This is a genomic window from Thalassobaculum sp. (assembly GCF_040219615.1).
Lineage (GTDB): Bacteria > Pseudomonadota > Alphaproteobacteria > Thalassobaculales > Thalassobaculaceae > Thalassobaculum_A.
Genome location: NZ_JAVJSE010000043.1, coordinates 1 through 50,176 on the forward strand (window position 1 = coordinate 1; position 50,176 = coordinate 50,176).

At 69.3% G+C, this 50,176-nt stretch carries 62 protein-coding genes and 1 tRNA gene; 6 read left to right on the forward strand and 57 right to left on the reverse strand.

The genetic code is table 11. The annotated features are described in order from the left end of the window. The first annotated feature begins 445 nt into the window (after positions 1-445). On the forward strand, positions 446-985 hold the full coding sequence (locus RIC31_RS26195; RefSeq protein WP_350115402.1) for a hypothetical protein: 540 nt from the start codon (positions 446-448) through the stop codon (positions 983-985). A 37-nt stretch (positions 986-1,022) separates the two neighbouring features. Here RIC31_RS26195 and RIC31_RS26200 read toward each other — a convergent pair whose 3' ends face one another. The 10 genes from RIC31_RS26200 to RIC31_RS26245 form a co-directional block, all read right to left on the reverse strand. Further along, on the reverse strand, positions 1,023-1,466 hold the full coding sequence (locus RIC31_RS26200) for a DUF1489 family protein (RefSeq protein WP_350115405.1): 444 nt from the start codon (positions 1,464-1,466) through the stop codon (positions 1,023-1,025). Positions 1,467-1,495: 29 nt separating this feature from the next. Further along, positions 1,496-2,887 carry an SLC13 family permease gene (locus RIC31_RS26205; protein WP_350115408.1) on the reverse strand — a complete coding sequence of 464 codons (1,392 nt, stop codon included), beginning with the start codon at positions 2,885-2,887 and terminating at the stop codon, positions 1,496-1,498. Beyond that, positions 2,884-4,932, reverse strand: coding sequence for an acetyl/propionyl/methylcrotonyl-CoA carboxylase subunit alpha (locus RIC31_RS26210; protein ID WP_350115411.1), 2,049 nt, complete (start codon positions 4,930-4,932; stop codon positions 2,884-2,886). The genes RIC31_RS26205 and RIC31_RS26210 overlap by 4 nt, the downstream gene beginning before the upstream one ends. Next, complete coding sequence (locus tag RIC31_RS26215) at positions 4,929-5,732, reverse strand: enoyl-CoA hydratase/isomerase family protein (RefSeq protein WP_350115414.1); 804 nt, start codon at positions 5,730-5,732, stop codon at positions 4,929-4,931. Before RIC31_RS26215 ends, RIC31_RS26210 begins: the two co-directional genes overlap by 4 nt. 16 nt (positions 5,733-5,748) lie before the next feature. Continuing rightward, positions 5,749-7,356 (reverse strand): carboxyl transferase domain-containing protein, encoded by a 1,608-nt coding sequence (locus RIC31_RS26220; protein WP_350115417.1) that lies wholly within the window; start codon positions 7,354-7,356, stop codon positions 5,749-5,751. A gap of 21 nt (positions 7,357-7,377) precedes the next feature. Next, positions 7,378-8,019, reverse strand: coding sequence for a 2-hydroxychromene-2-carboxylate isomerase (locus RIC31_RS26225; RefSeq protein WP_350115420.1), 642 nt, complete (start codon positions 8,017-8,019; stop codon positions 7,378-7,380). A 34-nt stretch (positions 8,020-8,053) separates the two neighbouring features. After that, the gene (locus RIC31_RS26230) at positions 8,054-8,731 is read right to left on the reverse strand and encodes an SDR family oxidoreductase (RefSeq protein WP_350115423.1); all 678 of its coding nucleotides are present in this window, start codon (positions 8,729-8,731) and stop codon (positions 8,054-8,056) included. Positions 8,732-8,747: 16 nt separating this feature from the next. After that, a complete protein-coding gene (locus RIC31_RS26235; RefSeq protein WP_350115426.1) occupies positions 8,748-9,362 on the reverse strand; it encodes a DUF1989 domain-containing protein in 615 nt (204 codons plus the stop codon). A gap of 112 nt (positions 9,363-9,474) precedes the next feature. Next, positions 9,475-9,876 (reverse strand): RidA family protein, encoded by a 402-nt coding sequence (locus RIC31_RS26240; RefSeq protein ID WP_350115429.1) that lies wholly within the window; start codon positions 9,874-9,876, stop codon positions 9,475-9,477. Between the two features lie 16 nt (positions 9,877-9,892). Further along, positions 9,893-10,519 (reverse strand): DNA-3-methyladenine glycosylase I, encoded by a 627-nt coding sequence (locus RIC31_RS26245; protein WP_350115431.1) that lies wholly within the window; start codon positions 10,517-10,519, stop codon positions 9,893-9,895. 71 nt (positions 10,520-10,590) lie between these two features. On the opposite strand from RIC31_RS26245, the gene RIC31_RS26250 reads away from it, so the two are divergent. The 3 genes from RIC31_RS26250 to RIC31_RS26260 all read left to right on the forward strand — a co-directional run bounded on the left by RIC31_RS26250 (position 10,591) and on the right by RIC31_RS26260 (position 13,779). Beyond that, complete coding sequence (locus tag RIC31_RS26250) at positions 10,591-11,118, forward strand: nuclear transport factor 2 family protein (RefSeq protein ID WP_350115434.1); 528 nt, start codon at positions 10,591-10,593, stop codon at positions 11,116-11,118. 12 nt (positions 11,119-11,130) lie between these two features. Further along, a complete protein-coding gene (locus RIC31_RS26255) occupies positions 11,131-11,607 on the forward strand; it encodes a YybH family protein (protein WP_350115436.1) in 477 nt (158 codons plus the stop codon). A 180-nt stretch (positions 11,608-11,787) separates the two neighbouring features. Beyond that, positions 11,788-13,779, forward strand: a complete 1,992-nt coding sequence (locus RIC31_RS26260; RefSeq protein WP_350115439.1) for a multicopper oxidase family protein — start codon at positions 11,788-11,790, stop codon at positions 13,777-13,779. Positions 13,780-13,813: 34 nt separating this feature from the next. Here the strand turns inward: RIC31_RS26260 and RIC31_RS26265 are convergent, their stop codons facing one another. From RIC31_RS26265 to RIC31_RS26290, 6 genes are all read right to left on the reverse strand, one after another. Further along, the gene (locus tag RIC31_RS26265; protein WP_350115442.1) at positions 13,814-14,986 is read right to left on the reverse strand and encodes an isovaleryl-CoA dehydrogenase; all 1,173 of its coding nucleotides are present in this window, start codon (positions 14,984-14,986) and stop codon (positions 13,814-13,816) included. Positions 14,987-15,021: 35 nt separating this feature from the next. Beyond that, positions 15,022-15,513 carry a PaaI family thioesterase gene (locus RIC31_RS26270; protein ID WP_350115445.1) on the reverse strand — a complete coding sequence of 164 codons (492 nt, stop codon included), beginning with the start codon at positions 15,511-15,513 and terminating at the stop codon, positions 15,022-15,024. Further along, positions 15,506-15,880, reverse strand: a complete 375-nt coding sequence (locus RIC31_RS26275) for a MerR family transcriptional regulator (protein WP_350115448.1) — start codon at positions 15,878-15,880, stop codon at positions 15,506-15,508. Before RIC31_RS26275 ends, RIC31_RS26270 begins: the two co-directional genes overlap by 8 nt. A gap of 250 nt (positions 15,881-16,130) precedes the next feature. Continuing rightward, positions 16,131-17,684, reverse strand: a complete 1,554-nt coding sequence (gene mgtE, locus RIC31_RS26280) for a magnesium transporter (RefSeq protein ID WP_350115451.1) — start codon at positions 17,682-17,684, stop codon at positions 16,131-16,133. 3 nt (positions 17,685-17,687) lie between these two features. After that, complete coding sequence (locus RIC31_RS26285) at positions 17,688-19,976, reverse strand: NADP-dependent malic enzyme (RefSeq protein ID WP_350115454.1); 2,289 nt, start codon at positions 19,974-19,976, stop codon at positions 17,688-17,690. 360 nt (positions 19,977-20,336) lie between these two features. Then, positions 20,337-20,423: transfer RNA gene (locus RIC31_RS26290), tRNA-Leu, on the reverse strand. 101 nt (positions 20,424-20,524) lie between these two features. Here RIC31_RS26290 and lipB point away from each other — a divergent pair. After that, a complete protein-coding gene (gene lipB / locus RIC31_RS26295; RefSeq protein WP_350115457.1) occupies positions 20,525-21,244 on the forward strand; it encodes a lipoyl(octanoyl) transferase LipB in 720 nt (239 codons plus the stop codon). Here the strand turns inward: lipB and RIC31_RS26300 are convergent. The 13 genes from RIC31_RS26300 to RIC31_RS26360 form a co-directional block, all read right to left on the reverse strand. Continuing rightward, the gene (locus RIC31_RS26300; protein ID WP_350115460.1) at positions 21,241-21,672 is read right to left on the reverse strand and encodes a hypothetical protein; all 432 of its coding nucleotides are present in this window, start codon (positions 21,670-21,672) and stop codon (positions 21,241-21,243) included. The genes lipB and RIC31_RS26300 overlap by 4 nt on opposite strands. Before the next feature lie 197 nt (positions 21,673-21,869). After that, entirely contained in the window at positions 21,870-22,004 is a 135-nt protein-coding gene (locus RIC31_RS26305) for a hypothetical protein (protein WP_350115463.1), read from the reverse strand. Between the two features lie 342 nt (positions 22,005-22,346). Then, positions 22,347-22,613 (reverse strand): acylphosphatase, encoded by a 267-nt coding sequence (locus RIC31_RS26310; protein ID WP_502990152.1) that lies wholly within the window; start codon positions 22,611-22,613, stop codon positions 22,347-22,349. Positions 22,614-22,653: 40 nt separating this feature from the next. Next, on the reverse strand, positions 22,654-24,642 hold the full coding sequence (locus RIC31_RS26315) for an acetyl-CoA carboxylase biotin carboxylase subunit (protein WP_350115469.1): 1,989 nt from the start codon (positions 24,640-24,642) through the stop codon (positions 22,654-22,656). A 26-nt stretch (positions 24,643-24,668) separates the two neighbouring features. Next, positions 24,669-26,201 (reverse strand): acyl-CoA carboxylase subunit beta, encoded by a 1,533-nt coding sequence (locus tag RIC31_RS26320; protein ID WP_350115472.1) that lies wholly within the window; start codon positions 26,199-26,201, stop codon positions 24,669-24,671. A 66-nt stretch (positions 26,202-26,267) separates the two neighbouring features. Then, positions 26,268-26,972 (reverse strand): ATP12 family chaperone protein, encoded by a 705-nt coding sequence (locus RIC31_RS26325; RefSeq protein WP_350115475.1) that lies wholly within the window; start codon positions 26,970-26,972, stop codon positions 26,268-26,270. 3 nt (positions 26,973-26,975) lie between these two features. Next, entirely contained in the window at positions 26,976-28,826 is a 1,851-nt protein-coding gene (locus RIC31_RS26330; RefSeq protein ID WP_350115478.1) for an AsmA family protein, read from the reverse strand. 20 nt (positions 28,827-28,846) lie between these two features. Then, on the reverse strand, positions 28,847-29,521 hold the full coding sequence (locus tag RIC31_RS26335; RefSeq protein WP_350115481.1) for an HAD-IA family hydrolase: 675 nt from the start codon (positions 29,519-29,521) through the stop codon (positions 28,847-28,849). An 8-nt stretch (positions 29,522-29,529) separates the two neighbouring features. Further along, positions 29,530-30,528 carry an RluA family pseudouridine synthase gene (locus RIC31_RS26340; RefSeq protein ID WP_350115484.1) on the reverse strand — a complete coding sequence of 333 codons (999 nt, stop codon included), beginning with the start codon at positions 30,526-30,528 and terminating at the stop codon, positions 29,530-29,532. Next, positions 30,525-30,905: a fluoride efflux transporter CrcB gene (crcB, locus tag RIC31_RS26345; protein ID WP_350115487.1), complete on the reverse strand. Its 381-nt coding sequence runs from the start codon at positions 30,903-30,905 to the stop codon at positions 30,525-30,527. The genes RIC31_RS26340 and crcB overlap by 4 nt, the downstream gene beginning before the upstream one ends. After that, entirely contained in the window at positions 30,902-31,771 is an 870-nt protein-coding gene (locus RIC31_RS26350; RefSeq protein WP_350115490.1) for a hypothetical protein, read from the reverse strand. Before RIC31_RS26350 ends, crcB begins: the two co-directional genes overlap by 4 nt. After that, the gene (locus RIC31_RS26355) at positions 31,768-33,081 is read right to left on the reverse strand and encodes a replication-associated recombination protein A (protein ID WP_350115493.1); all 1,314 of its coding nucleotides are present in this window, start codon (positions 33,079-33,081) and stop codon (positions 31,768-31,770) included. The genes RIC31_RS26350 and RIC31_RS26355 overlap by 4 nt, the downstream gene beginning before the upstream one ends. A gap of 10 nt (positions 33,082-33,091) precedes the next feature. After that, the gene (locus RIC31_RS26360; RefSeq protein WP_350115496.1) at positions 33,092-34,525 is read right to left on the reverse strand and encodes a DegQ family serine endoprotease; all 1,434 of its coding nucleotides are present in this window, start codon (positions 34,523-34,525) and stop codon (positions 33,092-33,094) included. Positions 34,526-34,668: 143 nt separating this feature from the next. Here RIC31_RS26360 and RIC31_RS26365 point away from each other — a divergent pair, with 143 nt between their 5' ends. Continuing rightward, on the forward strand, positions 34,669-35,784 hold the full coding sequence (locus RIC31_RS26365) for a hypothetical protein (protein ID WP_350115498.1): 1,116 nt from the start codon (positions 34,669-34,671) through the stop codon (positions 35,782-35,784). Positions 35,785-35,894: 110 nt separating this feature from the next. Here RIC31_RS26365 and rplQ read toward each other — a convergent pair whose 3' ends face one another. The 28 genes from rplQ to RIC31_RS26505 form a co-directional block, all read right to left on the reverse strand. Continuing rightward, entirely contained in the window at positions 35,895-36,335 is a 441-nt protein-coding gene (gene rplQ, locus RIC31_RS26370; RefSeq protein ID WP_350115501.1) for a 50S ribosomal protein L17, read from the reverse strand. 31 nt (positions 36,336-36,366) lie between these two features. After that, positions 36,367-37,383 (reverse strand): DNA-directed RNA polymerase subunit alpha, encoded by a 1,017-nt coding sequence (locus tag RIC31_RS26375; RefSeq protein WP_350115504.1) that lies wholly within the window; start codon positions 37,381-37,383, stop codon positions 36,367-36,369. A 103-nt stretch (positions 37,384-37,486) separates the two neighbouring features. After that, on the reverse strand, positions 37,487-37,882 hold the full coding sequence (gene rpsK, locus RIC31_RS26380; protein ID WP_350115507.1) for a 30S ribosomal protein S11: 396 nt from the start codon (positions 37,880-37,882) through the stop codon (positions 37,487-37,489). A 96-nt stretch (positions 37,883-37,978) separates the two neighbouring features. Continuing rightward, positions 37,979-38,347, reverse strand: a complete 369-nt coding sequence (gene rpsM / locus RIC31_RS26385; protein WP_350115510.1) for a 30S ribosomal protein S13 — start codon at positions 38,345-38,347, stop codon at positions 37,979-37,981. 170 nt (positions 38,348-38,517) lie between these two features. Next, the gene (locus RIC31_RS26390; RefSeq protein WP_350115513.1) at positions 38,518-39,084 is read right to left on the reverse strand and encodes an adenylate kinase; all 567 of its coding nucleotides are present in this window, start codon (positions 39,082-39,084) and stop codon (positions 38,518-38,520) included. Next, on the reverse strand, positions 39,081-40,424 hold the full coding sequence (gene secY / locus RIC31_RS26395) for a preprotein translocase subunit SecY (protein WP_350115516.1): 1,344 nt from the start codon (positions 40,422-40,424) through the stop codon (positions 39,081-39,083). Before secY ends, RIC31_RS26390 begins: the two co-directional genes overlap by 4 nt. A gap of 52 nt (positions 40,425-40,476) precedes the next feature. Further along, on the reverse strand, positions 40,477-40,953 hold the full coding sequence (gene rplO, locus RIC31_RS26400; RefSeq protein WP_350115519.1) for a 50S ribosomal protein L15: 477 nt from the start codon (positions 40,951-40,953) through the stop codon (positions 40,477-40,479). Positions 40,954-41,008: 55 nt separating this feature from the next. Beyond that, positions 41,009-41,206: a 50S ribosomal protein L30 gene (rpmD, locus tag RIC31_RS26405; RefSeq protein WP_350115522.1), complete on the reverse strand. Its 198-nt coding sequence runs from the start codon at positions 41,204-41,206 to the stop codon at positions 41,009-41,011. Positions 41,207-41,233: 27 nt separating this feature from the next. After that, entirely contained in the window at positions 41,234-41,806 is a 573-nt protein-coding gene (rpsE, locus tag RIC31_RS26410; RefSeq protein ID WP_350115525.1) for a 30S ribosomal protein S5, read from the reverse strand. Positions 41,807-41,817: 11 nt separating this feature from the next. Beyond that, positions 41,818-42,180, reverse strand: coding sequence for a 50S ribosomal protein L18 (gene rplR, locus RIC31_RS26415; protein ID WP_350115528.1), 363 nt, complete (start codon positions 42,178-42,180; stop codon positions 41,818-41,820). A gap of 12 nt (positions 42,181-42,192) precedes the next feature. Beyond that, positions 42,193-42,726 (reverse strand): 50S ribosomal protein L6, encoded by a 534-nt coding sequence (gene rplF, locus RIC31_RS26420; RefSeq protein ID WP_350115531.1) that lies wholly within the window; start codon positions 42,724-42,726, stop codon positions 42,193-42,195. Between the two features lie 12 nt (positions 42,727-42,738). Beyond that, complete coding sequence (gene rpsH / locus RIC31_RS26425; RefSeq protein ID WP_350115533.1) at positions 42,739-43,137, reverse strand: 30S ribosomal protein S8; 399 nt, start codon at positions 43,135-43,137, stop codon at positions 42,739-42,741. Between the two features lie 16 nt (positions 43,138-43,153). Beyond that, entirely contained in the window at positions 43,154-43,459 is a 306-nt protein-coding gene (gene rpsN / locus RIC31_RS26430; protein ID WP_350115536.1) for a 30S ribosomal protein S14, read from the reverse strand. 17 nt (positions 43,460-43,476) lie between these two features. Beyond that, positions 43,477-44,016 carry a 50S ribosomal protein L5 gene (gene rplE, locus RIC31_RS26435; protein WP_350115539.1) on the reverse strand — a complete coding sequence of 180 codons (540 nt, stop codon included), beginning with the start codon at positions 44,014-44,016 and terminating at the stop codon, positions 43,477-43,479. A 22-nt stretch (positions 44,017-44,038) separates the two neighbouring features. Next, on the reverse strand, positions 44,039-44,359 hold the full coding sequence (rplX, locus tag RIC31_RS26440) for a 50S ribosomal protein L24 (RefSeq protein ID WP_350115542.1): 321 nt from the start codon (positions 44,357-44,359) through the stop codon (positions 44,039-44,041). Then, entirely contained in the window at positions 44,356-44,724 is a 369-nt protein-coding gene (gene rplN, locus RIC31_RS26445; protein WP_350115545.1) for a 50S ribosomal protein L14, read from the reverse strand. The genes rplX and rplN overlap by 4 nt, the downstream gene beginning before the upstream one ends. A 23-nt stretch (positions 44,725-44,747) precedes the next feature. Next, positions 44,748-45,002 (reverse strand): 30S ribosomal protein S17, encoded by a 255-nt coding sequence (gene rpsQ / locus RIC31_RS26450; protein WP_350115550.1) that lies wholly within the window; start codon positions 45,000-45,002, stop codon positions 44,748-44,750. 30 nt (positions 45,003-45,032) lie between these two features. Continuing rightward, on the reverse strand, positions 45,033-45,245 hold the full coding sequence (gene rpmC / locus RIC31_RS26455) for a 50S ribosomal protein L29 (protein ID WP_350115553.1): 213 nt from the start codon (positions 45,243-45,245) through the stop codon (positions 45,033-45,035). A gap of 20 nt (positions 45,246-45,265) precedes the next feature. Beyond that, the gene (rplP, locus tag RIC31_RS26460; RefSeq protein WP_350115556.1) at positions 45,266-45,679 is read right to left on the reverse strand and encodes a 50S ribosomal protein L16; all 414 of its coding nucleotides are present in this window, start codon (positions 45,677-45,679) and stop codon (positions 45,266-45,268) included. Positions 45,680-45,705: 26 nt separating this feature from the next. Beyond that, positions 45,706-46,419, reverse strand: a complete 714-nt coding sequence (gene rpsC / locus RIC31_RS26465; RefSeq protein WP_350115559.1) for a 30S ribosomal protein S3 — start codon at positions 46,417-46,419, stop codon at positions 45,706-45,708. After that, on the reverse strand, positions 46,419-46,799 hold the full coding sequence (rplV, locus tag RIC31_RS26470) for a 50S ribosomal protein L22 (protein ID WP_350115562.1): 381 nt from the start codon (positions 46,797-46,799) through the stop codon (positions 46,419-46,421). Before rplV ends, rpsC begins: the two co-directional genes overlap by 1 nt. A gap of 20 nt (positions 46,800-46,819) precedes the next feature. Then, positions 46,820-47,095: a 30S ribosomal protein S19 gene (gene rpsS, locus RIC31_RS26475; protein ID WP_350115565.1), complete on the reverse strand. Its 276-nt coding sequence runs from the start codon at positions 47,093-47,095 to the stop codon at positions 46,820-46,822. 11 nt (positions 47,096-47,106) lie between these two features. Next, a complete protein-coding gene (gene rplB, locus RIC31_RS26480; protein WP_350115568.1) occupies positions 47,107-47,931 on the reverse strand; it encodes a 50S ribosomal protein L2 in 825 nt (274 codons plus the stop codon). A gap of 4 nt (positions 47,932-47,935) precedes the next feature. Then, positions 47,936-48,265 carry a 50S ribosomal protein L23 gene (locus RIC31_RS26485; protein WP_350115570.1) on the reverse strand — a complete coding sequence of 110 codons (330 nt, stop codon included), beginning with the start codon at positions 48,263-48,265 and terminating at the stop codon, positions 47,936-47,938. After that, positions 48,262-48,882, reverse strand: a complete 621-nt coding sequence (rplD, locus tag RIC31_RS26490) for a 50S ribosomal protein L4 (protein WP_350115573.1) — start codon at positions 48,880-48,882, stop codon at positions 48,262-48,264. Before rplD ends, RIC31_RS26485 begins: the two co-directional genes overlap by 4 nt. Before the next feature lie 4 nt (positions 48,883-48,886). Then, entirely contained in the window at positions 48,887-49,642 is a 756-nt protein-coding gene (gene rplC, locus RIC31_RS26495; protein ID WP_350115575.1) for a 50S ribosomal protein L3, read from the reverse strand. 11 nt (positions 49,643-49,653) lie between these two features. After that, a complete protein-coding gene (gene rpsJ, locus RIC31_RS26500; protein ID WP_189993343.1) occupies positions 49,654-49,962 on the reverse strand; it encodes a 30S ribosomal protein S10 in 309 nt (102 codons plus the stop codon). 75 nt (positions 49,963-50,037) lie between these two features. After that, the coding region (locus RIC31_RS26505; RefSeq protein WP_502990136.1) for an EF-Tu C-terminal domain-related protein at positions 50,038-50,176 on the reverse strand (139 nt) is incomplete at its 5' end.

Genomic DNA, 50,176 nt, shown 5'->3' on the forward strand with positions numbered 1-50,176 from the left:
GCCAAGCGCCCTTCAGACGCACAGTCAGATGCACAGATCGGCCCATAAGCCAGAACCCTCTCAGGCCCCAGCACGCCCAGCCAAAAACAAAGCCAGACCGCCGCCTGCGCATCCCTTCCAATTCACAATGTACAAGAGCCGGCGGGTCCCGTAGAACCCCCTCTGCGGCGCGAAAGCGGCCGTGGCAGGTTTTCCTGCCCGACACCGTTCTCTTTCCGAGAGGCCGGAGAGGGCAGCGCCCTCAGCGGTGAGGGGTATATAGCCCCCGATTTTCCGGCTTGCAAGCCTTCGTTTCATAAAATCGACATCCTCCATATGCTGACTTGGTGAATCGTCCGTGGCACAATATCTGGCCATGGCGGTGCCCACCGTCGACGCTTCCATTTGAGGATCCGACGCGCCCATGACACCATTCTCGCCAGCCCTCCGTCGCCCCTCCCGATCTGTGGGTTTCGCCGGTATCGCCCGGATTGCCGCGCTGTCCGCCCTGCTCGGCCTCACCGGCTGCGTGACCAACCCGTTCGCCCCGCCCGAGCACAAGCAGGCCCAGGCGAGTGACGGCGGCAGGTCGCGATCCTCGGAGCAGCCCGTGAACACCGGCGCGACCGCGGCCGACACCTTCAAACAGTTCAACGACATCCCGATCCCGGCCGACGCCGACATCGACCTCGAGCAGTCGCTCGTGCTCGGCACCGAGGACGGCTGGATCGGCCGGCTTTCGCTCGACGTGGGCTACGTCATGATCGACATGTACGCCTTCTACACCAAGGAGATGCCGCGCTTCGGCTGGGAACAGCTGACGACCGTGCGGGCCCGGATCTCGACCATGACCTACCGGCGCGGCTCGCGCGTGGCGACCATCACCATGCAGCCGCATTCCGGCCTGCAGAAGTTCAGCAACCTGAGCAGCGGCACGACCATCGACTTCACGGTGGCGCCCGCCAACCGCACCGTGACCCAGGGCGGGAAGCCCGCCGGCGGCTGACCCCGCCGGCCGGAGCAAGCCGGTCAGAGCAGGCCGGTCAGAGCAGGCCGAGCGACCGCAGCTCGCGGCGCATGTCCTCGGGCATCTCCGCCGATTCGTCGACCGCATGCGCCGGCAGGTCGGCCGGCGCGTCGGCGCCCTCCAGATAGCGCCAGCCCTGGAACGGCCGCTGGCTGCGCGGCATCACCCGCACCAGCTCGTTCTCGAACACCAGGGCACAGCACGGCCGGCCCTCGTGGTCGACCGCCTCCTCGATGGCGTGCAGGCGCTGGCGCACCCGGACCTCGCGCTTGATCACCCAGTACAGCGAGCCGCCGGTCCCCAGGATCTCGTCGGCCCGCCGCGGGAAGTTGCGGGTCAGGTGGCGGTCGAACGGCGGCAGTCCGGCGGCAGCCAGTTCGGCCCGGCGCTGCCTGCGGTACCGCTCCAGCTGCTCGACGGTCTCGATGCCGACGCAGAGCTTGATCAGGTTGAGGGGCATCGGCCGCTCTCCGGTCTCGACAACGACGGTCAGGGCAGCAGCCCGAGGAACCGCCACCACAGGTAATCCAGCGGCAGCAGCAGCACCACCGTCGCCACCGCCGACACCAGGGCGGTACTGGCCGCCGCCCGGGCCGGGATGTTGCCGAGCTGCAGCAGCACGATCAGCGGCGGCACCTGGTAGGGAAAGAACACGGTCGAGAAACCGACCACGAAGGTCATCAGCACGGTCTCGACCGGCAGACCCGACGCCGCCGCCATGTCGCCGGCGATCGGCGTGAGAATCGCCGGCACGCCCGGCATGGTCGACACCGTGCCGAGACCGGTCGCCAGCAGCGACAGCACGAAGAAACTGCGCCCCGGCGACCCGGGATCGAGCTCGATGGCGTGCAGCACGCCCTCGGCCAGCGCCGCGCCCAGGCCGCTGTCGGCGACCAGCGCGCCGACCCCGAGGATGCCGGCGACATAGATCAGCGGGTTCATCGGCACCTTGTCGCGGAACGCCTGGGCCGGGACCAGCCCGACCGCCGGCATCAGGCAGATCAGCCCGGCGCCGAGGCTGATCCAGGCCGGCGACACGCCATGCGCCGCATCGCTGGCCCACAGCGCCAGGGCGGCGGCCAGCAGCACGGCGAGCCGGCGCTCGTCACGGCTCCAGTACACCGGACCCGCCTCCTCGGCGGCACTCCCCGGTTCGCCCGGCGGCTCCCGGAACAGCACCCAGACCACCACCACCAGCAGCACCGACTTCATCAGGCCGAGCACCGGAAAGTGCAGGACCAGCCAGTCGAAATACTGGATCTGAACGCCGTGGAACACCTGGGCCGCGCCCAGCAGCACATTGTTCGGCACGTTGGCCGGCAGGATCGCCACCGGCCCGAGATAGGACCCGAACCCGACGGCCACGACCAGGCCGGTACGGCCGCGCGAGCCCTCGCCCCAACCCAGACGCTCGGACAGCGCCAGCACGATCGGCAGCAGCAGGATCAGGCGGCTCATGGTCGACGGCATCAGGAAGCCGAGCGCCAGCGCGACGGTCACCACCCCGGCGACGGTCGCCAGATACCCGCCGGTAAACCGGCCGACCAGCGCCCGGGCGATTCGCCGGCCGAGGCCGGTGCGATCGACGGCGGCACCGATCACCAGCCCGCCGAACACCAGCCAGAATGCCGGGCTGGCGAAGCCGGAGAAGATCACCGGCGGTTGTCCGACATGCAGCACCATGGCGCCGAGGAAGAAGCCCAGCGCCGTCAGGTGTTCGGGAACGATCATGGTCGCCCAGCAGCCGATCGACAGCACCACCAGGGCAGCGGCGCGCATCATCACCGGCGAGGCGCCGTCCGGCGCAGGGGTGAACCACAGGACCAGCGCCGCCGCCACCAACCCGATGGCGATCAGCGGCGTGCGATAGCGGGCGATCATGCGCCGGCCACCCCGTCTTCCGGATCGCCCGGCTCCAGCACCACCAGTTCCGCCCCCTCCTCCACCAGGTCGCCCTCGGCGACCGCCAGCCGGGTCACCGTGCCGGCGGCCGGTGCCGCCATGCTGTGCTCCATCTTCATGGCCTCGAGCACCAGCAGCACGGCGCCGCGCGCCACCCGGTCGCCGACCGCCGCCGCCACCCGGATCACCTTGGCCGGCATCGGTGCCGTCAGACGGCCCTCGCCGCCCTCCTCGGCATCGCCGGCGGCGAACGGGTCGTCCAGAACCAGCGGCCAGGATCGCCCGGCCAGGAACACCACCCGGCGGTCGCCGTCGGCGACCACCGTCGCAGCCTGCCGGACCCCATCGATCCGCAGCTCCAGTCCGCCGTCGGCGTCGCGGGTACCGGCGAGTCGCAGCGGACTGGCCCCACCCGTCGGGTGATCGACCAGCGCCGTCCAGGCGCCGGCCTCGTGGGTCATGCGGACGGTGCGCATCCGACCGGCCTCCTGGCCGCCGTCCTGCAACACCAGGTCGTGGTGGGCGGCATCGTTCAGCCGCCAGCCGTCGGCCCGGGCCCAGGGCGAGTGCGGGTCTCCGGTGCGCCGGGCCGCCGCCTTGGCGGTCTCGTCCAGCGCCAGCATCTCGGCGAGGCCGGCGACCGCCAGGACGGCATCGGGTGCCGCCTCCCCGGCCGGCGCCAGCACGGCGATCTCCCGCCCGACGAAGCCGGTGTCGATCGGACCCGCCACCACCTCGGGATGCTCGACCAGCCGCTTCAGGAAGCCGGCATTGGTGGTGACGCCGACCACCTCGGTGCGGCCGAGGGCCGCCGCCAACCGGGCCAGCGCCTCGCGCCGGTCGCGGCCGTGGGCGATCACCTTGGCGATCATCGGGTCGTAGTGGACGGTCACCGCACCGCCCTCCTCGACCCCGGAATCCACCCGGATGCCCGGTCCGGACGGAAACCGCAGGCGGGTCAGCGGGCCGGTCTGCGGGAAGAAGTCGCGGGCCGGATCCTCGGCGTACAGCCGGACCTCGACCGCATGCCCGTCGATGCCCAGCGCCGCCTGGGCGAACGGCAGCTTCTCGCCGGCCGCCACCCGCAGCTGCAGGGCGACCAGGTCGAGGCCGGTGATCAGCTCGGTGACCGGGTGCTCGACCTGCAGGCGGGTGTTCATCTCCATGAAATGGAACGACCCGGAGGCGTCCAGGATGAACTCCACGGTGCCGGCGCCGACATAGCCGACCGCCTCGGCCGCGGCGACCGCCGCCTTGCCCATGGCCGCGCGGGTGCCCGGGTCGAGATCGGGGGCCGGCGCCTCCTCCAGGATCTTCTGGTGGCGGCGCTGGGCCGAGCAGTCGCGCTCGAACAGGTGGACGGTACTGCCGTGGCGGTCGGCGAACACCTGGACCTCGACATGGCGCGGCCGCTCCAGGTACTTCTCGACGATCAGCCGGTCGTCGCCGAACGAGGCCCTGCCCTCGCGCTTCGCCGACTCGATGGCAGCCGCCAGCTCGGCCTCGGCGCGAACCACCCGCATGCCCTTGCCGCCGCCGCCGGCCGACGCCTTCAGCAGCACCGGGAAGCCGATCTCGCGGGCCGCCGCGGCCAGCCGCCCGGGATCCTGGTCGTCGCCGTGATAGCCCGGCACCAGCGGCACCCCGGCCTTCTCCATCAGCGCCTTGGCGCCGGCCTTCGAGCCCATGGCCTCGATCGCCGCGGCGGGCGGCCCGACGAACACCACGCCGGCGGCCTCGCAGGCGCGGGCGAAGCCGGCGTTCTCCGACAGGAAGCCGTAGCCCGGATGCACCGCGTCGGCGCCGGCCCGGCGGGCCACATCGAGAATGACGTCGGCCTTGAGATAGGAGTCGGCGGCAGCCGCCGGACCGATCGGCCAGGCCTCGTCGCAGGCCCGGACATGCGGGGCGGCGGCGTCGGCCTCGGAGTACACCGCGACCGTGCGGATGCCCATGGCGCGCGCGCTGCGGGCCACCCGGCAGGCGATCTCGCCGCGATTGGCGATCAGAAGGGTGCGAATCACGCGCTCCACCTCGGCTTGCGCTTCTCCAGGAACGCGTCCAGCCCTTCGCGGGCCTCGGCGCCGGCCCGCTGGTCGGCGATCCGCTGGGCGGTGTCGCGGATCAGCAGGTCGTCGATCTCCTTCAGCGCCACATGGGCGATCAGGTCCTTGGCCGCCCGCACCGCTTTCGGGCCGGACGCCAGCAGCTTGCCGACCAGGTCCTCCACCGCGGCGTCGAGCCCCTCGTCGGGCACAACCTCGTTGACCAGGCCGATGCGCCGCGCGGTCGCGGCGTCGAAGCGCTCTCCGGTCAGGAAGTAGCGCCGCGCCTCGTGCGGGCCGATGGCGCGCAGCACATAGGGGCTGATGGCGCCCGGGATGATTCCGAGCCGGACCTCGCTCAGCGCGAACACCGCGCCCTCGGCGGCGACCGCCATGTCGCAGCAGGCGGTCAACCCGACGCCGCCGCCCATGGCGGCGCCGTTGACCCGGGCGATCGTCGGCATCGGCATGTCGTCGAGCCGGCGCATCAGCTCGGCCAGGCGCAGCGCGTCCTGGAAGTTCTCGCGGTCGCCCTGCTCGGCCGCGGAGCGCATCCAGCCGAGCTCGGCCCCGGCCGAGAACGCCTCGCCGGCGCCGGTCAGCACCAGCACGCGGGTCTCCCGGTCGGCCGCCAACTGGTCAAGCGTCGCGGTCAGGTCGTTGATCAGCGTGCCGTCGAAGGCGTTGCGGATCTCCGGCCGGTTCAGGGTGAGCCGGACGACGCCGCGCCCGTCGCGTTCGACGATCAGGGTCTCGGGCCGCTTCACCGCGGGTTTCATCGGCTTTCTCCCGCCATCACATCCGGAACACGCCGAACCGGGTGTCCTCGATCTGCCGGTTGAGCGCGGCCGACAGCGACAGCGCCAGGGCCGTGCGGGTCTCGGCCGGGTCCAGGATACCGTCGTCCCACAGCCGGGCGGTCGCGTAGTAGGGATGGCCCTGGGTCTCGTACTGCTCGCGGATCGGCGCCTTGAACGCCTCCTCCTCGGCCTCGGGCCAGGTCTCGCCACGGGCCTCGATGTTGTCGCGGCGGACCTGCCCCAGCACGTTCGCCGCCTGCTCGCCGCCCATCACAGAGATCCGCGCGGTCGGCCACGTGTACAGCATGCGGGGTGAGTAGGCCCGGCCGCACATGCCGTAGTTGCCGGCCCCGAACGAGCCGCCGACGATCACCGTGAACTTCGGCACCTCGGCGGTCGCCACCGCGGTCACCAGCTTGGCGCCGTCCTTGGCGATGCCGCCGGCCTCGTATTTCCGGCCGACCATGAAGCCGGTGATGTTCTGCAGGAACAGCAGCGGGATCTTCCGCTGGGCGCACAGCTCGATGAAATGCGCGCCCTTCAGGGCCGACTCCGAGAACAGGATGCCGTTGTTGGCGACGATGCCGATCGGATAGCCGTGGATATGCGCGAAGCCGGTGACCAGCGACGGGCCGTACAGCGGCTTGAACTCGTCGAGCACCGAGTCGTCGACGATGCGGGCGATCACCTCGCGGATCTCGATCGGCTGGCGCAGGTCCGACGGCATCAGGCCGTAGATCTCCTGCGGGTCGTAGCGCGGCGGCGCGGGATCGCGCAGCTCCACGTTCGGCCGCTTCGGGCGGTTCAGGTTGCCGACGATGCCGCGCGCCAGGGCCAGCGCGTGGTGGTCGCTCTGGGCCATGTGGTCGGTCACGCCGGAGGTCCGGGAATGCACCTCGGCACCGCCCAGGTCCTCGGCCGACACCACCTCGCCGGTGGCGGCCTTCACCAGCGGCGGCCCGCCGAGGAAGATCGTGCCCTGGCCCTTCACGATGATGCTCTCGTCGGCCATCGCCGGGACGTAGGCGCCGCCGGCGGTGCAACTGCCCATCACCACGGCGATCTGCGGGATACGCTCCGACGACATGCGGGCCTGGTTGAAGAAGATCCGGCCGAAATGGTCGCGGTCCGGGAACACCTCGTCCTGGTTCGGCAGGTTGGCGCCGCCGGAATCGACCAGGTAGACGCAGGGCAGCGCGTTCTCGCGGGCAATCTCCTGGGCCCGCAGGTGCTTCTTCACGGTCAGCGGGAAATAGGTGCCGCCCTTCACGGTGGCGTCGTTGCAGACCACCACGCATTCCCGGCCGGCGACCCGGCCGATGCCGGTGACGATGCCGGCCGACGGCACCTCGCCGCCATACATCCCGTCGGCCGCCAACTGGCTGAACTCCAGGAACGGCGCGCCCGGATCGAGCAGGGTCCGGACCCGGTCGCGCGGCAGCAGCTTGCCGCGGGCCAGGTGCCGCTCGCGCGCCCGTTCGCCGCCGCCCTCCTTGACCGCGCGGACCATGGCGCGCAGGTCGTCGACCAGGGTACGGGTGCGCTCGGCGTTGGCGCGGAAGCCGTCGGACCTGGTGTCCAGGCGGGAGACGATGACGCTCATCGGGACGTTCTCATGCAGTTGTCACCAGCCGCCGGTGGCGAGCCAGCGCTCGAGGTGGTCGAGCCGGTCGGCGCCCCAGAACGGCTCGCCGTCGACCACGAAGAACGGCGAGCCGCACACGCCGGCCGCCATCGCCGCCTCGTTCTCGGTCTTCAGCCGCTCCTTGACCGCCGGGTCCTGCAGGGCGGCGGCCAGCGCGTCGCGATCGATCCCGATCTCGACGGCACAGTCCAGCACGGCGCCGGCCTCGCGGATGTCGCCGCCCTGGGCGAACGCCCGGTCGTACAGCGCCAGGCAGAGCTCGCGGGCCTTCTCCGGATCCCGATCCTGCACCCAGTAGACCGCCCGCGCCGCGGCGATCGACGGGAACGGCATGACCTCGGGGAACACCAGCGGCAGGCCTAGGAAGCGGGCCGTCCGCTCCATGTCGCGGCGGGTGTAGGGACCCTTGATCGGGATGTCGAGCAGCGGCTGGGCGCCGGTGGTCTTGAAGATCACCCCGAGTAGGATCGGCCGCCAGTTCATGGCCCGACCATACAGCCGGGCGATCGAGTCGATCTTGTGGGCGGCGAGATAGCCGTAGGGCGACGAGAAGTCGAAATAGAACTCGATCGGGGATCCCGACCCCTCGGCCTGGCTCGGTTCTTCGTCGTTGTCGGTCATGACCTGGTTCTCCCTTGGTCGTGGTCGCCGCGCCTCACCAGGGCAGCGGCGTGCCGTCGAAGTTCCGGAACGCCCCGTTGTCGGCCGGGGTCAGGCCGGCGATCACCCGGCGCATGCCGGCGGCACTCTCCTGCGCGGTCACCGGCGCCGACGGGCCGCCCATGTCGGTGCGGACATGCCCGGGGTGAAACGTCACGGCGATCGCGCCCTGGCCACCCAGTTCCCGGGCCAGGCAGTCGACCGCCATGTTCAGCGCGGTCTTGGACGAACGATACATGATGCTGCCGCCGCGGTTCTCGGCGATCGAGCCCATCTTGGAACTGGTGAACGCCATGACCTTGGCGCCCGAGGCCAGCACGTTGTCCTTCAGCGCCCAGGCCACCCGGACCGGACCGAACACGTTGGTGGCCATGGTCCGCGCCCAGCCGTCGTAGTCGATGTCGCCGATCGACGCCCCGCGGATGTTGATGCCGGCGTTGTTGAACAGCACGTCGATCGGCTGACCGTTCAGCGCGGCCGCCAGGGCGTCGAGATCCGCCGGATCGTCGACGTCGAGCCGGTGCACCGGGACGTCGCCGCCGATCGCCTTCAGCTCGGCGGCCTTGCCGGGCTCGCGGCAGGTCGCGACCACCGTCCAGCCGTCGGCCGCGTACTGCCGGGCGAGTTCGAGGCCGATGCCGCGGTTGGCGCCGGTGATGAGGACGGTCGGCATGCAGCGTCTCCTCCGGCTAGAACGCCGCCCCGTCCAGAACCACGAAATGCGCGGCCTGCGGGGTGCAGCCGACACCGTTGATCGGGATGATGTCCTGCGGGCAGGACGAGAACGCCACGATGCAGTCGCGCTCGGCCCTCAGCAGGATGTAGCTGCCCGGCTCCGACACCGGCGGCTTCCAGTCGATCCGCCCGGCCAGGTCCCAGGGAATGTTCATGAACAGGTTCAGCGGGCTCGGCGTCTCGGTCGCGGCCAGCCCGAGCTCGGCCAGCGCGGCATGCAGGTTGTCCTGGCAGCTGTCGTGGAAACCCTCGACCCCCAGGCCCTCGTAGCGCCAACGGTCGCAGGCGGCGATGAAGGTGTCGTGGACCTCCCCCGAGGTGTCGTCGACCACCGACAGGATCGGCCGGCGGCGGTTGGTCACCAGGGTGTCGCCGATCTTCGGGGTCAGCCGGTTCATGGCGGCCCGGCTGTGCTCCATCGACATGAACTCCGTCATGTCGCCGTCGACGAAGGCCCAGGTATCGACCACCTGGGTGCCCGGGGTGTTGATCACCTTGATCGCCCTGCCCGCCGGCAGCCGCGCCGCCTTGCCCTTGCGGGCCGGGATCGTGACGGTGGCGTCGGTCATGGCAGTTCCCCTGGCAGAGGCAGGCAGGCCGGCACGGAGGACCCGCGCGAAGATGCAGGGCGGACGATAGCAAGCGCGCGGCCGGGCATGCGAGTCCCTCCACTCCGAGCGGTCATGGCCGTCCCTGCTCCCGCGCCGTCAGCCGGGCGGTCGCCTCGATCTCGACCCGCATGTAGGGCTCCACCAGTTCCGCCAGCACCGTGGTGTTGGCCGGCCGGGCGGCGTCGCAATGCTTCTTGATGATCGGCTTGATGCGCTCGAACTCCTCGCGGCTGGCCACGAAGACCCGCACCCGCACCAGGTCGTGCAGGCTGGCGCCGGCCTGGGCCAGGGCGCGCGCGATGTTGGTGAAGCAGTTCTCGCACTGGCTCTCGACGTCGTCCGGGAACTTCAGGGTCTCGGGATCGAAGCCGGTGGTGCCGGACACGAAGACGTAGGGCGGGTCGACCACCGCCCGGGCATAGCCGGCCATCGCCTCGAACGGGGCGCCGGAGTAGATGCGGGTGCCGGTCATCGCTGGTCCTCCCGGGTCAGGGCCGCTGGAACGCCGCGCGGGCGTGCTCGCAGGCGGTGCGGCTGTGACAGCCGTCCAGATGGTCGTTGACGATCCCGACCGACTGCATGAAGGCGTACATCGTGGTCGGGCCGACGAAGCTCCAGCCCCGCTTCTTCAGCGCCTTGGACAGCGCGGTCGAGGCTGAGGACTGGGTGATCTGCATCAGGGTGTCGCGGTCGAACCGCGTTGGCCGGTCGGCCGGCTTGGGCTCGAACGACCAGATGAACGCCGCCAGCGACCCGGCCTCCTCGACCAGCTCGACGGCGCGCCGGGCGTTGTTGATGGTCGATTCGATCTTGCCGCGGTGCCGCACGATGCCGGCGTCGGCCAGCAGCCGCTGCACGTCGCCCTCGTCGAAGGTCGCGACCTTGCGGAAGTCGAAGCCGGCGAACCCGGCCCGGAAGTTCTCGCGCTTGCGCAGGATGGTCAGCCAGGACAGCCCCGACTGGAAACCCTCCAGGCAGATCTTCTCGTACAGCCGGATGTCGTCGCCGACCGGCCGCCCCCATTCGTCGTCGTGATAGGCGATGTAGTCGGCATGCTCGCCCGGCCAGAAACAGCGTGCGAGACCGTCGGTCGCACCGATCAATCCGTCGTTCATCATTTTCCTGCCATGCTATCGATCCGGCGCGGCCTCGCCGCACCCGAAAATCGACGAGGGGATGTATCCAGATGAGCACCGAACTCAGCGACCGCCAACAGGCACTGGTCGACCTCTTCCAGGAGCATGTCCAGGCCGAACTCCGCGGCGACCTGGACACCACCATGGCCACCATGACCGACAACCCGCATCTCACCAACGTGCCGTCGATGGTCGGCGGTTACGGACGGGACGGGGTCCGGGCGTTCTACGCCAATCACCTGGTCGGCAAGTTCTTTCCGCCGGACGTCGAGATGGTTCCGGTGTCGAGCACGGTCGGCACCGACCAGATCGTCGACGAACTGGTGATCCGGTTCACGCACACCACGGAGATCGAGTGGATGCTGCCGGGGGTTCAGCCGACCGGCAGGCGGGTCGAGGCGGCGTTCTGCGTGGTGGTCGGGGTCAGGGACGGCAAGATCTCGCACGAGCACATCTACTGGGACCAGGCCAGCGTGCTGGTCCAGCTCGGCCTGCTCGATCCGGCCGGCCTGCCGGTGTCGGGTGCCGAGGCGGCGCGCCGGATCCTCGATCCCAGCCTGCCGTCGCGGCAGATGTGAGGAGCGGGAGCAATGCGCAACGCAGTTCGCTCTACCGCCGTCCTCGCGCTCACTCTTGTCACCCTGGCGCACGCGACCGCCGCACGGGCCGACGAGGCGGCCGTACGCGCCGCCGCCGACCGGTTCTATGCCGCGCTCAACGTGATGTTCACCGGCGACGTCCAGCCGATGCTCGAGGTCTGGTCGCATGCCGACGACATCACCTACATGGGTCCGGGCGGCGGGCTTCACGTCGGCTGGGTCCAGGTGGCCCCCATCTGGAAAGCCACCGCGGAGATGAAACTCGGCGGTTCGGTCGAGCCGACGGAGATGCGCGTCAACGCCGGCGCCGATCTCGCCGTGACCAGCAACTACGAGGTCGGTCGCAACATCGTCGACGGCAAGACGGAGACGGTCACGATCCGGGCGACCAACATCTTTCGCCTGGAGAACGGCCAGTGGAAGATGATCGGGCATCACACCGATCTCCTCTCCTTCCTGGCGAAATGACGATCCGGGGAGAAGCGGCCGGCCCGGTGCCGGCAGAATGCTGCGGTCTGCAATCATTGTGTGCATAGACGGACACGAAGATCGCAGCGATAGTGTGCCTCTCATGTTACCTGCGCGAAGGGGAGGCGCGTTGTGACACACGGAATCCGTAGTTCGACTCCGAACCGCCGGGATGCCCTCATGGGCCTCGGCGCGATGGCCGGCACCGCGGCGGCGATCTCGATCATGCCGATCACCGCCCGGGCGGCGATCCCGGCGATCCACAGCACCCGGCTGGCGACCGGCGACCCGATCGCCAGCCCGCCGCTCGCCACCGCGGTCTCGCCGACCGGCGCGGCCGCCCAGAGCTATCTGGGCCAACTGACCGGGATCCCGGGCCAGGCCGCCGCGACCCTGCCGGACATCCTGTATGCCTTGAACGCTCAGACCCGGTCCGACATCACGCTCGGCCCCGTGACGCTGACCGCCACGTCCTTCACCGACGGCAACTCGCCGCCACCGGCCGGGGCCGTTCAGGTCGGCCCGACCCTGGTGTTCCAGCGCGGGCAGTCCACCGGCGTGTGGTTCAACAACTCGATGACGGTCTGCGGCCCGAACGACGACATCGGCATGATGGCGCCGGATTCGGGATGGCGGCCGCACGGGTTCACGATGACGAACCTGCACACCCACGGCCTGCACGTCACGCCGCAGTCGCCGTCCGACAACGTGCTGCTGATGATCCGGTCGACGGCCGACTCCAACCACCACGTGATCGGCCAGCCGACCAGCTATCCGTACTACTATGCAGTCCCCGCCGACCACCCTGTCGGGACGTTCTGGTACCACCCGCACAAGCACGGCGCGGTGGCAAGCCAGGTCGGCCCCGGGATGTCGGGAGCGCTGATCGTCCGCGGCGAGGCCGGCGACGGCGACCTCGACGACCTGCTTGCCACCCAGTGCAAGATCACGGCCGCCGACGAAATCGTCGCGGTCATGCAGACCATCGACCTGAACTACACGAACGCGGCGAAGACCGCGGCGATCTTCTACCCCGCCGGCTACTATATCGGCGGCTCGCCGGATCCGAGCGCCTGCCTCGACCTGACCCTGACGCCGAACACCGCCGGCACCGCGACCTCGATCAACGGCCAGTACAACCCGACGGTGGCGATGGACATCGGCCAGATCGTCCGGCTGCGGCTGGTGAACGCCTCGAACGGCCAGACCTACATCCCGAAGCTGAAATACACCGGCACCGCGAGCCCGGCGCCCGCCCTGCCCGGCGTCTACGCCATCGCGGTCGACGGCATCGCCCTGCTGCCGCGCGACGCCACCGGCACCGGTGCGTATTTCGAGATCGACTACAGCCTGACGACCAAGGACAGCGCCTACTACACCACCGCCGAGATCCTGACACTGGCGCCCGGCCAGCGGCTCGATCTGCTGATCCAGGCGAACGCCGCCGGCAGCTTCGAGCTCTATGGTGCCGCCCCCGGCGAGGCCCCGACCGTGGTCGAGAACAACACGCCGAACACCTCGAACCTGATGACCTTCGTGATCTCGGCCAACACCTCGACCAAGGGCCAGACCCTGCCGACCGAGGCGCTGTTCGCGACCGCGACCATCCAGCGCCCGGCGGTCCCGGACAGCCTGCCGGTGTCCGGCTCGACGGTCGGCGTGCCGGCCACCATGCCGGTCGCGACCCAGAGCCTCGAGTTCAAGACCGTCGATGCCAACTTCAACGCCTCCGGCGTGCCGACCGCACCGGCGTTCCTGATCAACGACCAGCATTTCGACGGCGAGCCCGGCAAGCCGGCACAGCTGCAGCTGTTCAAGGGGGATTCCGACGTCTGGAACCTCTACAGCTCCAACGACGCCCACATCTTCCACATCCACATCAACTCGTTCGCGGCATTCGCCCGGGTGCCGTACGACGTCGCGAACCGGGGCTACGAGGCGCCGGTGTACTACCAGATGCCGATCTGGCGGGACACGATCTACTTCGATGCCGGCACGGCCGACACCAACTCCAACTTCGTGCCCGGCACCATGGTGGTGGCGGCCAGCAAGCAGGTCGACTTCACGGGCGAGTTCGTCCTGCACTGTCACAACCTGTTCCACGAGGACAACGGCATGATGCTGACGGTCGCGATCCTGGACCCGGAGACCGGCGGCTTCGACAAGCAATGAGCGGCGGCGGGCGGTTACGCGCCGCCCGCCGGCCTCAGCTGGTCTCCTTGAACAGCTCGCGGCCGATCAGCATGCGGCGGATCTCGCTGGTGCCGGCGCCGATCTCGTAGAGCTTGGCGTCGCGCAGCAGGCGGCCGGTGGCGTAGTCGTTGATGTAGCCGTTGCCGCCCAGGCACTGGATCGCCTCGAGCGCCATCCAGGTCGCCTTCTCGGCGGCGTACAGGATCGCGCCGGCGGCGTCCTTGCGGGTGACCTCGCCGCGGTCGCAGGCCTTGGCCACCGTGTACACGTACGACTTGGCGGCGTTCATGGTCACGTACATGTCCGCCAGCTTGCCCTGCATGATCTGGAACTCGCCGATCGCCTGGCCGAACTGCTTGCGCTCGTGGACGTAGGGGATCACCACGTCCATGCAGGCCTGCATGATCCCGGTCGGGCCGGCGGCCAGCACCGCACGCTCGTAGTCGAGCCCGCTCATCAGCACGTTGACGCCCTTGTTCAGGGTGCCGAGCAGGTTCTCCTCGGGGATCTCGACGTCCTGGAACACCAGCTCGCCGGTGTCCGAGCCGCGCATGCCGAGCTTGTCGAGCTTCTGGGCGACCGAGAACCCATTCATGCCCTTCTCGACCAGGAAGGCGGTGATGCCGCGCTGGTGGGCGTCAGGGTCGGTCTTGGCGTAGACCACGATCACGTCGGCGGTCGGGCCGTTGGTGATCCACATCTTGCCGCCGTTCAGGATCCAGCGGTCGCCCTTCTTCTCGGCCCGGGTGCGCATCGACACCACGTCGGAACCGGCGCCCGGCTCGCTCATCGCCAGGGCGCCGACGAACTCGCCGGACACCAGCTTCGGCAGGAAGCGCCGCTTCTGCTCCTCGTTGCCGTTCAGGCGGATCTGGTTGACGCAGAGATTGGAGTGGGCGCCGTAGCTGAGGCCGACCGCGGCCGAAGCCCGGCTGATCTCCTCCATCGCCACGCAGTGCTCGAGATAGCCCATGCCGGCGCCGCCGTATTCCTCGCCGACCGTGACCCCGAGCACGCCCAGGTCGCCGAGCTTGCGCCACAAATCGTGCGGGAAGGTGTTGTCGCGGTCGATGTCGGCGGCGCGCGGCGCGATCGCGTCGGCGGCGAAGCTGCGCACGCTGTCCCGCATCATGTCGGCGGTCTCGCCGAGGTCGAAGTTCAGCGTCGGATAGTCGTTGGGGATCATGATGTCGCGCCTCCCTGGCACGCCTGTTCGTGGCTTTAGGCGGCCGGCGGTTCGTCCGCCATGCCCGTCATTAACATGAGGGTGGCGAGCGCCGTCGCCACCGGCTTCTCGGTTCCGTCGCCGCGTCGCGCCGACACGTCGGCCTGCGCCACGATCAGGGTGCGCCCCGGGCGGATCACCCGGCCGCGGGCGATCAGCAGGTCGCCGACCGCCGGTGCCATCAGGTTCAGCTTGTACTCGACGGTCAGGATCGAGGACTCCGCCGGCGCCAGGGTGAAGCTGGCATAGCCGCAGGCATTGTCGGCCAGCGTCCCGACCACGCCGCCGTGGAAGAAGCCGTGCTGCTGCGACAGCTCGGGCCGGAACGGCAGCTCGATGACGCAGGTGCCGGCCTCGACCCCCACCAGCCGGGCGCCGAGGAAGCCCATGAAGGCCTGGCGCCGGAAGCTCTCGGCCACCCGCTCGGCGAAGGCCGGGTTCGGGGCGACCGGACCGCCCTTCCCTGTATTGACGCAAACGTCAACCATGCGCCGACCTGGCCGCGACCTCGAGCTGGTCGAGGCAGACCGCCTCGACCCGGTCCAGTTCCTCCAGGATCGCGTCGATGTCGCGGCGCTGGATCTCCAGGCTGGCCCGCCGCTCGCGGATCTTGCGCACGAAATGCACGAGCTGCCCGTGCTCGCCGTCGCCGCTGTCGTACAGGTCGAGGATCTCGCGGATCTCCGAAATCGAGAAGCCGAGCCGCCGGCCCCGGTTGATCAGCCGCAGCCGGGTGCGATCGCGCAGCGAGAACACCCGGGTGCGGCCGCGCCGCGACGGGGCGATCAGCCCCTCCTGCTCATAGTAGCGGATCGCCCGGCTGGTCAGGTCGAACTCGCGCGCAAGCTGGGTCATGGAGAAGGTCTCGGCCATGGCCGGAACGGTAGGCTCGGAATTACGTGCGCGTCAATACCGATCGATGCTCTTCACGCCGTGGGTTCCGGCTCCGTCCCGCCTGTGGCGGTCCGGTCCGGAATGACGGCAAGAGGGGAGCAGGCGCGTGCTGTCTTCCCCGTCGTCCTTCCGGACGGGCGCACCGTCCTCGGTGCGGCCGAGCCGGAACCCACGGGCCGACGGGCATTGCCGACAGCCGAGGGAGAAACCCCTACAGCAGCACCAGCGTGGCCAGCCCCAGAAACACGAAGAAGCCGACCACGTCGGTGACCGTGGTGAGAAACACTCCCGACGCCACCGCCGGGTCGACCTTGGCGCGCTGCAGGCCGAGCGGGATCAGGGTGCCGACCAGACCGGCGACCAGCAGGTTCAGGACCATCGCCGCCGCGATGATCCAGCCGATCCGGTAATCGCCGAACCACAGTACCGAGACGCCGCCCATCACCACCGCGAAGGCGAGGCCGTTGAGCGAGCCGGCCAGGGTCTCCTTGGCGATGAAGCGCATGGCGTTGCGGGTGTCGATGTCGCGCATCGCCAGGGCCCGGACCGCGACGGTCAGGGTCTGGGTGCCGGCGTTGCCGCCCATCGAGGCGACGATGGGCATCAGCACCGCCAGCGCCACCACCTTGGTGATGGTCGCCTCGAACAGCCCGATCACCAGCGAGGCGGCGATCGCGGTCCCGAGATTGATCAGCAGCCAGGGAAACCGCGACCGGGTGGTGTCCCAGAGCGAGCCGTACAGGTCGATCTCGGTCACGCCGCCGAGGCGCATCAGGTCCTCCTCGGCCTCCTCGTCGATGACGTCGACCACGTCGTCGACGGTGATCACGCCCAGCAGGCGTTCATCCTCGGCCACCACCGGCGCCGCCACCAGGCCGTACTGGCGGAACAGCAGCGCCACCTCCTCCTGGTCCATCGCCGCCGGCACCCGCCGGAAGTCCTTGCGCATGATGTCCGACACCCGGACCGGTCGCTTGGCGCGCAGCAGGTGCGACAGCACCAGTTCGCCGGCCGGGCGATGCGCCGGGTCGACCACGTAGATCGCGTAGAAGTCGTCGGGCAGGTCGCGCACGGTGCGCAGAAAGTCGATGGTCTGGCCGACCGTCCAGTGCGTCGGTACCACCACCAGCTCGCGCTGCATCAGGCGGCCGGCGGAGGATTCCGGGAAGGTCAGGCCCTGCTCCAGGATCAGCCGGTCCTTGGCCGGCACCGCCTGCAGGATGCGCGCCTGTTCGTCCTCGTCGAGCTCGCCGATCAGGTCGACGGCGTCGTCGGAATCCAGCACCGACAGGAACCGGGCGATCTGCGCCTCGTCGAGATGGGAGAGGATCTCCTCGCGCACGGTCTCGTCGAGATAGACCAGCACCTCCGGGTCCAGGGCGGCGCCCATCGCGACGATCAGCGCCTCGCGGTCGTCGGCGTCCAGCCGCTCGATCAGGTCGGCCTGGTCGGCCGGGTGGAGCGGGCGCAGCAGCCGCGGCACCACCGTGAAGCGCTCCTGCTCGAGCGCCCGCACGACCGCGGCCTCGAGCTTCGGTGTCATGCCGTACAGCGGTCCTTCCAGGACCTGGTTCTTGGTCTCCTCGATCTCGGCCTCGAGCTCGCGGATCTTGGCCTTCAGGTCCTTGCGCTTGACCTTGCGCTTCTTCGCGGCGGCCTCGGCCGCGGCATACGCGACCGCCTCCACGGTATCGGCGCCGATCGGCGCCTCGCCCGCGGGGTCGGCGCGATCGTCCGTCCCCTCGATCGAGTCGGGCCCGGCCATCGCCTACCTCGACTGCTTGCGCGCGCGCGCGTGTTCCTGGGCGTCGACCACCGCGACGGCGGTCATGTTGATGATGCCGCGCACCGTCACCGACTGGGTGAGGATGTGCATCGGACGGGCGGTGCCGACCAGCATCGGGCCGACCGACAGGCCCTGCTGCGAGGTCTTCAGCAGGTTGAAGGCGATGTTCGCGGCGTCCAGGGTCGGCATCACCAGCAGGTTGGCGGGGCCGGTCAGCCGCGAGTTCGGGAAGGTCCGCTCACGCACGGTCTCCGACAGCGCCGAGTCGGCGTGCATCTCGCCCTCGACCTCGAGCCCCGGGTTGCGCTCGGTCAGCCGCTGCACCGCCTCGCGCATCTTCAGCGCCGACGGCTCGGTCGAGGAGCCGAAATGCGAGTGCGACACGAACGCCACCTTGGGCTCCAGCCCGAAGGCCCGCACCTCGTTGGCCGCCAGCTCGACCATCTCGACCAGCTGCTCGGCGGTCGGATCGGGCGTCACATGGGTGTCGACGATGAAGTAGGAGCCGTGCGGCAGGATCAGCAGGCTGACGGCCGACAGCTCCTTCACGCCGCGCCGCAGCCCGACCACCTCGCGGATGTGCCGCAGGTGGTCCCAGTAGCGCCCGACGGTGCCGCAGATCGCGGCGTCGGCGTCGCCCTGGTGCAGCATCATCGCGGCGATCACCGAGTCGTTGGTACGCATCACCTCGCGGGCCCGGTCGGGCGACACGCCGCGGCGCTCCATCAGGGCGTGGTAGGTGCGCCAGTAGCTGTCGTAGCGGGCGTCGTTCTCCGGGTTCACCACCTCGACGTCGCGCTCCAGCTTCAGGCGCAGGCCGAAGCGCTCGATCCGGCGCTCGATAACCTCCGGCCGGCCGACCAGGATCGGCTGCGCCAGCTTCTCGTCGAGCACGGTCTGCACCGCCCGCAGCACCCGCTCCTCCTCGCCCTCGGCGAACACCACGCGCTTCGGCTCCTCGCGGGCGCGGGCGAACACCGGGCGCATCACCTGGCCGGAGCGGTAGACGAACTGCGACAGCTTCTCCCGGTAGGCCGCGAAGTCCTCGATCGGATGGGTCGCGACCCCGGAATCCATCGCCGCCTGCGCCACCCGGGGCGCGATCTCCATGATCAGCCGCGGGTCGAACGGCCGCGGGATCACGTATTCCGGCCCGAACGACAGCTCCTGCCCGCCATAGGCGGTGGCCACCACGTCCGAGGTCTCCTGGGTGGCCAGGTCGGCGATCGCGGTGACCGCGGCGATCTTCATCTCCTCGTTGATGGTGGTGGCGCCGACGTCGAGCGCGCCGCGGAAGATGAAGGGGAAGCACAGGACGTTGTTGACCTGGTTCGGGTAGTCCGACCGGCCGGTCGCGATGATCGCGTCGGGCCTGGCCTCCTTGGCGATCTCCGGCATGATCTCCGGGGTCGGGTTGGCGAGCGCCATGATCACCGGCCGCTCGGCCATCGACTTCACCATGTCGGCGGTCAGCACCCCGGGGGCCGACAGCCCCAGGAACACGTCGGCGCCGGCGATCACGTCGGCCAGTTTGCGCTTGTCGGTCTCGACCGCGTAGCGCTCGATCACCGGGTTCATCTGGTTCCGGCCGCGCCAGACCACGCCGTCGATGTCGGTGAGGACGACGTTCTCCTTGCGCAGCCCCATGGCGACCAGCAGGTCGACGCAGGCCATGGCCGCCGCCCCGGCGCCGGAGGTGACCAGCCGCACATCCTCGAAATTCTTGCCGACCAGCCGCAGCGAATTGAAGATCGCGGCACCGACGGTGATGGCGGTGCCGTGCTGGTCGTCGTGGAACACCGGGATCTTCATGCGGGCGCGCAGCTTGCGCTCGATCTCGAAGCACTCCGGCGCCTTGATGTCCTCCAGGTTGATGCCGCCGAAGGTCGGCTCCAGCGCCGCCACCACGTCGACGAACCGGTCGACGTCGTTCTCGGCGACCTCCAGGTCGAACACGTCGATGTCGGCGAACTTCTTGAACAGCGCCGCCTTGCCCTCCATCACCGGCTTGGAGGCGAGCGGCCCGATGTTGCCGAGGCCCAGCACGGCGGTGCCGTTGGTGATGACCGCCACCAGGTTCTGGCGGCCGGTCAGCTGGGCGGCGCTGCCGGGATCCTCGACGATGGCGTTGCAGGCGTAGGCGACGCCCGGCGAATAGGCCAGCGCCAGGTCGCGCTGGGTCGCCATCGGCTTGGTCGGGACGACGGCCAGCTTTCCGGCGATCGGGTTCCGGTGGTAGTAGAGTGCCGCTTCCTTGAGGTCGTCCGCCATGTGGTCCCCTGCCGCCTGCGCCCGGCGCGGCGCCGAGCGGGCGCATCGCGGGGCCTCCGGACCTTACACAAGCGACCGGGTGCGCCCAAGGGCTAAGCAGGAAACGACGTTTCGCGAGTCGGGCCAAAGGGAAGAACCCGCCAGCGAATGGCCGCCTATCGCGATGTGGGTTCCGGCTCCGTCCCGCCTCCGGCGATCCGGTCCGGAATGACGATGAAAGGAATGACGACCGTCCCACCCCTTCGTCATTCCGGACGGCCGCGCCGCCCCGGCGCGGTCGATCCGGAACCCACGAGGCGACGGCCCCCGAAAGCGAACGCCCCGGCCTTGCGGCCGGGGCGTTTCGCATTCACTCCGTGATGGTGCGGTCGAGAAGACTCGAACTTCCACCCCATTTCTGGGACAGCGACCTCAACGCTGCGCGTCTACCAATTCCGCCACGACCGCACTATGTTCGCCACGGAGCACGCGGGGTATCCCCGCGGCAGGCGTGAGGGATTATCAGAACCCTCCCCACCGATCAAGGCCGTTCGCCGAGCGGAGTGCGCATGTCATCAGCCGTCGCCCCGACCCCCGCCGCGACCCCGACCGGGCCCGCCGCCGACGCCATCGAATGGCGGGTCGAGCCGGGACTTCTGGACTACGACGCGGCGGTCGCCACGATGGAGGCGCGGGCCGCGGCGATCCACGCCGGAACCGCGCCGGAACTGGTGTGGCTGGTCGAGCACCCGCCGCTCTACACCGCCGGCACCAGCGCCCGGGACGCCGACCTGCTGCAGCCCGACCGCTTCCCGGTGTACCGCAGCGGGCGCGGCGGCGAATTCACCTATCACGGCCCCGGCCAGCGCGTGGCCTACGCCATGCTCGACCTGAAGCGCCGCAAGCCCGACGTGCGGGCCTATGTCTGGGCGCTGGAGGAATGGCTGGTCCGGGCGCTCGACGGCCTCGGGGTCACCGGCGAGCGGCGCGACGGCCGGGTCGGCATCTGGGTGCGCCGGACCGACCGCAACCAGCCGCTGCGCGAGGACAAGATCGCCGCCATCGGCGTGCGGGTCCGGCGCTGGGTCACCTTCCACGGCGTCGCCCTGAACGTCGAGCCGGAGCTGTCGCACTTCGAGGGCATCGTGCCCTGCGGCATCGCCCGGCACGGCGTGACCAGCCTGGTCGACCTCGGCCACCCGGCCACCCTGGCAGACGCCGACATGGCGCTGCGAGGGGCCTTCGACCAGGTCTTCGGCCCCGGCGGGCCGATGGGGCCGCGCAGCTAGGCCTTGCCGGCCAGCGCGTCGGCCATCAGCTCGATCGCCCGGCGCGCCTCGCGCTCCAGCCGCGGCTGCTCCAGCGCGAGGTCATGGGCGGTCACCGCCGGCACCGGACCCTCGTTGTGCAGGTAGGCGTTGCGGCGCTCGCGCAGCCAGACGTAGTCGCGCCCGAACCGGACCTGGTTGAGGTACAGCCCGTCGCCGACCGCCATCTCGACCCGTTCGGAGACCTCGCAGTCGATCGCGGTCTGGGCCAGCACCACCGCGGTCACCCAGGCGCCGGCGGCGAACACCCGGCGCAGCTCGGTCAGGACCGCCTCGGTCTGGCCGCCGACATGCAGCGGGCGGTCGTCGGCGGCCTTGCGCAGCCGCTCGTCGAACCAGCGGACCCGGTCGATCCAAAGACGCGGTGACGGGGGATCGATGCTTGTCATCGGCGGCCTCCGCTGTCTCCCGGGCGACCCAGGCAGGGCCGCCAGCACGGCTCGAGGGTAACGCCGCACCGCAGCATCCGCCACGCGATGCCGGCACGGGGGCCGCAAAGCCTTTGTCCGCGCCGCCCGGTGCCTCCGGGCAGCCCCGCCTGTTCCCTTGCCCCGCACCCCATCGCCCTAGGGAATCGGGCGGCCCGTCAGATCAGCATGCCGACCAGCAGCAGGATCGCGACGACGATCAGCGCCAGGACGCTCGAATACACCCAGCGCAGGGCATCGCCCGCGACATGACGGTTGGATACGGTTCCGGCGGCATTGCGGTCTGCCTTCACCGCAAGCCCTCCCTGGTGCCGCGCGCCGCGCCCGCAGGCGTCCGGCCTCGATCGCGGTTTCACCAAGGCGATCGGCGCGCGCCGCATCGGCCGGATAAGGACAAGGTGGGCGCGAATCGGCGCCGAGGCAAGGTTGCCGCGAGGGAATGGCGACGGGGAACTGCGGCGGGGAATGGCGGCAGCGGGTGGGTTCCGGCTCAGCCGCGCCGGGGCGGCGCGTCCGTCCGGAATGACGACTGTTTGTATGGCCCGACCGTCCCCTTAGACGACGTCATTCCGGACCGGGCCGCCGCAGGCGGTACGGAGCCGGAACCCACGGAGCGACGGACGCCCGCTACCGCCCTACGCCGTCGGCGCCTGCTCGAAGCCGTGCGGGCCGGCCTCGGACGGGTCGGCGTCGGAGACGAACACGCCCTCGACCGCGGCGCCGCGCGGGCCGTGGCGGCAGGCCTCGACCAGGTCGTCAACCGCGTCCTCCGGCCCGGTCGCGACCGCCTCGACCGAACCGTCCAGGCGGTTGCGCACCCAGCCGTCCAGGCCGAGATGGCTCGCCTGGCTGACGCACCACCAGCGGAAGCCGACGCCCTGCACCTTGCCTGTGATGAACATCCTGACGCTGCGGGTTCCCTGGGTCACGGGGCCTCCGTCGCTATTCGAACTCCACGATGGTCTGGTCGACCGCCAGGCTGTCGCCCGGGCTGGCGTGCAGCTTGGCGACCGTGCCGTCGCGCTCGGCGCGCAGCACGTTCTCCATCTTCATGGCCTCGACCACGCAGACCTCCTGACCGATCTTGACCGGATCCCCTTCCGCGACCGCCACCGAGACCAGCAGCCCCGGCATCGGCGACACCAGCAGCTTGCCGGTGTCGGCGCTCTCCTTCGGCGGCATCTTGTCGAGCGCGTCGGCCACCCTTGGCGGCACCACCAGGGCGTCGAGGGTGCGGCCGCCGAAGCTCAGCCGGTAGTAGATGCCGTCGCGGTCGATCTGGGCGGCGAACGGCTCGCCGTTCACCATGCCGTCGAACACCGCGATGGTGGCGTCCAGCGAGCCGCGCACCGCGTAGCGCTGGCCGGCGACGGTGACGTCGTAGCCGTCCTCGGCCTCGCGCACCTCGGCGCGACGGTTCTCGCGGCCCTCCCGGACCGTCCAGACCGCCGGCAGGTCGGCCTTGCCGCGGTTCGCCACCTGGCCGCTGATCCGCGCCAGCCGCTCCGCGTTGGCGCGCTCGAACGCCACCGCCAGCGCGCACAGCGCGCCCTCCTCGTAGGGATCCAGCACCGCCCCCGAGAACCCGTCCGGGAACTCCTCGGCGATGAAGCCGGTGGTGAGATCGCCGTCGCGGAACCGCTTCATGGCGATGGTCGCGGCCAGGAACGGCAGGTTGTGGCCGACCCCGCGGATCCGGTAGCGGCCGATGGCGTCGTACAGCCGGTCGGCCGCCTGGTTGCGGGTGTCGCCATAGGCCACCAGCTTGGCGATCATCGGGTCGTAGAACATCGAGATCTCGGAGCCCTCGTCGACCCCGTCGTCGACCCGGATGCCGTCGACGTCGGTCGGCGGGTCGTAGCGGGTCAGCCGGCCGATCGACGGCAGGAAGCCGCGATACGGGTCCTCGGCATAGACGCGGGCCTCGATCGCCCAGCCGGTCATCGTGACGTCGTCCTGGCCGAAGGGCAGCTTCTCGCCGGCCGCCACCCGGATCATCAGCTCCACCAAGTCGAGCCCGGTGACCATCTCGGTCACCGGGTGCTCGACCTGAAGACGCGTATTCATTTCAAGGAAATAGAAGTTTTTATTCGCGTCCGCTATGAACTCGACCGTGCCGGCCGAGCGGTAGCCGACCTGCCGGGCCAGGGCCACCGCCTGGGCGCCCATGGCGGCCCGGGTCTCGGCGTCGATGAACGGGCTCGGCGCCTCCTCGATGACCTTCTGGTGGCGGCGCTGGATCGAGCACTCGCGCTCGCCCAGATGCACCACGTTGCCGTGGCCGTCGGCCAGCACCTGGATCTCGATATGGCGCGGCTGGGTGACGAACTTCTCGATGAACACCCGGTCGTCGCCGAACGACGAGCGGGCCTCGTTCATGGCGCCGCGCACGCCGTCCTTCAACTCGGCCTCGGAGTTGGCGATCCGCATGCCCTTGCCGCCGCCGCCGGCCGACGCCTTGATCATCACCGGATAGCCGATCTCGCCGGCGATCTTCGCCGCGTGCTCCGGGCTCTCGATAGTGCCCAGGAACCCCGGCACCGTCGACACGCCCGCCTCGTGCGCGATCTTCTTCGAGGTGATCTTGTCGCCCATCGCCTCGATGGCCTTCACGCCGGGGCCGATGAACACGATGCCGGCCTTCTCCAGCGCCTCGCAGAACGCCGCGCGCTCGGACAGGAAGCCGAAGCCGGGATGCACCGCCTCCGCACCGGTCGCCTTGCAGGCCTCGACGATGGTGTCGATCTTCAGGTAGCTCTCGGCCGAGGCCGCCGGGCCGATCCGCACCGCCTCGTCGGCCATCCGGACATGCTTGCCGTCGGCGTCGGCGTCCGAGTACACGGCCACCGTCTTGATGCCCATGCGCCGCGCGGTCTTGATGATCCGGCAGGCGATCTCGCCGCGGTTGGCGATCAGGATCTTAGAGAACATTTCGTCATAACTCCCTGATCAGCCAATCAAAGCGGGATGTTGTCGTGCTTCTTCCACGGGTTCTCGAGCTGCTTGTCGCGCAGCATGGCGAGGGCCCGGCAGATCCGGCGGCGGGTATTACGCGGCTTGATGATGTCGTCGATGTAGCCGCGCGAGGCCGCCACGAACGGGTTGGCGAACTTCTGGCGGTACTCCTCGGTGCGGGCCTCGATCTTGGCCGGGTTGCCGGCGTCGGCCCGGAAGATGATCTCGACCGCGCCCTTCGGCCCCATCACCGCGATCTCGGCGGTCGGCCAGGCGTAGTTGACGTCGCCGCGCAGGTGCTTCGAGCTCATCACGTCGTAGGCGCCGCCATAGGCCTTGCGGGTGATCACGGTGACCTTCGGGACCGTGGCCTCGGCATAGGCGAACAGCAGCTTCGCCCCGTGCTTGATGATGCCGCCGTACTCCTGCTTGGTGCCCGGCAGGAAGCCCGGCACGTCGACGAAGGTGACGATCGGGATGTTGAAGCAGTCGCAGAACCGCACGAAGCGGCCTGCCTTCTTGGCGCTCTCGATGTCCAGGCAGCCCGCCAGCACCATCGGCTGGTTGGCGACGATGCCGACTGTCGAGCCCTGCATGCGGGCGAAGCCGGTCAGGATGTTGCCGGCGAAGTTCGGCTGGATCTCGAAGAAGTCGCCCTCGTCCACGACCTTCAGGATCAGCTCCTTCATGTCGTAGGGCTTGTTCGGGTTGGCCGGCACCAGGCTGTCGAGCGACGGTTCCGGCCGGTCGGCCTCGTCGGCGGTCGGGCGCGCCGGCGGCCGCTCGCGGTTGGAAGCCGGCAGGAAATCGATGAAGCGGCGCAGCTGCAGCAGCGCCTCGACGTCGTTCTCGAAGGCGAGGTCGGCGACTCCGGACTTGGTGGTGTGGGTGACCGCCCCGCCGAGCTGCTCGTGGGTGACGGTCTCGTGGGTGACCGTCTTCACCACGTCGGGACCGGTGACGAACATGTAGGAGCTGTCCTTCACCATGAAGATGAAGTCGGTCATCGCCGGCGAGTAGACCGCGCCGCCGGCGCACGGGCCCATGATCATCGAGATCTGCGGCACCACGCCGGAGGCCATCACGTTGCGCTGGAACACCTCGGCATAGCCGCCGAGCGAGGCCACGCCCTCCTGGATGCGGGCGCCGCCGGAATCGTTCAGGCCGATCACCGGGGCCCCGACCTTCATGGCCTGGTCCATGACCTTGCAGATCTTCTCGGCGTGGGCCTCGCTGAGCGAGCCGCCGAACACCGTGAAGTCCTGGCTGAACACGAACACCAGCCGGCCGTTGACGGTGCCCCAGCCGATCACCACGCCGTCGCCGGGAACCTTCTGCTCGGCCATCCCGAAGTCCGAGGAGCGGTGCTCGACGAACATGTCCCACTCCTCGAAGGAGCCGGGGTCGACCAGCAGGTCGATGCGCTCGCGCGCCGAGAGCTTGCCCTTCTGGTGCTGGGCCTCGATGCGCTTGGCCCCGCCGCCCAGGCGGGCGCGGTTGCGCATGTCCTCGAGCCGCTCGACGATGTCCTGCATCAAAGCCCTCCCTGGAGAAACCCGGCCCCGGGACGTCGCCCCCTCAAGGCCCGACTGGCGGGGATATCACCCCGCCCGCAAAAGCTCTACGAATTTTGCCGCTTCCGCCACCTCGGCGCGGCGCCTCCGGCGGCGCTGCTCGGCCTCGCGGTCCATGCCCCACTTCTCGATCTGGAACGCCTCGTCGACCTCCGAGGCGTCGTAGGCGGCGGCAGCGTCGAGCCGGCCGTGCAGCACCGCCAGCCCCAGCACCAGCGAGCCGGTGATGGAGGTCAGGGTGTGCAGCGGCGCCAGTTCCCAGTCGCCCAGCGCCTCCACCCCCCGGCGCAGTGCCGCCAGGCTGTCCGGCGACTGGGCGACCGGCATCACCCCGGCGGTCGGCCGCAGCCGCGCCCCGAACGCCTCCGATGCCCAGTCCCGCAACGGCGCCCAGGCCGCCTCCTGGCGGGCGGTCAGCTCGGCCGGCTCGTCGGCCAGGTAGCACACCAGGTCGGAGCCGCCGTAACCGGCCAGTTCGGTCACCACGAAGTCGCGCTGCGGCGAGACCCGGTCGACCACCGTGGCGACGAAGCCGGTCATCGGCATGCTGCGGGCATCGACCTTGTCGACCTGGGCGTCCCACTCCGCCGCCACTGCCTCGGCCAGGGCCCGCGCCGGAATGACCAGCGGGCGCTGCCCGGGGGAGTTCACCGGCTTGCCGTCCAGATGCACGGCGAAACCGCCGCCCCCGGCTGCCGGCGCCACCGCGACGGCCTTGTAGATCCGCTTCATAGTCTACTCTATCGCTTTCCGAAGATTATCGAACAACCCTTTGATACCGCCTGGTTTATTCTGTTCACTGGATGCCTTCGATGCACCGGGGACACGCTTGGCCTCGGCCGCCGCGATCGCCTCCGGGCAAGGCTGGTCGGCCGAGCCGCTCGACAAGAAGGGCAGCAGCAGGCCGAGCGGCCCGAGGGCGGTGCTGGCGGCGATGCCGCCGAGCCCCTTGGCGACCGCCACCGGGTCCGGCGCCGGCCGCGGGTCGGCGAGCGGCCCGGTCAGCAGGATCGGCGTCGCCAAGCTGAACAGGCTGGGGTCCTTCGGCCGCGGCACCAGCCGCATGTCGAGGATCTGGGCCGCCAGGTCGACCGTGCCCTCACCGGCGACCGTCACCCGCTCGCTGTCGACCATCAGCACGCTGGCGTCGGCGATCCCCTTGGCGATGTCGAACCGGCCGACCAGGCAGTTCAGCCGGCCGCGGTCGGCGTCGCTCACGAACGGCAGGAACCGGGTCGCCACGTCCTCGGCGATCAGCTCCCAGTAGCGGTTCAGGATCACGCCTTCATGGACCACCAGCCGGGCGACGCCCTGGCTGGAGCCGAGCAGCGCCCGCGGCGTCTCGCCGGCGCCGCGCAGGTCGAGGGCCGCATCCCCGCGCCCCTCTATCAGCGCCTCGCCCATCAGCGCCCGGTAGACAGTACCCATGTCCATGCCGCTGGCGGCGGCGGTGACCGACAGCGCGGTCGGCCCCTTGGCCTTGCGCTCCAGCACCAGCCGGCCGGTCAGCGGCCCCTCGGCGACCTTGCCGACCATCGGGTCGACCGTCAGCGTGCCGTCGGACAGCCTTGCCGTTGCGGTCAGGCCGTCGACCGCCACGCCGGCGGCGACCAGCCGGGCCGCCGTCAGCTCCAGCCGGCCGTCCGCCAGTGTCAGCAGGTCGAACGGCAGCGATCGGTCCAGCGGATCTCCCGAGCCGCCGGCATTGCGGATGCGATCCAGGTCGACCGTCCCGGCCTCCAGCCGGGCCTCGACCCGGGGCCGCGCGCCCGTCAGGTCGACGCCGGCGCTGCCGGTCGCGGTCAGGTCGCCGAACGACAGCTCGAGCCGATCGGCCCGCAGCCGGTCGACCGCCGTGCCGGCCCGCTCGACCAGGAACGCGGCGGCCAGCGCGAACGGTGTCCCCGCGAAGCTGCCCTTCAGCTCCACCGGCAGCTCGGCCCCGGGACGCCGCAGCGCCGCGAAGTCCGGCAGCGTGCCGGTCAGCTCGACCGGGTCGCCGTCGAGCACCGCCGCGAGCGCCACGGCGAGCTGCCCGGCCGATCCGCTGTCCGCCAGGGTCAGCCGATCGATCCTATAGGTCCGCTCGGCCGCCTTCGGGCCGGCCTTCCAGATCAGCGAGACCCGCTCCAACTCGGCCTTCCGGATCTCAGGAAGCTCGCCGCCGGACGCCGATGTGCCACCGCCCGGGGCGCCGGCGAGCTGCCAGTTGCCGCGGCCGTCGGGGCCGCGCTCCAACAGCAGTCGGACGTCGGACAGCCGGAGGCTGGTCATCCTGGCCTGCCCGGTCAGCAGCGGCAGCAGTTCGACGCCGACCGCCAGGCTGCCGACGGTCGCCATCGCCTGCTCGGACCCCCACTCGGCGTTGGCGATGCGGACGCCGGAGAGCGTCAGGTTCGGCCTGGGCGTCCAGCTCAGGTCGAGCGCGCCGGCGATCTCGACCCGACGGCCGCTCGCCTCCTCCAGGGCGGCCTGCACGTCGCCCTTGTAGGCGTTGAGGTCGAGCGTCGCGACATAGCCAACGGCCCCGCCGGCCAGGACAACGACGATCGCGACCGCGACACCCAGCCAGCGTAGCCAGCGCATGGCGTCCTCCTTCGCGCGGTTCAGGCCGGAACCAGTCGCCCGGCCGCCTCCGCCAGTTCCTCGAAGCGCCCGATCACCGCGGCCGGCCGCTCGGTCTCCAGCAGGGCCAGGTCATGATAGCCCCAGGTCACCGCGATTCCCGGCACCCGAGCCCGGCGCGCCATGCCCATGTCGAACACGGTGTCGCCGACCATCACCGCCCGGGCCGTGCTCGACCCGGCCTCGCGCACGGCGTCCAGCAGCAGCGTCGGGTCGGGCTTGCCCGGCCCGTCGTCCGCCGACTTCAGCACCACGAACCGCTCGATCAGCCCGTGCGCCTCCAGCACCTCGTGCAGGCCGCGCCGCCCCTTGCCGGTCACCACCGCCAGCAGCCAGCCGTCGGCCTCCAGGGCATCCAGGGCCGCCCGGGCCCCCGGCATCAGCGGCTCGGCGGCGCTGTCGGCATCCTTGGCGTCGAAATAGGCGTCGCGATAGGCCTGCCCGACGCGCTCCAGCTGCAGGCCGCGCACCTGCGGGGCCAGCCGGTGGATCGCGTGGTCGAGCGGCAGGCCGACGATCTCTCGGACCATCGCCGGGCTCGGCGGCGGCAGGCCCTCGGCGCGGAATGCCGCGGCCATGGCCGCCACGATATGGTGCTGGCTGTCGATCAGCGTGCCGTCCAGGTCGAGAGCGCAGAGCCGCAGGTCACCGGCCATGGTTCAGGTCACTCCTCGAACGGCTCGAACGGGTCGCTGCCCGACGCCTCGTCCAGGCCGAAGAACGCCCAGGACCGCTTCATATGGTCGTCCAGCGGCGCGACGATCTCCAGCGGCCGCCCCTTCGGGCCGGGAATCCGGATGGCCCGCGCATGCAGGTGGAGCTTGCGGCTGACCCCCTCGCCCTGCAGGAACGCCTCGGTGCCGCCGTACTTGCCGTCGCCGAGGATCGGGGTGCCGAGCTCGGCCATGTGGACGCGCAGCTGGTGGGTGCGCCCGGTGACCGGGAACAGCGCCACCCAGGTCACCTTGCCGCCGAGCCGCTCGACGATGGCGTAGCGGGTAACGGCGCGCTTGCCCTCCTCCGGGTCGATCGTCATCTTCTCGCCGGCCCGGCCGGGAAGCTTGGAGATCGCGCCCTCGATGGTGCCGGCCGAAGGCTTCGGCTCGCCGACCACCAGGGCCCAGTAGATCTTCATCGCCGACTTGGCGCGGAACGACTCGGCCAGCCGCCGGGCCGCCATCTGGCTCCGGCCGAGCAGCAGCACACCGGAGGTGTCCTTGTCGAGCCGGTGGACCAGCCGCGGCTTGTCCGGGGCGTCGAACTTCAGGCCGTCCAGCGCGCCGTCGACATGGACCTTGGTCCCCGTGCCGCCCTGTGTCGCCAGGCCGGCCGGCTTGTTGATCGCCAGCACGTCGCTGTCCCGGTACAGCACCGCTTCGCGCAGCCGCCGCGAGGTCTCGGGGTCGCGCTCGCCGGCCTTGGGCGGCGGCGTCCTGGTGCGCACCGGCGCCGGCCTGTCCTCCATCGGCGGGATCCGCACCGCCTGCCCGGCCTCCAGCATCTGGCTGGCCTTGGCGCGCTTGCCGTCGACCCGTACCTGGCCGGTCCGCAGCAGCTTGGCGAGATGGCCGTGGCCGAGCCCCGGGAAATGCCGCTTGAACCAGCGGTCGAGGCGCTGATCGCCCTCGTCCGCTCCGATCACCCGCGTCTCGACCGTCTTCATGCCAGTACCTGCTTTACGGTCCAGAGCCCGGCGAACAGCGCCAGGATCGTTAGCGACGTGGAGGCCGCGACATAGGCCGCGGTCGCCCCGGTGTCGCCGCGCTGCCAGAGCGTCGCGACGTCCAGGGCGAAGCTCGAGAAGGTCGTGAAGGCGCCGAGCACACCGACCGCCAGAAGGGCGCGCAGCTCCGGTGTCATGAACTGCTTCAGCGCCGCCGTCTCGATCAGCACGCCCATCAGGAACGACCCGACCACGTTGACGGTCAGCGTCCCCCACGGAAACCCGTGCCCGGCGACGTGACCGACCCAGCCGATGGTCTTGTAGCGGGCGACGGCACCGATGGCGCCGCCGAACGCGACCGCGAGAAGCATCTTCATGGCGCGCCCGGCTTAGCCGGTTCCACGCCGAATATCCAGCCTTCCCGCCGCGCGGCCGGCTCGCCGTCCGGGGCGGCCCAGACCCGCGGCTCGGCCGACAGCGCCCGCAGGGCGGCGGCGGCGACCACTGCGTCGGCCTTGTCCTCGGTGTCCAGAGCCGGCCCGGCATAGGGCGCGCTGCCATGCCCGGCCAGGGCGGCGTCCACCACCCGCGGATCCCGCCAGGCCCGCGGATCGGCGCCGGTCCGCATGAAGTACAGGCGCGGGAAAATCTCGACCACGGTCAGGCGGCCGGGCTGGTCGAACGGCCAGATCGCCGCCTGTCCGGACAACCGGTGCAGCAGGCGCATGCCGGCCAGCGACCCGGTCCCGACATTGGCGGCGCCAACGCATTTGAACACCGGATGCGGGCTGGTGACCGCCGCGCAGTCGATCTCGGTGCGCCGCCGGCGGTGCTCGTATCCGGCGCCGCGGCCAGCCGGCGTCAGGTAGAGATGCGCGACCGGCGAACCTGGAGCGTAGACGGCACCGCCGTACAGGTCGCCCCCGGCCGTCGCCAGTCGCTCGACGAAGGCCCACAGCGCCCGCACCTCGTCCGGCGCGCCCTCGACGCCGGGGAAGTAGCTGCCGCGGTCGCGTTGCGCATAGGCGAAGGCGAAGTCGAAGCCGGCCACCACCCGCTGCCCGGCCGCGTGCCGGGCCAGCAACAGGTCGAGCACGTCGGTGCGCCGCCACAGGCCGCCGCCTTGCGGACCCGGCAGCAGCCGCGGCGGGGCCGTACCGGGCAGCGCCTCGGCGACCTGGATGCCCGGCAGCCGGGCGGCCTTGGAACCGGACCAGTCGATGCCGAGCCAGGCGTCGGTCACGTCTCGCCGTCGCCGGTCGCGGCGGCGCCCTTGCGCTTGGCCCGCAGCTTGTCGAAATACTCGACCCGCTTGCGGATCTCGCGCTCGAAGCCGCGCTCGACCGGGCTGTAGAAGCGCTGCCGCTCCAGGCCGTCGGGGAAGTAGTCCTGGCCGGAGAAGCCCTCCTCGGCGTCGTGGTCGTAGGCGTAGCCGGCGCCGTAGCCGAGGTCCTGCATCAGCCGGGTCGGGGCGTTCAGGATATGCGCCGGCGGCATCAGCGAGCCGGTCTGGCGGGCCGCCCGGGCCGCCGCGCCATGCGCCTTGTAGGCGGCGTTGGATTTCGGTGCGGTCGCCAGATACACGACCAGCTGGCTGATCGCCAGGTCGCCCTCGGGCGAGCCGAGCCGGTCGTAGGTCTCCCAGCAGGCGATCGCCTGGGCCACCGCCTGCGGTTCGGCCATGCCGACATCCTCGACCGCGAACCGGGTCAGCCGGCGCAGGATGTAGGCCGGGTCCTCGCCGCCGGCCAGCATGCGGGCCAGCCAGTACAGGCCGGCGTCGGGGTCGGAGCCGCGCAGCGACTTGTGCAGCGCGCTGATCAGGTTGTAGTGCTCCTCGCGGTCCTTGTCGTAGACCGGCGCCCGGCGCTGTACGTTGGCCGCCACCCCGGCGGCGTCGAGCGGCGCCTTCGGCTGCAGCGCGAACACCTCTTCGGCCAGGTTCAGCAGGAAGCGGCCGTCGCCGTCGGCCATCGCCCGCAGCGCCGCCCTGCCGTCGGCGGTGACCGGCAGCTTGCGCCCCTCGGTCGCCTCGGCCCGCGACAGCAGCAGTTCCAGCGCCGCGTCGTCGAGGCGGCGCAGGACGAATACCTGGGCCCGCGACAGCAGCGCCGCGTTCAGTTCGAAGGACGGGTTCTCGGTGGTGGCGCCGACCAGGGTGATGGTCCCGTCCTCGACCACCGGCAGGAACCCGTCCTGCTGGGCCCGGTTGAAGCGGTGCACCTCGTCGACGAACAGCAGGGTGCCACGTCCCCCGGCGCGTCGGCCGCGGGCCGCCTCGAACTGCTTCTTCAGGTCGGCGACCCCGGAGAACACCGCCGACATCGGCACGAACTCGAGATCGGTGTGCTCGGCCAGCAGGCGGGCGATCGTGGTCTTGCCGCAGCCGGGCGGCCCCCACAGGACGCAGGACGCCAGCCGCCCCTTGGCCAGCATCCGCCCGATCGGGCCTTCCGGTCCCAGCAGGTGGTCCTGGCCGACGACCTCGTCGATCCGGGTGGGGCGCAGGCGGTCGGCGAGCGGCCGCGGCGCCTGGCTTTCGAACAGGCTCATGAACGGCAGTCTATCCCTGGACCTTGGTGGTGAGCACGCGATCGTCGCGGCGGATCGACAGCGTCCAGGAACCGGTCGCGCTCTGCAGCGCCCGGTCCAGGGTATTGACCCGGTCGATCGGCTTGTCGTTCACCGAGACCACCAGGTCGCCGCGTCGCAGCCCGAGCCGTTCGGCGGGCGAGTTGCGGGCGGTCCCGAGCACCACGACTCCGCGGGCCAACTCGTCGAAGCCCTCCTCCATGGCGAAGGCCGGCGACATGTTGGCGACCCGGGCCCCGGTCATCGGGCTGCGGCCGGCCAGGTCGCTGACATTCGGCGTCGGCTCGGCCTTCGGCGCCTCCATCGGCAGCCGGGCGGTGAACACCCGGCCGTTGCGCAGAACCTGCAGGGTGATGGTCTCGCCCGGCTCGCGGGTGCCGATGCGGTAGCGCAGCCCGCCGGCGTCGCTGACCTCGCGCTCGTCGACCTCCAGCACCACGTCGCCGGTGCGCAGCCCGGCACGGGCCGCAGGACCGCCAGGATAGACGTCGCCGATCAGGGCGCCGACCGGGCGGTCCAGGCCGAGGCCGCCGGCGAGGTCGGTGGTGACGGTCTGGGTCCGGGCGCCGAGCCACGGGCGGACGATCTTCCCGCTCTTCGCGGCGCGCAGCACGGTCGCCACCATGTTCGACGGGATCGCGAAACCGATCCCGACCGATCCGGCGGCCCCGCCGCGCTGGTTCGAGAAGATCGCCGTGTTGATGCCGACCAGGCGGCCGTCGACGCCGATCAGCGCACCGCCGGAGTTGCCCGGGTTGATCGACGCATCGGTCTGGATGAAGAAGCTGTAGTCGGTGATCCCGACATTGGTCCGGGCCAGCGCCGAGACAATGCCCATGGTGACGGTCTGGCCGACCCCGAACGGGTTGCCGATCGCCAGCACGATGTCACCGACCTCCAGGTCGTCGGAATCGCGCATGGCCACCGCCGGCAGCGGCTCGTCGCCGGTGTCGATCTTCAGAACCGCCAGGTCGGTCTTGGGATCGGCCAGCAGCAGGGTCGCCGGGAACTCGCGCCGGTCGGCCAGCACGACGGTGATTTCGTCGGCCTTCTCGACCACGTGGTTGTTGGTAACCACCACGCCGCTCGGGTCGACGATCACGCCGGAGCCGAGGGAGTTGGCCTCGCGCCGGCGCTCCGGCAGGCGCGGCACCATATCGCCGAAGAACCGCTTGAAGAACGGGTCGTCGAACAGCGGCGACAACCCCGGTCGCTCGGTCACCGTGGCCCGGCTGTAGACGTTCACCACCGCCGGCCCCACCTCGCGCACCAGCGGCGCGAACGACAGACTGAGCTGGGCCTGCGTCTGCGGCACCCGCGGCGCCGCCTGCGCCCGGGCCGGCAGTCCTCCCGCGACAGCCATGACCGCGACCAGACACCACACCGAAACGGCTCGTGCGAGCATCGACTTCATCCCTGCCTTCGGATCCTTGGACGCCGGTTGATGCGACGTCCCGCTGTGCTACCGTCTCAATCTAGGAAGCATGGCCGACATACCAAGGCGGGGCAGGATGCCCCACCGCGTGAGATCGGGGGGCCCAGGTTGCGATGCCGGGGCAACACCAAGGCGCGATCGAGGCCGCTCGCCGGGCCGAGCGCATCATAGCGAACCAGGGTGGCCCCCAGGGTGACCTGGCGGCGGCACGGGCCGCCTTCGGCGTCCTCACGTCGATCATCATCGAACACCCCGACGATCCCGAACTCACCAAGGTCGCGGTGTGCGGCGCCATGCGGCTGGCGGCGGCCGGCCGCAGCGGCAACGACATCGCGACGGTCCGTTGCGCCCACCTGTTCCTCGGAACCATGGCCGCCGACAGGCCCGGCGATCCACTGCCGCGCCGAGCCTATGCCGAGGCCTCGGTCGACCTGATCTCGGCCGAGGCCCGGATCAACGGACTGAACGGCGCCCTCGACGTCTATCGCGGCATCTCGACACTCGGGGAAATCTATACCGAGGACTCGGAGCTGGCGGGAATCCGGGCCAAGGCGGCCGCCAACCTCGTGGCGATCGCCCTGGAGGCGGGCCAACCCCGCGAGGCCCGCCGGGCGCTGGCCGACCTGGCCCGGCTGGAAGCCCAGCAGCCGGCGGCACCGATGATCCGGCAACAGCATGCCCGCGGGGTCTTCAACCGGCTGGCCCATGCCGCCCGGCGCGACCCGCCGGGTGAGGCGCGGGCCGCCCTCGACGCCCTGATCGATGCCGTCCACCGTACCCCGGGCCACCGAGAGATCGCCGAGTTCGCCGCCGAGGGGGCCTTCACCCTGGTCACCGGGCTCGGCAGCCGGGGGCATCTGGCGGCGGCGCGCGACGCCTACGAGGCGCTCGCCGCCCTGTCGCGCCTGCCGGAATCCGGCGAAGGCGCGGTCGGCCGGCTGGCCGACGCCGGCTTCAACCTGATCACCGACCTCTGCCAGTCCGGCGACCTGGCCGCGGCCCAGCTGATCTACGACGAACTGGCCGGGCTGTCGGTGGCCCATGACGAGGATCCGGCGATCCGGCTGGCCCAGGCGAAGGGGGCCGCCAATCTCGCGCTCAGCCACCGGCACGTCGGCGACGACGCCGCCGCCGGGGTGATCGCCGACGACCTGCGGGCCCTCCTGATCGGTCACCCCGATCATGAGGAACTGTTCCAGATCGCCGCCTTCCTCGACGCCGCCGACTGACCTGGAGGCGGCCGATACGGAGACCGAGCCGGCCGACGCAAAACGGGCGGCCCGAGGGCCGCCCGCCTGATCGTCTTCGTCTGTCATGGGGCCAAAGCCGGACAGGATCCTCAGATCGCCGACGGCATCATGCTGGCGGTCTCTTCCTGGACGACCGCCTGGCTCGGACCGGAATCCTGGCCGCGGGCGCTCTCGTCGCGGTCTACCAGCTCGATCACAGCCATCGCCGCCGCGTCGCCATAGCGGAAGCCCGCCTTCAGGACGCGGGTGTAGCCGCCCTGGCGATCCTTGTAGCGATCGGCCAGAACCTCGAACAGCTTCTTGGTCATCGCCTCGTCCCGCAGCCGGGCATAAGCCAGCCGGCGGGCGTGCAGGTCGCCCCGCTTGGCGAGCGTGATCATCTTCTCCACCACCGGCCGCAGTTCCTTGGCCTTCGGCAGGGTGGTGACGATCTGCTCGTGCTTGATCAGGGCCGCCGCCATGTTCTTGAACATGGCCTGGCGGTGGCTCGACGTGCGGTGCAGCTTGCGGCCGCTGTTGCCGTGACGCATCTCTCAGTCTCCTAGGTCTCGCGCCGCCGCCTCAGTACGGCTCTTCCAAACGCTTGGCCAGTTCCTCGATGTTCTCGGGCGGCCAATTCGCAATCTCCATGCCCAGCGACAGACCCATCGACGCAAGGACTTCCTTGATCTCGTTGAGGCTCTTGCGGCCGAAGTTCGGAGTCCGGAGCATCTCCGGCTCGGTCTTCTGCACCAGGTCGCCGATATACACGATGTTGTCGTTCTTCAGGCAGTTCGCCGAGCGGACCGAAAGCTCCAGCTCGTCGACCTTGCGCAGAAGGTTCTTGTTGAACGGCAGGTCGTGGGCCTCCTCGGACTCGGTCCGATGGGTCGGCTCTTCGAAGTTCACGAACAGCTGCAGCTGGTCCTGCAGGATGCGGGCGGCGTAGGCCACCGCGTCCTCGGGGCTCAGCGAGCCGTCGGTCTCGACCGACATCGACAGCTTGTCGTAGTCGGTGACCTGGCCGACACGGGTGTTCTCGACCTTGTAGGCGACCTGACGGACCGGGCTGAACACCGCGTCCACCGGGATCAGGCCGATCGGCGCGTCCTCGGGGCGGTTGGCGCTGGCCGGAACGTAGCCCTTGCCGGTCTCGACCGTCAGCTCCATCGACAGGGTCGCGTCCCGGTCCAGCGTGCAGATCACGTGGTTCGGGTTCATGACCTCGATGTCGGAAACCGTCTCGATCATGCCGGCGGTCACCTCGCCCGGGCCCTCGGCCTTCAGGCGCATCTTCTTCGGGCCTTCGCCATGCATGCGGATGGCGACCGACTTGATGTTCAGGACGATGTCGGTCACATCCTCCCGCACGCCCGGGACGCTCGAGAACTCGTGCAGCACGCCGTCGATCTGGATCGCCGAAATCGCGGCGCCCTGCAGCGACGACAGCAGAATCCGGCGCAGAGCGTTCCCGAGCGTCAGGCCGAAGCCCCGCTCCAGCGGCTCGGCGACGACGGTGGCCGTCCGCTTCGGGTCATAGCCCGGCTGGATGTCGAGCTTGCTCGGCTTGATCAGGGCCTGCCAGTTTTTCTGAATCACGGCTCGAACCTCATTCTCGAACGGCGATCCCCGCCGCGGTCGAGAGACCGGTCGGCGGGGTCGGAAACGGGGGCCCGGGGATCCGGACCCCCGGAAGGCGGTATCAGACCCGGCGACGCTTGCGCGGGCGGCAACCGTTGTGCGGGATCGGCGTCACGTCGCGGATCGCGGTGACGTGGAAGCCGACCGTCTGCAGAGCCCGCAGCGCCGACTCGCGGCCCGAACCCGGACCCGACACCTCGACCTCAAGGGTCTTCATGCCGTGCTCGGAAGCCTTGCGGCCGGCGTCTTCCGCCGCCATCTGCGCGGCATAGGGGGTCGACTTGCGCGACCCCTTGAAGCCCATGGTCCCGGCCGACGACCACGAAATGGCATTGCCCTGCGCGTCGGTGATGGTGATCATGGTGTTGTTGAACGAGGCGTTCACGTGGGCGACGCCCGACGTGATGTTCTTTTTCTCGCGACGGCGCAGGCGGGCCTGGGTCGGTTGCTTCGCCATGGTCTTCGATCCTCTTCGCACACCCGCCGGCCTGACCGGCCGCGGGCGATGATCCCTGGATGCGCCGGCCCGACGGACCGGCCCGGCCGAGGCCGGTTACTTCTTCTTGCCGGCGATCGCCTTCGCCGGGCCCTTGCGGGTCCGGGCGTTGGTGTGGGTCCGCTGGCCACGGACCGGCAGCCCCTTGCGGTGCCGCAGGCCGCGATAGCAGCCGAGGTCCATGAGCCGCTTGATGCTCATGGCCGTCTGCCGCCGCAGGTCACCCTCGACCACCAGGTCGGCGTCGATGCTCTCGCGCAGCCGCGCCAGCTCGTCCTCGGTCAGCTCGTGCACCCGCCGCTCGGCCGGGATGCCGACGGAGGTGCAGATCCGGACAGCCGTCGTGCGGCCGATGCCGTGAATGTAGGTCAATGCAATCACGACGCGCTTTTGCGTCGGGATGTTCACGCCAGAAATGCGCGCCACACCGTCTCTCCTCGTGCTCTAACCGGAACCGCCGCACGCCGAACGCGGACATGTACGACAAGCCTCAGCCCGTCGCAACAGCCCGCACTCCACACCCGCTTGTCCAGGGGCGCGGATTATAGGCAACGGCGGCCCCAAGTCAACCGGACCGCAACATTAATTCGACGCCGTCAGGCGCCGCCGAGAATGGCCTTCAACCGGCCAGTCACGGCGTCCATCGACGCCATCCCATCCACCGTCTTCAGAGCGCCCTTTCCGCTGTAGTGCGGAATGATCGGCGCCGTCTGGCGGCGGTACACATCGAGACGCCTACGCAGCGTCTCCTCGTTGTCGTCGCTACGCCCCTCTTCGGCAGCGCGCTTCAGGATGCGCTGCACCATGGCGTCCTCGTCGACCTGGAACTCGACCACATGGTCGATCGCCAGGCCCTTCTCCGCCAGCATGTCGTCCAGCGCCTCGGCCTGGGCGACATTGCGCGGGAACCCGTCGAGGATGAAGCCGTTCCGGCAGTCGGGCTGATCGACGCGCTCCGAGATCATCCGGATCATCACCGAATCGGGCACCAGCTCGCCGGCATCCATGATCCGCTTGGCCTCGCGGCCGAGCTCGGAGCCGGAAGCGACCGCTTCGCGCAGCATCTCGCCGGTCGACAGTTGCTTGATCCCGTAGGTTTCCTCGAGCCGCTTGGCCTGCGTTCCCTTGCCGGCGCCCGGCGGCCCCAGAAGAATCAAATTCATCCGCGCCTCCCCCGAATCTTAGACTTCTTGATCAGTCCTTCGTACTGATGCGCGAGGAGGTGCGACTGGATCTGGGTGACGGTGTCCATCGTAACGGTGACGACGATCAGGAGGCTGGTACCGCCGAAGTAGAACGGCACCGAATACTGGCTGATCAGGATCTCCGGCAGGATGCACACCGCGGCCAGATACGCTGCACCGACCGCAGTCAGACGGGTCAGCACGAAATCCAGATAATCCGCGGTGTTCTTGCCAGGCCGGATGCCGGGGACGAAACCGCCGTACTTGCGGAGATTGTCGGCGGTCTCCTGCGGATTGAAGACGATCGCCGTGTAGAAGAACGCGAAGAACACGATCAGGCCGACATACAGCGCGATGTACAGCGGCTGACCGTGCCCGAGCAGGGCCGTGACGGTCCCGAGCCACTCCGGACCGCTGCCCGCCGACATCTGCGCGACCGTGATCGGCATGAGCAGCAGCGAGCTTGCGAAGATCGGCGGGATCACGCCCGAGACGTTCAGCTTCAACGGCAGGTGCGAGCTCTCGCCGCCGAACATCCGGTTGCCGACCTGGCGCTTGGGATACTGCACCAGGATCCGGCGCTGCGAGCGCTCCATGAAGCAGATGAAGGCGATCACCCCCACCGCCATGACCAGCAGCAGCAGGATCAGCAGGGTCGACAGCGCGCCGGTGCGCCCGAGCTCAAGGGTGCCCGCCAGGGCCGAGGGAAGGTTCGCGACAATCCCCGAGAAGATGATCAGGGAGATGCCGTTGCCGACGCCGCGCGCGGTGATCTGCTCGCCGAGCCACATCAGGAACACGGTACCGCCGACCAGCGTGATCACCGTGGTCAGGCGGAAGAACATGCCCGGATCCATGACCGCGAGGCCGCGCGGGCCCTGCAGGCTCTCCATGCCGGTCGAGATCCCATAGGCCTGCACCGCCGCCAGCAGCACCGTCAGGTACCGGGTGTACTGGTTGATCTTCTTGCGGCCGACCTCGCCTTCCTTCTTCAGGGCTTCGAGGTTCGGGCTCACCGCCGTCATCAGCTGCATGATGATGGCGGCCGAGATGTACGGCATGATGTTCAGCGCGAAGATCGACATCCGCCCGAGCGCCCCGCCCGAGAACATGTCGAACATGCCGATGATGCCACCGGCGTTCTGCTTGAAGATCTCCTGCAGAGCGACCGGGTCGATGCCCGGCAGCGGAATGTAGGTTCCGAGGCGATACACCACCAGCGCGGCCAGGGTGAACCAGATCCGCTTCTTGAGCTCGGTCGCCTTGCCGAAGGCACCGAGGCTCATCTGCGAGGCGAGCTGTTCGGCACTGGAGGCCATCACTTGATCCTAGTTCCGGTGGCGCGGTCGCCCGGACGATCCGGGCGCCCGATCAGGACTCGGCCGTCGCGCCCGCCGACAGCGTCACGCTGCCGCCCGCCTTCTCGACCGCCGCAACCGCCGCCTTCGAGGCGCCGGCCACATGGATCTCTACCTTGGTCTTGAGCTCGCCCTGCGCAAGGAGACGGACGCCGTCCTTGGCCTCGCGCACCACACCCGCGGCGACCAGCGCGCTGCCGGTGATCGGCTGCGCGGCATCGACCTTGCCCGCCTCGATGGCGGCCTGCAGGCGGCCGAGGTTGATCACCCCGTACTGCTTGCGGAACAGGTTGGTGAACCCGCGCTTCGGCAGACGCCGGTAGATCGGCATCTGGCCACCCTCGAAGCCGTTGACGGCCACGCCGCTGCGCGCCTTCTGGCCCTTGTGACCCTTGCCGCTGGTCTTGCCGAGACCGGAACCGGTGCCGCGGCCCACACGCTTGCGCGGGCTGGTCGCACCCGGATTGTCGGACAGCTCGTTCAGTCGCATCGCTTCAGTCCTCAGCCTGGCGCACCGTGGTTGCGGCGCGCGTCATTCCCGGTGCTCAGCCCTGGTCCACAACCTGGACCAGGTGCTTCACCTTGTCGATCATACCCCGCACCGCCGGCGTGTCCTCCAGCGTACGGCTACGGTTCAGCTTGCCCAGCCCAAGACCGACCAGCGTCGCCTGCTGGTCCTTCTTGCGGCCCAGACCACTGCGGATCTGCTGCACCGTCACGGTGCTGCTCTTGCTCTTCGCCATCGTCCCGTCTCCGTCCGCCCGGCAACCTTACTCGGTCGCCGCCGCCTCGGCGGCTTCGCCCTGCGGCGACCGCCCGAAAATCTCGGCGACCTTCTTGCCGCGCTTGCCGGCGATCGCCCGCGGCGACTGCACGTTGGTCAGCGCGTCAAACGTCGCCTTGATCATGTTGTGCGGGTTCGAGGTCCCAAGGGACTTGGCGACCACATCGTGGACGCCGAGCGCCTCGAAGATCGCACGCATCGGACCACCCGCAATGATGCCGGTACCGGCCGGGGCGGCCCGCAGGGTCACCCGACCGGCGCCGAAACGGCCGTTGATGTCGTGATGCAGCGTCCGGCCCTCACGCAACGGCACCCGGATCATCGCGCGCTTGGCGGCCTCGGTCGCCTTGCGGATCGCCTCCGGCACCTCGCGGGCCTTGCCCGCACCGTGGCCGACGCGGCCACGCTGGTCGCCGACGATGACGATCGCGGCGAAGCCGAAGCGCCGGCCGCCCTTCACCACCTTGGCGACGCGGTTGATGCCGACCAGCTTCTCGACCAGTTCCGAATCCTCGCGATCGCGATCGCGGCCCCGGTCCTGCCTGTCGTTACGTGCCATCGTCCGGCCCCTTAAAACTTCAAACCAGCTTCACGCGCAGCGTCGGCCAGAGCCTTCACCCGCCCGTGGTAGATGTAGCCGCCACGATCAAACACGACCTCCTCGAGGCCGGCCGCCTTGGCACGCTCAGCAACCAGCTTGCCGACCACTTCCGCCGCCGACTTGTCGGCACCGGTCTTGATCTGGCCCCGCAGGTCCTTCTCGAGCGAGCTTGCCGCCACGAGGGTGCGGCCCTCGGCATCGTCGATGACCTGCGCGTAGATGTGCTTGGACGAGCGGAACACCGACAACCGCGGCCGACCGTTCGCCTTACGGCGGAGCTGCGCACGGGTGCGCATCTGCCGACGCTTGAAGAGATCCTTCGAGGAGAGCATGTCCCCTACTCCTTACTTCTTCTTACCTTCCTTGCGCAGGATGGTCTCGGTGGCGTACTTCACGCCCTTGCCCTTGAACGGCTCCGGCGGACGGAAGGCACGGATCTCCGAGGCAATCTGACCGACGCGCTGCTTGTCAGCGCCGCTGATCTCGATCGCCGTCGGGCGCTCGCACTTCATGGTGATCCCCTCGGGGATCGGGTACCGGACCGGATGGCTGTAGCCGAGCGACAGCACCAGGTCCTTCCCCTCGACCGCGGCACGATAGCCGACGCCGTTGATCTCGAGGTTCACGGTGAAGCCCTTCGACACGCCGGTGACCAGATTGTTCACCAGCGCCCGAGTGGTGCCCCACATAGCACGCGCCTTCTTGCTCTCCTTCATCGGGCGGACGGTCACCAGGTTGCCCTCGACCGTCACCTCGACGTCGGCGGTGATCGGCGCGGAAAGCTCACCGAGCTTGCCCTTGGCCGTCACCGTGTCGTTCGCGATCTCGACGGACACCCCGTCTGGGACCGCGACCGGATACTTACCTACCCGCGACATCGTCGCCTCCGATCAGAATACCTGGCAGAGGACTTCGCCGCCGACATTGGCAGCGCGTGCCTCGTTGTCCGACATCACGCCGCGCGGCGTCGACAGGATCGCGATACCGAGGCCGTTGTAGACCCGCGGCAGATCCTTGATCTTCGCATACACTCGACGCCCAGGCCGCGACACACGGCGGATCTCTCGGATCACCGGCTCGCCTTCCTGGTACTTCAGTTCGATTTTAACCTCGGATACCCCCGAACGGATCTCGTCGGTCGAGTAACCGCGAATGAACCCTTCGCGCTTCAAGACCTCAAGCACATTCGAACGCAGCTTCGAGGCAGGGCTATTCACGACCTGCTTCCGAGCGCTCTGCCCGTTGCGGATCCGAGTCAGCATGTCCCCGAGAGGATCGCTCAACGCCATGGACCGTCCTCCTTCCTCACCAGCTCGACTTGACCACGCCCGGAATCTGTCCGGTCGAGCCGAGGTCGCGCAGCGCAATGCGCGAGATCTTGAACTTGCGGTAGACGCCACGCGGGCGCCCGGTCAGCTCGCAGCGGTTGCGAACCCGGATCCTCGCCCCGTTACGCGGCATCTGCGCCAACGTGACGGTCGCCAGGAAACGCTCTTCGATCGGGATCGACTTGTCCTTCGCGACCGCCTTGAGGCGCTCCCGCTTCGCCGCGTGCTGGGTAGCCAGCCTGGCGCGACGGTTGTTCTTCTCGATCGAGCTCTTCTTTGCCATTACGTCCTCCGGTCCCGTCAGTTGACGAACGGGAACTGGAAGCGCTTGAGCAATTCGCGCGCCTCGTCGTCCGTCTTCGCCGTGGTGACCACGATGATGTCCATGCCCCGGACGGTATCGACCTTGTCGTAGTCGATTTCCGGGAACACGATCTGCTCCTTGACGCCCAACGCGTAGTTGCCGCGCCCGTCGAAGCTCTTCGGGTTCAGCCCGCGGAAGTCGCGGACGCGCGGCAGCGCGATGTTCACCAGCCGATCCAGGAACTCGAACATCCGCTCGCGGCGCAGAGTCACCTTCACGCCGATCGGCATGCCCTCGCGGAGCTTGAAGCCGGCGATCGACTTCTTGGCCCGCGTGACCACCGGCTTCTGGCCGGCAATCCGGGTGAGCTCATCGACCGCGGAGTTGATTCGCTTGGAATCCTGAACCGCCTCGCCGACACCCATATTGATGACGATCTTCTCGAGGCGCGGAACCTCGAGCCGGTTCGAATATCCGAACTCGGACATCAGATCCGGCCGGATCGTCGCCTCGTAAACTTCTCTCAACCGAGCCATGGTGCGATCTCCGTCTCTCGGCTCAGGCGTCAATGACTTCGCCGGAGCGCTTGGCAAAGCGCACCTTGCGGCCATCGTCCAGAACCTTGAAGCCGACGCGGGTGGGCTCGCCCGACTTCGGGTCCGCCAGCATCACGTTCGACAGGTGCAGCGGCGCCTCGCGCTCGATGATGCCACCCTGCTGGGTCTGCGACGGGCGGGTGTGGCGCTTGATCATGTTCACGCCCTGGACGAGCACGCGGCCGTCCTTCGGCATGACACCGAGCACCTCGCCGGTCTTGCCCTTGTCGCGACCGGTGGTAACCACCACACGGTCGCCCTTCTTGACGCGCGCGGCCATCACAGCACCTCCGGAGCCAGCGAGATGATCTTCATGAACTTCTTCGCCCGCAGCTCGCGTGTGACGGGGCCGAAGATACGGGTGCCGATCGGCTCGCCCTGCTTGTTGATCAGGACTGCCGCATTGCTGTCGAACCGGATCGCCGAGCCGTCCTGACGGCGCAGCTCCTTGGCGGTGCGGACGATGACGGCGCGGTGCACGTCACCCTTCTTCACGCGGCCCCGCGGGATCGCTTCCTTGACCGAGACGACGATGACGTCGCCGATCGACGCGACCTTGCGCTTGGAGCCACCGAGCACCTTGATGCACTGCACCCTCCGTGCGCCGGAATTGTCGGCGACCTCGAGGTTCGTCTGCATCTGGATCATGGTCTTGGTCTCCTAAATCCGGCTCAGGCGTTTTCAGCCACAGCCGTGTCCTCGTAGAGGACCTCGAAACGCTTCGACTTCGAAATCGGCCGGCACTCTTGGATCCGGACCTTATCGCCCTGCTTGAAGCGGTTCTCCGGATCGTGCGCCGAGAACTTCTTCGAACGGGTGATGAACTTCTTGTACAGCGGGTGCATGACCCGCCGCTGGACGGTCACGACCACCGTCTTGTCGCCCTTGTCGCTGGCGACGGTGCCCTGCAGAACTCGCCTCGGCATCGCTTTCTCCTAACCCCTCGTCCGACCGCGTCAGGCCGCGGCCGCGGCGCGCGTCTTCTCGCCCATGATGGTCTTCACCTTGGCGATCTCGCGCCGCACCTGCCGCATGCGGTTGGTGTTCTCGAGCTGCCCGTTCGCCCGCTGGAAGCGGAGGTTGAAGGCCTCCCGGCGCAGCTGCAGCAGCTGCTCCTTGAGCTGGTCCGGCGTCTTGGTACGCAGGTCCTGGGCCACTTTGTTCGCCATAACTCGATCCTCCAGCCCGCTCACTCGCCCAGTCGCGTCACGAACCGGGTGTCGACCGGCAGCTTCATGGCGGCGAGGCGGAACGCCTCCTCCGCCAGGTCGCGCGGCACACCGTCCAGCTCGAACATGATCCGGCCCGGCTTCACACGGCACACCCAGAACTCGGGCGTGCCCTTGCCCTTACCCATACGCACTTCGGCGGGCTTGCTCGACACCGGGACGTCCGGGAAGATCCGGATCCAGACCCGGCCGACACGGCGGATGTGGCGGGTGATCGCGCGGCGGGCCGCTTCGATCTGCCGCGCGGTCACGCGTGCCGGGGTCGTCGCCTTCAGGCCGTAGGCGCCGAAGTTAAGCGCGGTGCCGCCCTTCGCCAGGCCGTGGATACGGCCCTTGAAGGCTTTGCGGAACTTGGTGCGCTTCGGGGACAGCATGTCTCAGTCTCCTCTCACTCCGGCCTTCAGCGCTGACCGTGGCCGTGACCGTGGCCATGGCCGTGTCCACCCGGCTGCTGATCGGCGAGCCGCTTGTCCTGCGCCATCGGGTCGTGAGTCATGATCTCGCCCTTGAACACCCAGACCTTGACGCCGCAGGTGCCGTAGGTGGTGAAGGCCGTCGCCTCGCCGTAGTCGATGTCGGCGCGCAGGGTGTGCAGCGGCACGCGGCCTTCACGATACCACTCGGTCCGGGCGATCTCGGCGCCGCCGAGGCGGCCGCCGCAGGTGATCCGGATGCCCAGGGCACCGAGGCGCATGGCCGACTGCACCGCACGCTTCATGGCGCGACGGAAGGCCACTCGGCGCTCCAGCTGCTGGGCGATGTTCTCGGCCACCAGCTTGGCGTCGATCTCCGGCTTGCGGATCTCGACGATGTTCAGCGCCACATCCGTGCCGGTCATCTTCGACAGCTCCAGGCGGAGCTTCTCGATATCCGAGCCCTTCTTGCCGATCACCACGCCCGGACGGGCGGTGTAGATGGTGATGCGCGCCCGCTTTGCCGGCCGCTCGATCACGATCCGGCTGACGCCGGCCTGACGAAGCCGCTTCTGCAGGAACTTGCGCAGCGCCAGGTCCTCGTGCAGCAGGGCGGCGTAGCCCTTCGCGGCGAACCAGCGCGAATCCCAGGTCCGGTTGATGCCGAGCCGCAGCCCGATCGGATTGACTTTGTTACCCATCAGCTCTGCTCCTCCCGCTCGCGCACCACCACGGTGAGGTGCGAGAACGGCTTCTCGATCCGGCCGACACGGCCGCGAGCCCGCGGACGGAAGCGGCGCATCCGCATGCTCTTGCCGACGTAGGCTTCCTTCACGTACAGCCGGTCGACGTCGAGCTGGTGGTTGTTCTCGGCATTGGCGATCGCCGATTCCAGCGCCTTCTTCACCGCGTCGGCGATCCGCCGCTTGGAGAAGGTCAGCGAGGCAATCGCCTTCGACGCGTTGAGGCCGCGAATGCTCGCCGCCACCAGATTCAGCTTCTGAGCACTGACCCGGAGATTGTGGACAATGGCCTGAGCCTCGTTGTCCTGGAGCCGCCGGGCGGTCGCTTGCTTACCCATTGCCTAATTCCTCTCCGCGCTCAGCGCCGGGCCTTCTTGTCGGCCGCGTGCCCGTAGTAGGTACGGGTCGGCGCGAACTCGCCGAACTTGTGACCGACCATGTTCTCGGACACCAGCACCGGCACGAACTTCTGGCCGTTGTGCACGCCGAAGGTCAGGCCGACGAATTGCGGCATGATCGTCGAGCGACGCGCCCAGATCTTGATGACCTCGTTGCGCCCCGACGACCGGGACTTGTCGGCCTTCTTGAGCAGGTAACCGTCGACGAACGGTCCCTTCCATACGGATCGAGCCACCGTTCTTCTCCTTACTTCTTCCGGCGCCGCACGATCAGGCGATCGCTCGCCTTATTGCTACGCGTCTTCTTGCCCTTGGTCGGCTTGCCCCACGGGGTGACCGGATGACGGCCGCCCGAGGTCCGGCCTTCACCGCCACCGTGCGGGTGATCGACCGGGTTCATCGCGACGCCTCGGACCGACGGGCGCTTGCCGAGCCAGCGGTTGCGGCCTGCCTTGCCGAGGTTGATGTTCTGCTGGTCCGGGTTCGACACCGCACCGATCGACGCCATGCACTCGCTGCGCACCATCCGGACCTCGCCCGAGGCGAGACGCAGCAGGGCGTAGCCGGCGTCGCGGCCGACGATCTGGACGTAGGTGCCGGCCGAACGGGCCATCTGGCCGCCCTTGCCCGGCTTCAGCTCGACGTTGTGCACGATCGTGCCGATCGGGATGCTGCGCAGCGGCATCGCGTTGCCCGGCTTCACGTCGACCCGCTCGCCCGCGATCACCTTGTCGCCGGCGCCGAGGCGCTGCGGCGCCAGGATGTAGGCCTGCTCGCCGTCCTCGTAGGAGATCAGCGCGATGAACGCGGTCCGGTTCGGATCGTATTCCAGGCGCTCGACCGTGCCGACCGCGTCGAACTTGCGGCGCTTGAAATCGATCAGCCGGTAGCTCTGCTTGTGACCGCCGCCACGCCGGCGCGCGGTGACGCGACCGGTGTTGTTGCGGCCGGCCTTCTTGGTCAGGCCCTCGGTCAGCTTCTTGACCGGCTTGCCCTTCCAGAGCTCGGACCGATCGACGATCACCAGCTGACGCTGGGACGGCGTCGTCGGGTTGTAGGACTTCAACGCCATGGCGTCAGACTCCCGCCACCAGGTCGATCGACTGGCCCTCGGCCAGCGTCACGACGGCTTTCTTGTAGTCGGACCGACGGCCCGGGCGACCGCGGAAGCGCTTGGTCTTGCCCTTGACCCGGATGGTGTTAACCGCCCGGACCTCGACCTCGAACAGACGCTCGACCGCGAGCTTGATCTCCGGCTTGGTCGCGTCCAGAGGGACCTCGAAGGTCACCTGGCTGAACTCCGACCCGCGGGTCGACTTCTCGGTGACGATCGGCGCGCGCAGGACCTCGAAGGCCCGCTCGGCGCTCACCGTCGTCGGCTTCGGCTTGTAGGGTCTGATACTCATTTCAGCCGCGCCTCCAGATGCTCCACGGCACCGCGGGTCAGGACCAGCACTTCGCGCCGCAGGATGTCGTAGACGTTCGCGCCCTGTTGCGGCAGCACGTCCACTCTCGGGATGTTCCGCGCCGCCCGGGCGAAGCCCTCGTTCAGCTCGGGGCCGTCGATCACCAGGACCGACTGCCAGCCGAGCTTCGCGAACTTCGCGGCCAGCGCCTTGGTCTTCGCGTCGTCGGACGAGGCATTGTCCAGGACGATCAGTTGACCGGCCTTGAGCTTCGCCGACAGGGCGCACTTCAGACCGAGCTTGCGGACCTTCTTCGGCAGGTCGTGCGCATGGCTGCGTACCACCGGACCGTGCACGGTCTGGCCGCCCCGGAACTGGGTGGCCCGCACCGAACCCTGACGGGCGCGGCCGGTCCCCTTCTGGCGGAACGGCTTCTTGGTCGTGCCGCTGATCTCCGAGATGCCCTTGGTCTTGTGGGTACCGGCACGCCGCTTGGCGAGCTGCCAGTTCACGACCCGGGCAAGGATGTCGCGGCGCGGGTCCAGACCGAAGATCGAGTCATCGAGCTCGATCTCGCCGGTCTTCTCCGCCTCGAGGTTTGTGACCTCCAGCTTCATGGCCTCAGTCCTTCTGATCCGTCTCGCCGGCCGGATCGGCCGGGGCGTCCTCGACGGACGCGGTCTGCTCCGCTGCGGCCTGCTCGGCGGCCTTGATCGCGGCCGGGAACGGCACGCCATCCGGCAGCTTCGACTTGACGGCGTCCCGCACCAGCACCCAGCCGCCGTCGGAACCCGGCACCGCACCGCGGACCAGGATCAGACCGCGCTCGGGGTCGGTCGACACGATCACCAGGTTCTGGGTGGTGACGCGAACGTCGCCCATGTGCCCGGCCATCTTCTTGCCCTTCCAGACCCGGCCCGGATCCTGGTTGTTACCGGTAGAGCCGTGGCTGCGGTGCGACAGCGACACACCGTGCGAGGCGCGCAGACCGGCGAAGTTGTGCCGCTTCATGGCGCCCGCGAAACCCTTGCCGATCGAGGTACCGGTGACGTCGACCTTCTGGCCGGCCACGAAGTGCTCGACCGAGATCTCGGCGCCGACGTCCAGCAGCGCGTCCTCGTCCACCCGGAACTCGACCATCTTGCGCTTCGGCTCGACACCCGCCTTGGCGAAGTGCCCGCGCATCGGCTTGGTGGTGTGCTTCGGCTTGCGCACGCCCACACCGAGCTGCACCGCGGTGTAGCCGTCCTTGTCCTTGGTGCGGACGGAGACGACCTGACAGCCGTCAACCTTCAGCACCGTGACCGGCACATGGTTCCCCTCGTCGTTGAAGACGCGGGTCATGCCGACCTTCTGAGCGATCAATCCCGAACGCATGGCCGGTCCCCTTAGAGCTTGATCTCGACGTCGACGCCGGCAGCCAGGTCGAGCTTCATCAGCGCGTCCACGGTCTGCGGAGTCGGGTCGACGATGTCGAGCACCCGCTTGTGGGTGCGGACTTCGAACTGCTCGCGGCTCTTCTTGTCGATGTGCGGACCCCGCAACACCGTGAACCGCTCGATCCGGGTCGGCAGCGGAATCGGGCCGCGCACGCGGGCACCGGTTCGCTTGGCCGTGTTGACGATCTCCCCGGTCGACTGGTCGAGGACCCGGTGATCGAACGCCTTCAGGCGGATGCGGATATTCTGGCTGTCCATCATCTCAATCCCACGCCCTCGGAGGAGCGAAAAAGTGCCCCGGCTTCCCTAGTGGCCGCCGGGGCCGTTTCATCCTCACTCGATGATCTTGGAGACGACGCCGGCGCCGACGGTACGACCGCCTTCGCGGATCGCGAAGCGCAGGCCCTCGTCCATGGCAATCGGCGCGATCAACTCCACGTCCATCGCGATGTTGTCGCCCGGCATCACCATC

What these genes read in the sequence shown, in the direction of transcription:
- rpsH (WP_350115533.1), bottom strand. Translation starts at nt 43,137, where the DNA reads ATGGCGTTGAGCGATCCTCTCGGGGACATGCTGACTCGGATCCGCAAC.
- rplV (WP_350115562.1), bottom strand. Translation starts at nt 46,799, where the DNA reads ATGGGTAAGCAAGCGACCGCCCGGCGGCTCCAGGACAACGAGGCTCAG.
- lipB (WP_350115457.1), top strand. Translation starts at nt 20,525, where the DNA reads ATGTCATCAGCCGTCGCCCCGACCCCCGCCGCGACCCCGACCGGGCCC.
- RIC31_RS26310 (WP_502990152.1), bottom strand. Translation starts at nt 22,613, where the DNA reads ATGTTCATCACAGGCAAGGTGCAGGGCGTCGGCTTCCGCTGGTGGTGC.
- RIC31_RS26285 (WP_350115454.1), bottom strand. Translation starts at nt 19,976, where the DNA reads ATGGCGGACGACCTCAAGGAAGCGGCACTCTACTACCACCGGAACCCG.
- RIC31_RS26270 (WP_350115445.1), bottom strand. Translation starts at nt 15,513, where the DNA reads ATGGTTGACGTTTGCGTCAATACAGGGAAGGGCGGTCCGGTCGCCCCG.
- RIC31_RS26220 (WP_350115417.1), bottom strand. Translation starts at nt 7,356, where the DNA reads ATGAGCGTCATCGTCTCCCGCCTGGACACCAGGTCCGACGGCTTCCGC.
- RIC31_RS26320 (WP_350115472.1), bottom strand. Translation starts at nt 26,201, where the DNA reads ATGCAGGACATCGTCGAGCGGCTCGAGGACATGCGCAACCGCGCCCGC.
- rplP (WP_350115556.1), bottom strand. Translation starts at nt 45,679, where the DNA reads ATGCTGTCCCCGAAGCGCACCAAGTTCCGCAAAGCCTTCAAGGGCCGT.
- RIC31_RS26235 (WP_350115426.1), bottom strand. Translation starts at nt 9,362, where the DNA reads ATGACCGACGCCACCGTCACGATCCCGGCCCGCAAGGGCAAGGCGGCG.
- rpmD (WP_350115522.1), bottom strand. Translation starts at nt 41,206, where the DNA reads ATGGCGAAGAGCAAGAGCAGCACCGTGACGGTGCAGCAGATCCGCAGT.
- RIC31_RS26485 (WP_350115570.1), bottom strand. Translation starts at nt 48,265, where the DNA reads ATGAGTATCAGACCCTACAAGCCGAAGCCGACGACGGTGAGCGCCGAG.
- RIC31_RS26275 (WP_350115448.1), bottom strand. Translation starts at nt 15,880, where the DNA reads ATGACCCAGCTTGCGCGCGAGTTCGACCTGACCAGCCGGGCGATCCGC.
- RIC31_RS26200 (WP_350115405.1), bottom strand. Translation starts at nt 1,466, where the DNA reads ATGCCCCTCAACCTGATCAAGCTCTGCGTCGGCATCGAGACCGTCGAG.
- RIC31_RS26325 (WP_350115475.1), bottom strand. Translation starts at nt 26,972, where the DNA reads ATGAAGCGGATCTACAAGGCCGTCGCGGTGGCGCCGGCAGCCGGGGGC.
- mgtE (WP_350115451.1), bottom strand. Translation starts at nt 17,684, where the DNA reads ATGGCCGGGCCCGACTCGATCGAGGGGACGGACGATCGCGCCGACCCC.
- RIC31_RS26205 (WP_350115408.1), bottom strand. Translation starts at nt 2,887, where the DNA reads ATGATCGCCCGCTATCGCACGCCGCTGATCGCCATCGGGTTGGTGGCG.
- RIC31_RS26245 (WP_350115431.1), bottom strand. Translation starts at nt 10,519, where the DNA reads ATGAACGACGGATTGATCGGTGCGACCGACGGTCTCGCACGCTGTTTC.
- rplD (WP_350115573.1), bottom strand. Translation starts at nt 48,882, where the DNA reads ATGAAGCTGGAGGTCACAAACCTCGAGGCGGAGAAGACCGGCGAGATC.
- RIC31_RS26330 (WP_350115478.1), bottom strand. Translation starts at nt 28,826, where the DNA reads ATGCGCTGGCTACGCTGGCTGGGTGTCGCGGTCGCGATCGTCGTTGTC.
- RIC31_RS26390 (WP_350115513.1), bottom strand. Translation starts at nt 39,084, where the DNA reads ATGAATTTGATTCTTCTGGGGCCGCCGGGCGCCGGCAAGGGAACGCAG.
- rpsE (WP_350115525.1), bottom strand. Translation starts at nt 41,806, where the DNA reads ATGGCACGTAACGACAGGCAGGACCGGGGCCGCGATCGCGATCGCGAG.
- RIC31_RS26300 (WP_350115460.1), bottom strand. Translation starts at nt 21,672, where the DNA reads ATGACAAGCATCGATCCCCCGTCACCGCGTCTTTGGATCGACCGGGTC.
- RIC31_RS26335 (WP_350115481.1), bottom strand. Translation starts at nt 29,521, where the DNA reads ATGGCCGGTGACCTGCGGCTCTGCGCTCTCGACCTGGACGGCACGCTG.
- RIC31_RS26240 (WP_350115429.1), bottom strand. Translation starts at nt 9,876, where the DNA reads ATGACCGGCACCCGCATCTACTCCGGCGCCCCGTTCGAGGCGATGGCC.
- crcB (WP_350115487.1), bottom strand. Translation starts at nt 30,905, where the DNA reads ATGAAGATGCTTCTCGCGGTCGCGTTCGGCGGCGCCATCGGTGCCGTC.
- RIC31_RS26255 (WP_350115436.1), top strand. Translation starts at nt 11,131, where the DNA reads ATGCGCAACGCAGTTCGCTCTACCGCCGTCCTCGCGCTCACTCTTGTC.
- rpsQ (WP_350115550.1), bottom strand. Translation starts at nt 45,002, where the DNA reads ATGCCGAGGCGAGTTCTGCAGGGCACCGTCGCCAGCGACAAGGGCGAC.
- rplR (WP_350115528.1), bottom strand. Translation starts at nt 42,180, where the DNA reads ATGCTCTCCTCGAAGGATCTCTTCAAGCGTCGGCAGATGCGCACCCGT.
- rplB (WP_350115568.1), bottom strand. Translation starts at nt 47,931, where the DNA reads ATGGCGTTGAAGTCCTACAACCCGACGACGCCGTCCCAGCGTCAGCTG.
- RIC31_RS26340 (WP_350115484.1), bottom strand. Translation starts at nt 30,528, where the DNA reads ATGAAGACGGTCGAGACGCGGGTGATCGGAGCGGACGAGGGCGATCAG.
- RIC31_RS26260 (WP_350115439.1), top strand. Translation starts at nt 11,788, where the DNA reads ATGGGCCTCGGCGCGATGGCCGGCACCGCGGCGGCGATCTCGATCATG.
- rplQ (WP_350115501.1), bottom strand. Translation starts at nt 36,335, where the DNA reads ATGCGTCACGGCAACAGCGGCCGCAAGCTGCACCGCACGTCGAGCCAC.
- RIC31_RS26250 (WP_350115434.1), top strand. Translation starts at nt 10,591, where the DNA reads ATGAGCACCGAACTCAGCGACCGCCAACAGGCACTGGTCGACCTCTTC.
- rpsC (WP_350115559.1), bottom strand. Translation starts at nt 46,419, where the DNA reads ATGGGTAACAAAGTCAATCCGATCGGGCTGCGGCTCGGCATCAACCGG.
- rpsJ (WP_189993343.1), bottom strand. Translation starts at nt 49,962, where the DNA reads ATGGACAGCCAGAATATCCGCATCCGCCTGAAGGCGTTCGATCACCGG.
- RIC31_RS26225 (WP_350115420.1), bottom strand. Translation starts at nt 8,019, where the DNA reads ATGACCGACAACGACGAAGAACCGAGCCAGGCCGAGGGGTCGGGATCC.
- RIC31_RS26230 (WP_350115423.1), bottom strand. Translation starts at nt 8,731, where the DNA reads ATGCCGACCGTCCTCATCACCGGCGCCAACCGCGGCATCGGCCTCGAA.
- rpsK (WP_350115507.1), bottom strand. Translation starts at nt 37,882, where the DNA reads ATGGCGAAGCAACCGACCCAGGCCCGCCTGCGCCGTCGCGAGAAAAAG.
- secY (WP_350115516.1), bottom strand. Translation starts at nt 40,424, where the DNA reads ATGGCCTCCAGTGCCGAACAGCTCGCCTCGCAGATGAGCCTCGGTGCC.
- RIC31_RS26365 (WP_350115498.1), top strand. Translation starts at nt 34,669, where the DNA reads ATGCCGGGGCAACACCAAGGCGCGATCGAGGCCGCTCGCCGGGCCGAG.
- RIC31_RS26265 (WP_350115442.1), bottom strand. Translation starts at nt 14,986, where the DNA reads ATGATCCCCAACGACTATCCGACGCTGAACTTCGACCTCGGCGAGACC.
- rplE (WP_350115539.1), bottom strand. Translation starts at nt 44,016, where the DNA reads ATGGCTCGGTTGAGAGAAGTTTACGAGGCGACGATCCGGCCGGATCTG.
- rpsN (WP_350115536.1), bottom strand. Translation starts at nt 43,459, where the DNA reads ATGGCAAAGAAGAGCTCGATCGAGAAGAACAACCGTCGCGCCAGGCTG.
- RIC31_RS26355 (WP_350115493.1), bottom strand. Translation starts at nt 33,081, where the DNA reads ATGAGCCTGTTCGAAAGCCAGGCGCCGCGGCCGCTCGCCGACCGCCTG.
- rplN (WP_350115545.1), bottom strand. Translation starts at nt 44,724, where the DNA reads ATGATCCAGATGCAGACGAACCTCGAGGTCGCCGACAATTCCGGCGCA.
- RIC31_RS26215 (WP_350115414.1), bottom strand. Translation starts at nt 5,732, where the DNA reads ATGAAACCCGCGGTGAAGCGGCCCGAGACCCTGATCGTCGAACGCGAC.
- RIC31_RS26360 (WP_350115496.1), bottom strand. Translation starts at nt 34,525, where the DNA reads ATGCTCGCACGAGCCGTTTCGGTGTGGTGTCTGGTCGCGGTCATGGCT.
- RIC31_RS26315 (WP_350115469.1), bottom strand. Translation starts at nt 24,642, where the DNA reads ATGTTCTCTAAGATCCTGATCGCCAACCGCGGCGAGATCGCCTGCCGG.
- rplC (WP_350115575.1), bottom strand. Translation starts at nt 49,642, where the DNA reads ATGCGTTCGGGATTGATCGCTCAGAAGGTCGGCATGACCCGCGTCTTC.
- rplO (WP_350115519.1), bottom strand. Translation starts at nt 40,953, where the DNA reads ATGCGACTGAACGAGCTGTCCGACAATCCGGGTGCGACCAGCCCGCGC.
- rpmC (WP_350115553.1), bottom strand. Translation starts at nt 45,245, where the DNA reads ATGGCGAACAAAGTGGCCCAGGACCTGCGTACCAAGACGCCGGACCAG.
- rplF (WP_350115531.1), bottom strand. Translation starts at nt 42,726, where the DNA reads ATGTCGCGGGTAGGTAAGTATCCGGTCGCGGTCCCAGACGGGGTGTCC.